Annotated in this window: 51 protein-coding genes and 2 pseudogenes (2 of these 53 only partly in view); 27 read left to right on the top strand and 26 right to left on the bottom strand. The window is 62.6% G+C overall.

Going from position 1 to position 57,671, the window contains the following annotated elements; translation table 11 throughout:
• The 3 genes from JQ609_RS07010 to JQ609_RS07020 all read right to left on the bottom strand — a co-directional run.
• Positions 1–526: the start of an enoyl-CoA hydratase/isomerase family protein gene (locus JQ609_RS07010; RefSeq protein WP_212272667.1), read on the bottom strand. It extends 551 nt beyond the left edge of the window; the window shows 526 of its 1,077 coding nt (coding positions 1–526); it begins with the start codon at positions 524–526; its stop codon lies beyond the left edge, outside the window.
• Positions 523–1,668 (bottom strand): isobutyryl-CoA dehydrogenase, encoded by a 1,146-nt coding sequence (locus JQ609_RS07015; protein WP_212272776.1) that lies wholly within the window; start codon positions 1,666–1,668, stop codon positions 523–525. Before JQ609_RS07015 ends, JQ609_RS07010 begins: the two co-directional genes overlap by 4 nt.
• A gap of 133 nt (positions 1,669–1,801) precedes the next feature.
• Positions 1,802–3,298, bottom strand: coding sequence for a CoA-acylating methylmalonate-semialdehyde dehydrogenase (locus JQ609_RS07020; RefSeq protein ID WP_212272668.1), 1,497 nt, complete (start codon positions 3,296–3,298; stop codon positions 1,802–1,804).
• Positions 3,299–3,396: 98 nt separating this feature from the next.
• Here JQ609_RS07020 and JQ609_RS07025 point away from each other — a divergent pair.
• A pseudogene (locus JQ609_RS07025) lies at positions 3,397–4,312 on the top strand (LysR family transcriptional regulator).
• A gap of 146 nt (positions 4,313–4,458) precedes the next feature.
• Here JQ609_RS07025 and JQ609_RS07030 read toward each other — a convergent pair.
• A complete protein-coding gene (locus JQ609_RS07030) occupies positions 4,459–5,073 on the bottom strand; it encodes a TetR/AcrR family transcriptional regulator (protein WP_212272669.1) in 615 nt (204 codons plus the stop codon).
• 66 nt (positions 5,074–5,139) lie between these two features.
• Positions 5,140–5,679 carry a PaaI family thioesterase gene (locus tag JQ609_RS07035; RefSeq protein ID WP_212207860.1) on the bottom strand — a complete coding sequence of 180 codons (540 nt, stop codon included), beginning with the start codon at positions 5,677–5,679 and terminating at the stop codon, positions 5,140–5,142.
• Positions 5,680–5,837: 158 nt separating this feature from the next.
• Between JQ609_RS07035 and JQ609_RS07040 the strand changes: the two genes are divergently transcribed.
• From JQ609_RS07040 to JQ609_RS07065, 6 genes are all read left to right on the top strand, one after another.
• Positions 5,838–6,608, top strand: a complete 771-nt coding sequence (locus JQ609_RS07040) for an enoyl-CoA hydratase (RefSeq protein WP_212272670.1) — start codon at positions 5,838–5,840, stop codon at positions 6,606–6,608.
• 14 nt (positions 6,609–6,622) lie between these two features.
• Positions 6,623–7,789 carry an N-methyl-L-tryptophan oxidase gene (solA, locus tag JQ609_RS07045; RefSeq protein WP_212272672.1) on the top strand — a complete coding sequence of 389 codons (1,167 nt, stop codon included), beginning with the start codon at positions 6,623–6,625 and terminating at the stop codon, positions 7,787–7,789.
• 104 nt (positions 7,790–7,893) lie between these two features.
• A complete protein-coding gene (locus tag JQ609_RS07050; protein WP_212272674.1) occupies positions 7,894–9,564 on the top strand; it encodes an FAD-dependent monooxygenase in 1,671 nt (556 codons plus the stop codon).
• Positions 9,561–9,746, top strand: coding sequence for a hypothetical protein (locus JQ609_RS07055; RefSeq protein WP_212272675.1), 186 nt, complete (start codon positions 9,561–9,563; stop codon positions 9,744–9,746). Before JQ609_RS07050 ends, JQ609_RS07055 begins: the two co-directional genes overlap by 4 nt.
• 175 nt (positions 9,747–9,921) lie before the next feature.
• Complete coding sequence (locus JQ609_RS07060; protein WP_212272677.1) at positions 9,922–11,115, top strand: acetyl-CoA C-acyltransferase; 1,194 nt, start codon at positions 9,922–9,924, stop codon at positions 11,113–11,115.
• A gap of 112 nt (positions 11,116–11,227) precedes the next feature.
• The gene (locus tag JQ609_RS07065; protein WP_212272678.1) at positions 11,228–12,526 is read left to right on the top strand and encodes an MFS transporter; all 1,299 of its coding nucleotides are present in this window, start codon (positions 11,228–11,230) and stop codon (positions 12,524–12,526) included.
• Between the two features lie 218 nt (positions 12,527–12,744).
• Here the strand turns inward: JQ609_RS07065 and JQ609_RS07070 are convergent, their stop codons facing one another.
• Together JQ609_RS07070 and JQ609_RS07075 are read right to left on the bottom strand one after the other, a co-directional pair.
• A complete protein-coding gene (locus tag JQ609_RS07070) occupies positions 12,745–14,304 on the bottom strand; it encodes an acyl-CoA carboxylase subunit beta (RefSeq protein WP_212272679.1) in 1,560 nt (519 codons plus the stop codon).
• Entirely contained in the window at positions 14,234–15,211 is a 978-nt protein-coding gene (locus JQ609_RS07075) for an IclR family transcriptional regulator (protein WP_212207853.1), read from the bottom strand. Before JQ609_RS07075 ends, JQ609_RS07070 begins: the two co-directional genes overlap by 71 nt.
• A 130-nt stretch (positions 15,212–15,341) precedes the next feature.
• On the opposite strand from JQ609_RS07075, the gene JQ609_RS07080 reads away from it, so the two are divergent.
• From JQ609_RS07080 to glsA, 4 genes are all read left to right on the top strand, one after another.
• Complete coding sequence (locus JQ609_RS07080) at positions 15,342–15,563, top strand: acetyl-CoA carboxylase biotin carboxyl carrier protein subunit (RefSeq protein ID WP_192739703.1); 222 nt, start codon at positions 15,342–15,344, stop codon at positions 15,561–15,563.
• A gap of 158 nt (positions 15,564–15,721) precedes the next feature.
• Complete coding sequence (locus JQ609_RS07085; RefSeq protein ID WP_212207852.1) at positions 15,722–16,885, top strand: TAXI family TRAP transporter solute-binding subunit; 1,164 nt, start codon at positions 15,722–15,724, stop codon at positions 16,883–16,885.
• A 45-nt stretch (positions 16,886–16,930) separates the two neighbouring features.
• Positions 16,931–19,006 carry a TRAP transporter permease gene (locus JQ609_RS07090; protein WP_212207851.1) on the top strand — a complete coding sequence of 692 codons (2,076 nt, stop codon included), beginning with the start codon at positions 16,931–16,933 and terminating at the stop codon, positions 19,004–19,006.
• A gap of 22 nt (positions 19,007–19,028) precedes the next feature.
• Positions 19,029–20,876, top strand: coding sequence for a glutaminase A (glsA, locus tag JQ609_RS07095; RefSeq protein ID WP_212272680.1), 1,848 nt, complete (start codon positions 19,029–19,031; stop codon positions 20,874–20,876).
• Between the two features lie 3 nt (positions 20,877–20,879).
• Here the strand turns inward: glsA and JQ609_RS07100 are convergent, their stop codons facing one another.
• A complete protein-coding gene (locus tag JQ609_RS07100; RefSeq protein ID WP_212272681.1) occupies positions 20,880–23,216 on the bottom strand; it encodes a Tex family protein in 2,337 nt (778 codons plus the stop codon).
• A 233-nt stretch (positions 23,217–23,449) separates the two neighbouring features.
• On the opposite strand from JQ609_RS07100, the gene JQ609_RS07105 reads away from it, so the two are divergent.
• Entirely contained in the window at positions 23,450–24,706 is a 1,257-nt protein-coding gene (locus tag JQ609_RS07105) for an Hsp70 family protein (RefSeq protein WP_212272682.1), read from the top strand.
• A gap of 2 nt (positions 24,707–24,708) precedes the next feature.
• Here the strand turns inward: JQ609_RS07105 and JQ609_RS07110 are convergent, their stop codons facing one another.
• The 14 genes and pseudogenes from JQ609_RS07110 to JQ609_RS07175 all read right to left on the bottom strand — a co-directional run bounded on the left by JQ609_RS07110 (position 24,709) and on the right by JQ609_RS07175 (position 39,186).
• Positions 24,709–25,428 carry a class I SAM-dependent methyltransferase gene (locus tag JQ609_RS07110; protein ID WP_212272684.1) on the bottom strand — a complete coding sequence of 240 codons (720 nt, stop codon included), beginning with the start codon at positions 25,426–25,428 and terminating at the stop codon, positions 24,709–24,711.
• Between the two features lie 42 nt (positions 25,429–25,470).
• Positions 25,471–25,998, bottom strand: coding sequence for a carboxymuconolactone decarboxylase family protein (locus JQ609_RS07115; RefSeq protein WP_212207846.1), 528 nt, complete (start codon positions 25,996–25,998; stop codon positions 25,471–25,473).
• Between the two features lie 474 nt (positions 25,999–26,472).
• Positions 26,473–26,822 (bottom strand): annotated as a pseudogene (locus JQ609_RS07120) (Zn-ribbon domain-containing OB-fold protein).
• Entirely contained in the window at positions 26,819–27,955 is a 1,137-nt protein-coding gene (locus tag JQ609_RS07125; RefSeq protein WP_212272690.1) for a thiolase family protein, read from the bottom strand. The pseudogene JQ609_RS07120 and the gene JQ609_RS07125 overlap by 4 nt, the downstream one beginning before the upstream one ends.
• Positions 27,956–28,103: 148 nt before the next feature.
• Entirely contained in the window at positions 28,104–29,270 is a 1,167-nt protein-coding gene (locus JQ609_RS07130) for an acyl-CoA dehydrogenase family protein (protein WP_192739714.1), read from the bottom strand.
• 11 nt (positions 29,271–29,281) lie between these two features.
• Complete coding sequence (locus tag JQ609_RS07135) at positions 29,282–30,484, bottom strand: CaiB/BaiF CoA-transferase family protein (protein WP_212272693.1); 1,203 nt, start codon at positions 30,482–30,484, stop codon at positions 29,282–29,284.
• Between the two features lie 237 nt (positions 30,485–30,721).
• A complete protein-coding gene (locus JQ609_RS07140; RefSeq protein WP_212207841.1) occupies positions 30,722–31,891 on the bottom strand; it encodes an acetyl-CoA acetyltransferase in 1,170 nt (389 codons plus the stop codon).
• A 55-nt stretch (positions 31,892–31,946) separates the two neighbouring features.
• Positions 31,947–32,597, bottom strand: coding sequence for a bifunctional 4-hydroxy-2-oxoglutarate aldolase/2-dehydro-3-deoxy-phosphogluconate aldolase (gene eda / locus JQ609_RS07145; RefSeq protein WP_312014816.1), 651 nt, complete (start codon positions 32,595–32,597; stop codon positions 31,947–31,949).
• Positions 32,598–32,642: 45 nt separating this feature from the next.
• Complete coding sequence (locus tag JQ609_RS07150) at positions 32,643–33,545, bottom strand: sugar kinase (protein ID WP_212272698.1); 903 nt, start codon at positions 33,543–33,545, stop codon at positions 32,643–32,645.
• A 33-nt stretch (positions 33,546–33,578) separates the two neighbouring features.
• Positions 33,579–34,562, bottom strand: a complete 984-nt coding sequence (denD, locus tag JQ609_RS07155) for a D-erythronate dehydrogenase (RefSeq protein ID WP_212207838.1) — start codon at positions 34,560–34,562, stop codon at positions 33,579–33,581.
• 203 nt (positions 34,563–34,765) lie between these two features.
• Entirely contained in the window at positions 34,766–35,701 is a 936-nt protein-coding gene (locus tag JQ609_RS07160) for a carbohydrate ABC transporter permease (protein ID WP_212207837.1), read from the bottom strand.
• Positions 35,694–36,653 (bottom strand): carbohydrate ABC transporter permease, encoded by a 960-nt coding sequence (locus JQ609_RS07165; protein ID WP_192739721.1) that lies wholly within the window; start codon positions 36,651–36,653, stop codon positions 35,694–35,696. The genes JQ609_RS07160 and JQ609_RS07165 overlap by 8 nt, the downstream gene beginning before the upstream one ends.
• Positions 36,654–36,758: 105 nt before the next feature.
• Positions 36,759–38,078 (bottom strand): ABC transporter substrate-binding protein, encoded by a 1,320-nt coding sequence (locus tag JQ609_RS07170; RefSeq protein WP_212207836.1) that lies wholly within the window; start codon positions 38,076–38,078, stop codon positions 36,759–36,761.
• Positions 38,079–38,118: 40 nt separating this feature from the next.
• A complete protein-coding gene (locus JQ609_RS07175; protein ID WP_212272701.1) occupies positions 38,119–39,186 on the bottom strand; it encodes an ABC transporter ATP-binding protein in 1,068 nt (355 codons plus the stop codon).
• A gap of 199 nt (positions 39,187–39,385) precedes the next feature.
• Here JQ609_RS07175 and JQ609_RS07180 point away from each other — a divergent pair, with 199 nt between their 5' ends.
• The 10 genes from JQ609_RS07180 (at position 39,386) to JQ609_RS07225 (ending at position 48,694) form a co-directional block, all read left to right on the top strand.
• Complete coding sequence (locus JQ609_RS07180) at positions 39,386–40,417, top strand: LacI family DNA-binding transcriptional regulator (RefSeq protein ID WP_212034179.1); 1,032 nt, start codon at positions 39,386–39,388, stop codon at positions 40,415–40,417.
• Between the two features lie 186 nt (positions 40,418–40,603).
• Complete coding sequence (locus JQ609_RS07185) at positions 40,604–42,430, top strand: IlvD/Edd family dehydratase (protein WP_212272703.1); 1,827 nt, start codon at positions 40,604–40,606, stop codon at positions 42,428–42,430.
• 119 nt (positions 42,431–42,549) lie between these two features.
• Positions 42,550–43,281 (top strand): SDR family oxidoreductase, encoded by a 732-nt coding sequence (locus tag JQ609_RS07190; RefSeq protein WP_212272705.1) that lies wholly within the window; start codon positions 42,550–42,552, stop codon positions 43,279–43,281.
• Between the two features lie 26 nt (positions 43,282–43,307).
• On the top strand, positions 43,308–44,054 hold the full coding sequence (locus JQ609_RS07195) for an SDR family NAD(P)-dependent oxidoreductase (protein ID WP_212207832.1): 747 nt from the start codon (positions 43,308–43,310) through the stop codon (positions 44,052–44,054).
• Between the two features lies 1 nt (position 44,055).
• Entirely contained in the window at positions 44,056–44,454 is a 399-nt protein-coding gene (locus JQ609_RS07200) for a GFA family protein (protein WP_212207831.1), read from the top strand.
• A gap of 52 nt (positions 44,455–44,506) precedes the next feature.
• Positions 44,507–45,187 (top strand): site-2 protease family protein, encoded by a 681-nt coding sequence (locus JQ609_RS07205; protein WP_212270316.1) that lies wholly within the window; start codon positions 44,507–44,509, stop codon positions 45,185–45,187.
• Between the two features lie 45 nt (positions 45,188–45,232).
• On the top strand, positions 45,233–45,664 hold the full coding sequence (locus tag JQ609_RS07210; RefSeq protein WP_249119178.1) for a hypothetical protein: 432 nt from the start codon (positions 45,233–45,235) through the stop codon (positions 45,662–45,664).
• A gap of 24 nt (positions 45,665–45,688) precedes the next feature.
• Positions 45,689–45,892 (top strand): hypothetical protein, encoded by a 204-nt coding sequence (locus tag JQ609_RS07215; RefSeq protein WP_212207830.1) that lies wholly within the window; start codon positions 45,689–45,691, stop codon positions 45,890–45,892.
• A gap of 330 nt (positions 45,893–46,222) precedes the next feature.
• Positions 46,223–47,443 (top strand): ABC transporter substrate-binding protein, encoded by a 1,221-nt coding sequence (locus tag JQ609_RS07220; RefSeq protein WP_212272706.1) that lies wholly within the window; start codon positions 46,223–46,225, stop codon positions 47,441–47,443.
• Positions 47,444–48,370: 927 nt separating this feature from the next.
• Positions 48,371–48,694 carry a hypothetical protein gene (locus JQ609_RS07225; RefSeq protein ID WP_212211219.1) on the top strand — a complete coding sequence of 108 codons (324 nt, stop codon included), beginning with the start codon at positions 48,371–48,373 and terminating at the stop codon, positions 48,692–48,694.
• Positions 48,695–48,776: 82 nt separating this feature from the next.
• On the opposite strand, the gene JQ609_RS07230 is transcribed toward JQ609_RS07225, so the two are convergent.
• Both JQ609_RS07230 and JQ609_RS07235 read right to left on the bottom strand, forming a co-directional pair.
• Positions 48,777–49,004, bottom strand: coding sequence for a hypothetical protein (locus JQ609_RS07230; protein ID WP_212036680.1), 228 nt, complete (start codon positions 49,002–49,004; stop codon positions 48,777–48,779).
• A gap of 621 nt (positions 49,005–49,625) precedes the next feature.
• Positions 49,626–50,270 (bottom strand): response regulator transcription factor, encoded by a 645-nt coding sequence (locus JQ609_RS07235; RefSeq protein ID WP_212036681.1) that lies wholly within the window; start codon positions 50,268–50,270, stop codon positions 49,626–49,628.
• Between the two features lie 134 nt (positions 50,271–50,404).
• Between JQ609_RS07235 and JQ609_RS07240 the strand changes: the two genes are divergently transcribed.
• Positions 50,405–51,673, top strand: coding sequence for an ATP-binding protein (locus tag JQ609_RS07240; protein WP_312014812.1), 1,269 nt, complete (start codon positions 50,405–50,407; stop codon positions 51,671–51,673).
• 94 nt (positions 51,674–51,767) lie between these two features.
• On the opposite strand, the gene JQ609_RS07245 is transcribed toward JQ609_RS07240, so the two are convergent.
• A complete protein-coding gene (locus JQ609_RS07245; RefSeq protein ID WP_249127717.1) occupies positions 51,768–52,211 on the bottom strand; it encodes a nuclear transport factor 2 family protein in 444 nt (147 codons plus the stop codon).
• Positions 52,212–52,684: 473 nt separating this feature from the next.
• Here JQ609_RS07245 and JQ609_RS07250 point away from each other — a divergent pair, with 473 nt between their 5' ends.
• The 4 genes from JQ609_RS07250 (at position 52,685) to JQ609_RS07265 (ending at position 56,958) form a co-directional block, all read left to right on the top strand.
• A complete protein-coding gene (locus tag JQ609_RS07250; RefSeq protein ID WP_249119074.1) occupies positions 52,685–53,533 on the top strand; it encodes a carbohydrate ABC transporter permease in 849 nt (282 codons plus the stop codon).
• Between the two features lie 4 nt (positions 53,534–53,537).
• Complete coding sequence (locus tag JQ609_RS07255) at positions 53,538–54,374, top strand: carbohydrate ABC transporter permease (RefSeq protein ID WP_211997879.1); 837 nt, start codon at positions 53,538–53,540, stop codon at positions 54,372–54,374.
• A gap of 59 nt (positions 54,375–54,433) precedes the next feature.
• On the top strand, positions 54,434–55,720 hold the full coding sequence (locus JQ609_RS07260) for an ABC transporter substrate-binding protein (protein ID WP_212211227.1): 1,287 nt from the start codon (positions 54,434–54,436) through the stop codon (positions 55,718–55,720).
• Positions 55,721–55,857: 137 nt separating this feature from the next.
• Complete coding sequence (locus JQ609_RS07265; RefSeq protein WP_212272708.1) at positions 55,858–56,958, top strand: ABC transporter ATP-binding protein; 1,101 nt, start codon at positions 55,858–55,860, stop codon at positions 56,956–56,958.
• An 83-nt stretch (positions 56,959–57,041) separates the two neighbouring features.
• Here the strand turns inward: JQ609_RS07265 and JQ609_RS07270 are convergent, their stop codons facing one another.
• On the bottom strand, positions 57,042–57,671 hold the 3' portion of the coding sequence (locus JQ609_RS07270; RefSeq protein WP_212272710.1) for an NADH:flavin oxidoreductase/NADH oxidase. Its footprint extends 555 nt past the window's final position; only the last 630 of its 1,185 coding nucleotides appear in the window; its start codon lies beyond the right edge, outside the window; its stop codon occupies positions 57,042–57,044.

Raw genomic sequence — 57,671 nt, forward strand, 5'->3', positions numbered from 1 at the left:
TGGTCTGGCCGGTCAGGCCAAAATACGTGCCGATTTCACCCGGCGAATGCGAGAGGAGCCAGGTGCCGCCGACATCCGGGAAAAAGCCGAGGCCGACTTCGGGCATCGCCAGTTTCGTCCGCTCCGTCACCACGCGATGGCTGCTGTGGGCCGACAACCCGACGCCGCCGCCCATTACGATGCCGTCCATGAAGGCGACATAAGGCTTTGGGAGCTTCTTGATGCGGGCGTTGAGGATGTATTCCTCGCGCCACAGGATCTTGCCGAGATCGCCCTTGACCTTCGAACTCTCCCAGAGCGCGCGGATGTCGCCGCCGGCGCAGAGGCCACGTTCGCCTGCCCCTTCCAGCAGGATCACCGCGACGGCCGGATCGGCCTCGAACTGATCGAGCGCCTTGTCGACGTCGCGAAACATCTCCAGCGTCACGGCATTGATCGCCTTCGGCCGGTTGAGCCGGATCACGCCGCAGGAACCCTCGCGCCGTGCGATCAGGTCGCCCTCCGGCGCCTCGGTAGCCGATGTCATCGCGCCCCCTCGATCAGTTTTCGCGATACGATCAGCCGCATGATCTCGTTGGTCCCTTCCAGGATCTGGTGCACGCGCAAATCGCGCACGATCTTTTCGATGCCGTATTCGCTGAGATAGCCATAGCCGCCATGCAGTTGCAGCGCCTGGTTGGCGACCTCGAAGCCGACATCGGTGCCAAAACGCTTGGCCATCGCGCACAGCATGGTCGCGTCCGCATCCTTGCGGTCGAGCGCAGCAGCGGCGCGCCAAACAAACGTCCGCGCCGCCTCCAGTTCGGTCGCCATGTCGGCCAAGCGGAACTGCAGCGCCTGGAATTCGTCGAGGCGCTTGCCGAAGGCTTTTCGCTCCTTCATGTAGCCAAGCGATTTGTCGAGCGCGTTCTGCGCGCCGCCGAGCGAGCACGCCGCGATGTTGATGCGGCCGCCGTCGAGCCCGGCCATCGCAATCTTGAAGCCGATGCCCTCGTCGCCGAGGCGATTTTCAACGGGCACACGCGCATTCTCGAAAATCACCGCACGGGTCGGCTGCGCGTTCCAGCCCATCTTGCGCTCATTGGCGCCGAACGACAGGCCGGGCGTATCGCCCTCGATCACCAGCGTCGAGATGCCGCCCGGGCCGTCCGCGCCGGTACGCACCATCACCACATAGAGATCGCCCTTGCCGGCGCCTGAAATGAACTGTTTCTGGCCGTTGAGCACGTAATGATCGCCCTCGCGCACCGCGCGGGTGCGCAAAGCAGCCGCGTCCGAGCCGGAGCCCGGCTCGGTCAGGCAGTAGCTCGCCAAGAGCTCCATGGTGCAGAGCTTCGGCAGCCATTTCTGGCGCTGGGTGTCGTTGCCATAGGCATCGATCATCCAGGACGCCATGTTGTGGATCGAGATGAACGCCGACACCGTCGGGCAGCCCTGCGCCAGCGCCTCGAAGATCAGCGCGGCGTCGAAGCGCGTCAGCGCCGAGCCGCCGACATCGTCGCGAATATAGACCCCGCCGATGCCGAGCGTTGCCGCCTCGCGCATCACGTCGACGGGGAAATGCTTTTCCTCGTCCCAGCGGATCGCATGCGGCGCAATTTTCTCCGCGGCAAATTCCCGCGCCATGTCGCGAACCGCAATCTGGTCCTCATTGAGAGCGAAATGCATCTCGGTGCCCGCGTTTCTCTTACCGTCATGGCCGAGCTTGTCCCGGCCATCCACGTCTTTCCTGCTGCAACCTTCAAGTCGTGGATGCCCGGGTCAAGCCCGGGCATGACGAGTTAAGGAGATTACGACGCGATCAGTTCATCGTCGGAATCGAAAACTCCGCGCCTTCCTTCACACCCGACGGCCAGCGCGAGGTGATGGTTTTGGTCTTGGTGTAGAAGCGGATCGAATCCGGGCCGTGCTGGTTGAGATCGCCGAAGCCGGACTTCTTCCAGCCGCCAAACGTGTAATAGGCGATCGGCACCGGGATCGGCACGTTGATGCCGACCATGCCGACTTCGACCTTGGCGGCGAAATCGCGCGCGGCGTCGCCGTCGCGGGTGAAGATCGCAACGCCATTGCCGTAGTCATGGTCCGACGGCAGCGCCAGCGCTTCCTTGTAGTCGTGCGCGCGCACCACCGACAGCACGGGGCCGAAGATCTCTTCCTTGTAGATCCGCATGTCCTTGGTGACGTTGTCGAACAGCGAACCGCCGAGATAGAATCCCTTCTCGTAGCCCTGCATCTTGAAGCCACGGCCGTCGACCGCGAGCGTCGCGCCTTCCTTGACGCCGATGTCGATGTAGCTCTTCACCTTCTCGACCGCTTCGCGCGTCACCAGCGGGCCGTAATCGGCCGAGGGATCGATCGAGGTGCCGATCTTGAGCGACTCCACGCGCGGGATCAGCTTTTCCATCAGGCGGTCGGCGGCGGTCTTGCCGACCGGCACCGCGACCGAAATCGCCATGCAGCGCTCGCCCGCCGAGCCGTAGCCGGCGCCGATCAGGGCATCGACGGTCTGGTCCATGTCGGCGTCCGGCATCACGATGGCGTGGTTCTTGGCGCCGCCAAAACACTGGCAGCGCTTGCCGGTCTGCGCGGCGCGCTCGTAGATGTACTGCGCAATCGGCGTCGAGCCGACAAAACCGATCGCCTTGATATCGGGATCGTCGAGAATGGCGTCGACGGCTTCCTTGTCGCCGTTGACGACGTTGAGCACGCCGGGCGGAAGACCCGCCTCGATCATCAGGGCGGCGAGCAGCATCGGCACGCCGGGATCGCGCTCCGAGGGCTTTAAGATAAACGCGTTGCCGCAGGCGATCGCCGGCGCGAATTTCCACATAGGGATCATCGCCGGGAAATTGAACGGCGTGATGCCGGCGACGACGCCGAGCGGTTGCCGCATCGAGTAGATATCGATGCCGGGGCCGGCGCCTTCAGTGTATTCGCCCTTCATCAGATGCGGAATGCCGCAGGCGAATTCGACCACTTCGAGGCCGCGCTGGATATCGCCCTTGGCGTCAGGAACGGTCTTGCCGTGCTCACGCGCGAGGAGATCGGCGAGCTTGTCGTAATCGCGGTTGGCGAGTTCGAGGAACTTCATCATCACGCGCGCGCGGCGCTGCGGGTTGGTGTTGGCCCACTCGACCTGGGCGGCCTTGGCGTTCTCGACGGCGGCGCGGACCTCGGCCTTGGAGGCCAGCGCCACCTTGGCCTGGACGTCGCCGGTCATCGGCTCGAAAACGTCGGCCGTCCGGCCCGAATTGCCCTTGACCTCTTTGCCGCCGATGAAATGTCCGATTGAACGCATGAATCTTCTCCTTGGGAGTCTCGGGTAATTTTACCGCCCTTTTTGACCCGCATTTCTTAGGATACAAGTCTGATAAATTGCACCATAGATGTGCGGAAATGCTGGATCAAGGCGGCGGCACGATCGATTGGGATGACTTCCGTTTTCTGCTGGCGATTGCGCGCGGCGGAACGGTATCCGCTGCCGCAAAACAGCTGGGCGTCGATCATGCCACAGTGATCCGGCGTGTCGACCGGCTGGAGCGGCATCTGTCCGCAAAACTGTTTGATCGGCGCAAGACCGGCTATTTGCTGACCGAGGCCGGCCAGCGCGTCGCCGACAGCGCGGAGGCGATGGAATCCGACCATCGTCGCCAACCAGGAGGCGGTCGGCGGCTCCCGCGCGCATCTGACCGGCACCGTGCGGATCGGGGCCCCCGACGGCTTTGGCAGCCACTTCCTGGCCTCGCGCCTCGTCAAATTCGTCGAGCGCTATCCGGATCTCGACCTGCAACTGGTCGCCACCGCCCGGCTGTTCAGCCTGTCGAAGCGCGAGGCCGATATTGCGATCAGCCTGACCATGCCGAAGGAAGGCCGGGTGTTCGGCCGCAAGCTGCTCGATTACAGCCTCGGGCTATATGCCGCCCCCGCCTATCTCGACCGCGCGCCCCGGATTACCGGGCGCAGCGACCTCGCCGCGCACCGCTTCGTCGGCTACATCGAGGAACTGCTGTTCACGCCGGAGCTGGATTATCTGCCGCAGGTCAGCCCAAAGATCTCCGCGAAATTCCGCAGCGCCAATCTGATCGCCCAGCTCAACGCCACCATCGCCGGCTTCGGCATCGCCGTGCTGCCGCATTTCATGGCGACGGCTCATCCCGAGCTGCGACCGGTGCTGCCGGACGAGATTACGATCTCGCGGACGTTCTGGCTGTTGATGCATGCCGACAGTAAGGATCTTGCACGGATCCGCGCGGTGGCGGATTACATTTATGAGACGGTGGAAGGCGAGCGGGCGTTGTTTGGTGGGCGGTGAATGAAACTGTCGTCCCGGCCTTGAGCCGGGACCCATACCGCGTGATCTATCGACAGAAAAAAGCCGGCAGACGCTGCCTGCAATTACAACGGCCGCGGCGTATGGGTCCCGGCTCAAGGCCGGGACGACGGCGGTGGGTGACGCTGCTAATTCGCCGCGGCCTTCTTCGCGGCCGGCTTCGCCGCCGCAGCGCGGCTCACCACGGCCTCGCGTCCGGCGGCGAGGATCTGGTCGGAAAACTCGCCATTGCCGGCGATCCGCGACAGCACCAGCGTGCCCATCATGGTCGCGAGCGCCGCCACCGCCTGCTTGCGCGCGACTTTGCGCGGGACGTCGAGAATCTGATCGGCCATCATATCGATCATCGCTTCCAGCTTGGTCGCAAAAGCCTTCCGCGTCTTCGCGCTCTCACGCGCGATCTCGGCGCCGAGCGTCGGAATCGCGCAGCCATGGCCGGGATCGTCGCGATGAACAGGCGTCAGATAACTCTCGACGATGGTTGCGAGACGCTTGTCCGGCGGGGTCTCGTCGGCGATCTTGCGCCAGCGCTCGGTCGAACGGTCCATCGCATAGGCAAAGGCTTCGATGACAAGCGCCTCGCGGGAATCGAAATGGGCGTAGAAGCCGCCATGGGTCAGGCCAGCCTCCTTCATCAGGTCGGCGACGCCGATGCCATGCGCGCCCTTTTCGCGAAGCCGTACTGAGGCCTTCTTCACGATCCGCACGTGGGTTTCCTGCTTGTGCTCCTTCGAATAGCGCATCGCAATTCCTGAACCATTAGATGTTTGCAGTCATATAATAGCAGTTGCACGCGAAAAAAGCTGCACCTATTTCGTCTTAGGACCCTCGCCGATCATCGAGAAGGTGGCGGTCGCGTGCACTGCAAGATTGCCGGCGCCGTCGCGGACAAAGCCTTCGGTATAGCTGGTCTGGCGGCCGAGTTTTATGATTTTGCCTTCGGCCGAGATCTTGCCCGACTTGACCGAGAGCGGCCGCAGATAGGTCAGCTTGAGATCGAGCGTCACCGCACCCTGCCCGGCCGGCAGCATAGTCGAGATCGCGCAGCCCATGGCGGTATCGAGCAGAGCTGCCGCGGTCGCGCCGTGCAACAGACCGATGGTATTTTCCAGGCTTTCATGCGGTTCGAGTTCCATCACGATCCGCCCCGGTTCGGCAGTGCGAAGTCGGAAATCGATCAGGCGGGCCATCGGCGGTTCCGGCAGGATACCGTCGCGGATCGCGCACATCGCCTCCATGCCCGTCATCCCGGCGGCAGCCTTCGCGGCCGGCCCCGGCGCCTGCCAATCGACCACGCGCTCCCGGCGCATGGCTGAAGAAAACAGGTCGGCGGATTCTATCGCGCTCATGGCGGCTCCTTTTAGATTATGATCGTCATATTACACCGACAGGCTTCGCCGCGCAACGCCCCTCGCCTGCCAGCCCTTGACAATTCAGCGCATTGTCCGGGAAGTGGCGCAAACCGTGCCACTGAACCCAAAAAACCAAGACCAACAGAGAAAATCAGATGGAAATGCTCAATCCCCATTGCGGCATCGACCGCGATTCCCGCGGCGTGGTGCGGCTGTCGATCTGCAATGCAGGCTCGCTGAACATCCTGAGTTCCGCCGTCACATCAGGCGTGCGCGAAGGCTTTGAGAAACTCGCCACCGATCGGACCATTCGCGCGGTGATCCTGGCCGGCCAGAGCGAGAAGAGCATGATCGGCGGCGCCGACATCAAGGAAATGGCCAAACTCGACCAGAAATCCGCCGAAGCCTTCATCACGCGGCTCCGCGATCTCTGCGAAGCCGTGCGCCAATTTCCGGCGCCCGTGATCGCGCGGCTACCCGGCTGGTGCCTTGGCGGCGGGCTGGAGGTCGCGGCCGCCTGCGATTTCCGGATTGCTGCGCACGACGCTCATTTCGGCATGCCCGAGGTCAAGGTCGGCATTCCGTCGGTGATCCACGCCGCGCTCTTGCCGCGGCTGATCGGCTGGGGCCGCGCCCGCTGGCTGGTGATGACCGCGGAGAATATCGATGCCCCGACGGCGCTGGCGTGGGGGCTGGTCGACAAGGTCGCGCCGGCCGGCGGCCTGGATGACGCGGTCGAGCATACGGTCAAGGCGCTTCTCGAATGCGGCCCCGAGGCGCTGCGTTCGCAGAAGGCACTGCTGCGGCAATGGGAAGAACTGCCGCTCAAGGAGTCCGTCAATCTCAGCGTCGGCGTGTTCGGGCAATCCTTCCTGACCGGCGAACCGCAGCGGATGATGCAGGGCTTCCTCGATCGGAAGCGATAGCCGCAGGAGAAGAAATGGAAAGGTCGTTCGACGCGATCGTACTCGGTTTGGGGGCAATGGGCTCCGCTGCAACCTACCAGTTGGCCAGTCGAGGCGCCTCGGTTCTCGGGATCGATCAGCTCAAGCCGCCCCATGAGCTGGGTTCGACGCACGGCGATACCCGAATTACGCGCATCGCCTGCGGCGAGGGTCCCGAGTACTCGCCATTTGCCAAGCGGTCGCACGAGATATGGCGCGGCATCGAGAGCCGGACTGGTCGGGATCTTTTCACCCAAAATGGACTGCTGGTGATCTCCGGCAAGGGCCAGCGTGCCGCCGGACATGAAAATCCGGAATTTCTCAAGACCACAGTGGCAGCGGCCGACGAGGCCAATATCCGCTACGAAATTCTGGATGGCAAAACGATCAGGCAGCGTTTTCCCGCCTTCAATGTCAATGACGACGACGAAGCCTATTTCGACGAAGTCAGCGGCTTTGTGCGACCTGAGTCATGCGTCGAGGCACAGCTCCAGCTCGCGGCCACCTCGGGCGCCATGCTGCGCTTTTACGAGAAGGTGCTGAAATTCGAATCCGATGGCGACGGCGTGCAGGTGACGACAGGCGTCAGCACCTATCGCGCCAAGAAACTCATCATAACCGCCGGCCCATGGATCAACCAGGTATTAGGCGTTGATCGGCAATTCAGCATAACGCGGCAGGTGCTTTATTGGTTTGGCCTGAAAAACCAGCACCGATACCCGGAATTTCTTCCAGAGCGATTTCCGGTGTACATCTGGCAGCTTCCGGCACCCCAGAGCATCTACGGCTTTCCATTGATTGGCCACCACGAACAGGGGGTGAAGATCGCCACCGAGCAGTATGAGAATACGACGACGCCCGACACGGTTCGCCGGAGCGTCGGTCCGGACGAAATCACTGGGATGTTCAGAACCTATGTCGGGCCGTTCTTCCCTGGCCTCGACGAAAATTGCGTGCAGACCAAGGTGTGCCTTTACACCTGTGTGAAGAACGCCCGGTTCATCATTGATCATCACCCCGACATGAAGAACGTCATCATCGCCTCGCCGTGCTCGGGGCACGGGTTCAAGCATTCCGCCGCTGTCGGGGAAACCCTTGCCCAGATGGCGCTTGGTCAATCACATCTGGACGTCAGCAAGTTCTCGTTTTCAGGCCCTATCTGAGATCCCGGCGCCCTTCGCTGCAAAAACATGCTGCCTTGCCATCCCGCCTCTTTCAAGCTGTAGTCGGCGTGACCAAGGAACCGGATGAACAAAGCGGGAAACGCATGAGACCTGCCGGCAAGGGGCCGCTGGATTCGCTCTACTTCCACTATCCGATCTTTCCGGCGCGGCGCGTGCCCGAACTGGATGGCGTGACCGTTCGTCATCCCGTTGCGATCGTCGGCGCCGGCCCGATCGGGATGACGGCAGCGCTGGTGCTGGCGCGGTACGGCGTTCGCAGCGTGCTGATCGATCGCAAGGACACTTTTAATGACGGCAGCCGGGCGCTCTGCATCGCGCGGCCGAGCATGCATATCCTGGAACGGATCGGCGCGGTCGCGCCCTTCCTCCAGAAATCACTGGGCTGGCGCTACGGCCGCAGCTACTACCGCGGCGAACAGATCTTTCGGCTCGAGATGCCGCATCCGCCGAATGAAAAATATCTGCCGATGTACAATCTGCAGCAACAATATATCGAGCAATATCTGCATGACGCGGTGACGGCCTGCGACCTCATCGACATGCGCTGGCAGAGCGAGCTTTCCGACATCCAGCCGGACGCGGATGGCGTTTCGATCGGTGTCACCTCGCCCGCCGGCAACTACCGCCTCGATGCCGATTATGTTCTCGCTGCCGATGGCGCGCGCTCGCCGATCCGCTCGCAGCTCGGCTTGCGGATGAAGGGCGACAATTACGAAGGCCGCTACGTGATCGCGGATATCCGCATGGATCACGATTTCCCGACCGAACGCCGCGCCTTCTTCGAGCCGAGCGGCAATCCCGGCGGCACCGTGCTGATCCACAAGCAGCCGGAAAGGATCTGGCGCGTCGACTACCAGCTTCGTGAAGGCGAAAGCGAACAGGAAGCGATGCGCGAGGAAAACATCCGCGCGCGCGTCGGCGCCATCCTTGGCGATATCGGCCATGACAGACCGTGGGAGCTGGAATGGTGGAGTGTCTATTCCGCCAACACGTTGTGCCTCGACGACTACCGGCACGGCCGGGTGTTCTTCATCGGCGACGCCGCGCACATCGTACCGATTTTTGGCGTGCGCGGCCTCAACAACGGCCTCGCGGATTCCGAAAATCTCGGCTGGAAGCTGGCGCTCGTCCTCAACGGCGAGGCGGATGAAGCCCTGCTCGACAGCTATTCGCCGGAGCGCCGCGGCGCCACGCTCGATGTGTTCGCCAACGCCACTAAGAGCACGCGCTTCATGACGCCGCCGACGCGCGGCTGGCGGCTCGCGCGTGAGGCGGCGCTGTCACTGAGCCTGAAGCACGAATTTCCGCGCGGCCTCGCCAATCCAAGGCAGATGCAGCCCTACACTTATTCTGAAAGCCCGCTGACGCCTTATGCCATCAGAGATGCCGAGTTTACGGGTGGCCCCGCCTGCGGCAGCGTTGCGCCGAACGCGAAGCTTCCCGACGGTAGTCATTTGCTGGATCAGGCCGGCATTGGCCTGACTGCCATCCTGTTCTGCCGGGGCGCGCCGTCCACCGACGACATCATGCTCCTCGACCGGCTTCGCAATACGGACAAGCGCCTTGCGGCGCTCTTGATCGGAACCAGTCACGTCAGCGATGCCGACGGCGAGATCGCTCGCCTGTACGCGGCAGCTCCCGGCACGCTTTATCTGCTGCGTCCCGACCTGCATGTCGCCGGACGATGGAAAGCGATCGCCGCAAATGAGGTGCTGCGGACCGCCGCCTTGTGCCTCGGGAGGGCCAGAGCATGAGCACGATGCCATCAGCGGATTTCGAAACCGCCTACGAGACGCTCGCAACGGCGATCGATTCGGCCGGGCTCGAGCGCGAGGCGCTGTTCCTGACCCGGCTGGCGCTGGTGCTCGGGCACGAACTCGGCGACATCGCCGTGTTCCAGAACGCGATCCGGACGGCGCTCGACGGGCTGGAATAGCGCGACGCCGCTCCACATCTCCTGCCCGATCACCGGATCAATTCAGCTCATCCGATCGCGAGATTTTCTCATGGAATGATCGACTCATTTCCGTGAGATCATCCGTTGCAATTTTTGCAACGCATCATATGATGGTCATAATCTTATTTAACCGAACATCTCTGGGAGTTCCGCCATGGCCGCCTCCGATCCCGTCGTCATCCTGTCCGCCGCCCGCACGCCGCTTGGCCGGTTCATGGGCGAATTGTCGCCCTTCAGCGCCCACAAGCTCGGCTCGCATGTGATCGGCGCGGCGCTGGAACGCGCAAAACTGGCGCCGGAGCGGATCGACGAAGTGTTCATGGGCAACGTGCTGCCGGCCGGCCAGGGCCAGGCCCCGGCGCGTCAGGCCGCGCGCGGCGCCAAGCTGCCGGACGCCACCGGCGCCACCACCGTCAACAAGGTCTGCGGCTCCGGCATGAAGGCCACCATGCTGGCGCATGACATCATCAAGGCCGGTTCGGCCGAGATCGTACTGTCGGGCGGCATGGAGAGCATGTCGAACGCGCCCTATCTGCTGAGCAAGGCGCGCGCGGGTTATCGCGCCGGCCATGACCGGATCATTGACCACATGATGATGGACGGCCTCGAAGACGCCTACGAGACCGGCCGCTCGATGGGCGATTTCGGCGAAGCCACCGCGGAAGCCTATCAGTTCACCCGCGCCGATCAGGACGCCTACGCGATCGAGACGCTGACGCGCGCCCGCAAGGCGGTCGAAGGCGGCGCGTTCAAGGCCGAGATTGTGCCGATTACCGTTAGCGAGAAGGCCGGTCCGCGCGTGATCGCCAATGACGAGCATCCGCTCAAGGTCGATCCCGCCAAAATTCCAGGGCTGAAGGCGGCATTCCGCGCCAACGGCACCATTACGCCGGCCGCCTCCTCTGCCAACGCCGACGGCGCTGCAGCGCTAATCCTGGCGCGGCGCTCGCTCGCCGATCGCGAAGGCCTGCGGGCGTTCGCCGAGATCAAGGGCCACGCCACCCACAGTCAGGAGCCGCAATGGTTCACCACGGCGCCGATCCCGGCGATCCGGAAGCTGCTCGACAAGGTCGGCTGGAGCGTCGGCGATGTCGACCTGTTCGAGATCAACGAGGCGTTTGCGGTGGTGGCGATGGCGGCGCAGCGCGACCTCGGGATTCCCCGGGAGAAGCTGAACGTCAACGGCGGCGCCTGCGCGCTCGGCCACCCGATCGGCGCCACCGGCGCTCGCCTGATCGTCACGCTGCTGCACGCGCTGGAAGCGCAGAACCTGAAGCGCGGCGTCGCGGCGCTATGCATCGGCGGCGGGGAAGCCACCGCGATCGCAGTCGAGCGCATCGTGCATTAGCGGTATGTCCGAAAACGCGGGAAGTTCAGCATTTATGTCAAGAGGCGATCGTGGCAGGATGTACCGCCCCGACACATCCTGCCAACCGCCCCAATTGAATTTTTCAGGCTCAATGATTTCGAACTGGTTGTCCGCCGCCCTCGCCCGCCGCAACGTCCATTATGGCTGGGCGATGGTCGGCGTGACCTTTTTCACCGCGCTGATCTCGGCCGGCACCGTCGGCGCGCCCGGCGTCTTCATCGTGCCGCTGCAGAAGGAATTCGGCTGGAGTGCCGCCGAGATTTCCTCGGCGCTGTCGATCCGCTTCATCCTGTTCGGGCTGATGGCGCCGTTCGCGGCCGCGCTGCTCAACCGTTACGGCCTGCGCAATATGTCGCTGTTGTCGCTGCTGATCGTGGCCTCCGCGCTGATCGCTTCGCTGTTCATGACGCAAGTCTGGCACCTGATGCTGCTGTGGGGCGTCGTGATCGGCCTCGGCACCGGCATGACCGCGCTGGTGCTCGGCGCCACGATTTCGGCACGCTGGTTCGTGGCGCGACGTGGCCTCGTGGTCGGCATCCTCACCGCGAGCGTGGCGACGGGCCAGCTCGTCTTCCTGCCGCTACTCGCAACGCTGACCGAACAGTATGGCTGGCGCAACGCGCTGGCGCTGATCTGCGTGATGCTGGGCGTCGCGGCCGTTGCCGTGGCGATGATCATGCGCGATCGCCCGAGCGACCTCGGTCTGCGTCCATACGGCGATGAGGGCACCGAGCCGATCGTCTCGCCGCCGCCCAGCAATGCGCCGATCCTGGCCGCCGCGCTCGGCACCTTGCGCGACGCCTCGAAGACAAAAGTGTTCTGGATCCTGTTCGCCACCTTCTTCATCTGCGGCGCCAGCACCAACGGCCTGATCCAGGTGCACCTGATTCCTATGTGTTTCGATTACGGCATTCCGCAGGTGCAGGCCGCGAGCCTGCTTGCCGCGATGGGCATCTTCGATTTCGTCGGCACCATCGTGTCCGGCTGGCTGTCGGACCGCTACGACAATCGCTGGCTGCTGTTCTGGTATTACGGCCTGCGCGGCCTGTCGCTGCTCTTCCTCCCCTTTACGGATTTCTCGTTCTACGGCCTGTCGGTGTTCGCGGTGTTCTATGGGCTGGACTGGATCGCCACGGTGCCGCCGACCGTGCGGCTGACCGCGCAACGGTTCGGAGCGGAACGCGCCAATCTGGTGTTCGGCTGGATTTTCGCCGGCCACCAATTGGGCGCAGGCGTTGCTGCCTTCGGCGCAGGGCTATCGCGGACGGTCTATGCGACCTACGTGCCCGCCTTCTTCGTCGCCGGCGCGCTCTGCATCGTCGCGGCGCTGATCACGCTGGCGATCGCGAGGCCGGCACCGAAGCCGGCTACCGCAGTAGCAGCAGCGTAGCTTAGTACGTGATGGTGGAGCGAACGCCCACCATCATCCCGTCCTTGATGCGCTTTGACTGTGCGGATCGTTGGAATCAGACGCGCCGCCGCCGGGATGGGCGATGTACTGCGACGCCGCAAAGCGGCGGCGAGACGGAATGAGGGGTCTGTCTCCGCGGACCCCTCGCGTTCCGCGAAGGCACCTTCTCTCACAAGGGAGAAGGAAGAGGCAACCACCTACGGCCGGATCGCCATATTCGTCGCCGGCCCCGTGGTCAGGACTCGTTCCGCCAGCCGTGCGAATTCGCAGAGCAGCGAGCGCGTCTTGCGGGGGTCGATCACCTCCTCGACCCAGAACTTTTCGGCCGAGCGGAACGGCGAGCGCAGCTTGTTGAGACGGTCCTCGATCTCTTTCAGCTTTGCCGCCGGATCTTCCGCGGCATCGATGTCGGCGCGATAGGCCGCTTCGATGCCGCCTTCGAGCGGCAGCGAGCCCCAATAGGCCGAGGGCCAGGCGTAGCGCATCGAGTAGCGGTTGGCCGGTTGATGCACCACGCCGGCGACACCAAAAGCGTTGCGCACGATGATGGTGCACCAGGGCACGGTGCTCTGGTTGACGGCTGCCATCGCGCGCACGCCGTGACGGATGGTCGCCGACTTCTCGGCCTCGAGCCCGATCATGAAGCCCGGGCAGTCCATCAGATAGACCACCGGCAGATGGAAGGTTTCGGCGAAGTCGACCCAGCGCACCACCTTCTGGCAGGCTTCCGCGGTCCACGACCCGCCATAGTGGAAGGGATCGCTGGCGAGCAGCAACACCGCGCGGCCTTCGATGCGCGCCAGGCCCGTGATGATCGGGCGGCCGAAATTGGCGTTGACCTCGAAGAACGAGCCCTTGTCCACGACTGCGTCGATGATCGGGCGCATCTTGTAGACCTGGCGCCGATTGCGCGGCACCGCCTTCATCAGCGATTCCTCGGCCCGCTCCGGATCGTCGCTGCAGGGCGTGGCCGGCGGCAGTTCGTAAACCGACGACGGCAGATAGGACAGGAAGCGCCGGGCGCGCTCGAACGCCTCTTCCTCGGTATCGACGGCATCGTCCACGCCGCCGGCGCGGGTCTGGATGTCGGCGCCGCCCAGTTCCTGTTTGGTCAGGTCCTGGCCGAGACGCTTCACGACCGGCGGCCCCGCGACGAACATCGCCGAATTCCGGGTCATGACGGAATAATGGCTCGCCGCCAGCCGCGCGGCGCCAAGGCCCGCGACGGAGCCGAGGCCGAGCGCCACCACCGGCACGCGCGCCATGTTCGCCGTCGTGAACCAGTACCAGCGCGTGCCACCGACGCCGCCCGGCAGATTGGCGGCGCCTCGCGTCTCGATCGTCTTCACCGAGCCGCCGCCGCCCGAGCCTTCGATCACGCGGATGATCGGCAGCCGGAAATCATGCGCCATCTCTTCGGCCATCAACGGCTTGGCCGAGATCGAGGCGTCGGCCGAGCCGCCGCGCACGGTGAAATCGTCGCCGACGACGACCACCGGACGGCCTTCGACCTTGGCCCGGCCGAACACGCAGTTCGCGGGCGTCAGATGCTTGAGTTCGCTGTGCTCGTCATATTCGGCGATGCCGGAGATGGCGCCGATTTCGTGGAAGGACTTCTGGTCAACGATCCTGTCGATGCGCTCCCGAACGGTGAGCCGGCCCTGGTCATGCTGACGCCTGACCTTGTCAACGCCTCCCATCTCCCGCGCGAACGCTTCGCGCCGGGCGAGATCGTCGAGTTCCGGCTTCCAGTTCATTCGTATCCTCCGCCTTGATGATTTTATTCTTGTTATGCACTGACACCGGAAGCGCTTTTCTTTCCAGCCGGTTGGTGAAGATGTCGCCGTCGGCGCCCTCGAGCAGGCCGCCGAGCGCGGCTGCCAGTTCGACCATGACAGGCGCCACGTCGCGGTGCACCCGCTTTTCATCGAACATGGCGGACAACAGACCTATCGTCGTCACGACATAGGTTTGATATTGCGGCGACCACAGCGGCACGGCGCAACCGTTGATGTGCGGGCTCCAGGTACCGCAGGCCACGACATAACCGTGTTCGCGCAGATGGCGGCGATTGTCTTCGATGCGCGACCTCAGCATCCGCGCGCTATCCGGCATCTCGCGCTCCATTTCCACGATCAGCGCATCGCCGACATCGTCGTCGAGCGCCGCGGTGTAGGCGTGTCCCGCCGCCGTGCTCGCCATCGCAATGCGGCTGCCGGTGGTCTCGTGCAGGCCGAGCGCATTCGCGGCGCGGGCGAATTCGAGATAGACCAGCTGGAAACGATCGGGGATCACGAAACCTACCGTGCCCGGCAATTGCTCGGCGACGTCCTGCAAGCGCAACCGAATCAGGTTGCGCAGCTGCAATCCCTTCATCATCGAGGTGCTCATCGCCACCGCGCTCGGGCCGATGCGGTACTTCTGGTCGCGCGGCAGATAGACGAGCTGGCCCATTCGGGTCAGCGTGTGCGTCAACCGCGACACCGTCGATCTCGGCAAACCGCAGCGATTGGAAATTTCGAGATTGCCGAGTCGGGCTTCGTGACCCTCGAAGCAGCGCAGGACATCGAATGCCCGCGACACCACCTGAATCACATCGCCCTCGCCCGCCAGATCGCTGGCGAGCATTCCCTGTTTGCTAAGCCGCTCCGAGCGTCTTCCCATATGTTGGCTCCGTTCCGCCCTGCGGAATAAAATTCCACTTGCAGATCAAGCTACCTCAGGCAATCTGCAGCCACAACAAAAAGCCGTTCGCGGGACGAAATTGTCACGTCACACGGTCCCGGAGGGTGGCATGCCAGAGATCAAGATTGTGACTGAAGTCGCCGGACGCGTGTGCGCGCTGGCTGCAGAAGCCGGAGCGAGTGTCGGTGACGGCGACGAGATTGCATTCGTCGAAGCGATGAAAATGGAAATCCCGGTAACCTCGACAATTACCGGGAAAATCAAGGCAATTCTGGTCAAGCTCGACGACGTGATCGCTGAAGGACAGGTGGTCGCGATCGTCGAAGCCTAGGCATTTCGCGTCATACTTTTGATGCGTGACGATCTGTCCGCCAGTGCAACTGGCATAATGGCGGGCGTGAACGTGCTCGGACGTTGCCATCGCAATGCTGCGATGACATCATCTCAATCATAAAAAGTTTCATCTAGCGAAACAATTTTGGAGGAAACATGACCCGTCGGCTGATGGATTTCGCGCCTGTAGCACTCGCAGGCGTCTCACTCTTGGCTTTTGGGCCGGCACTGGCCCAGGACGTCAAGCTACCGCCGACCATGACGTTCACCGCTTATGACACCGGCACCGCCGGATTCAACATTGCGGTCGCCGTCGGCAAGATGATGAAGGACAAATACGGCACCGACCTGCGGGTTCTCCCCGCAGGCAATGACGTGGCGCGCCTCGCACCCTTGCGCGCCGGTCGCGCGGCGTCGTCTGCGATGGGATCAGGCAGCTACTTCGCGCAGGAAGGCGTGTTTGAGTTCGGCTCCAAGGAATGGGGCCCGCAGGCCTTGCAACTGGTGCTGTCGTCGGTTGACTGCAACGGCGCTTCGCTCGGCGTGGCAAAGGACACCGGAGTGAAAGAGGTCAAGGACCTCAAGGGCAAGCGCGTCGGGTTTGTCGTCGGCTCGCCTGCGCTCAACCAGAACTCACTAGCGATCCTCGCGTTCGGCGACCTCAAGCAGAGCGACGTCAAGACGGTGGAATTCTCCAGCTACGGCGCGATGTGGAAGGGCTTGATCAACAACGACGTCGACGCCGCCTTCGCGACCACCATCACCGGACCGGCAAAGGAAGCCGAGACGTCGCCGCGCGGCATCGTCTGGCCGCCGCTCCCGCACAGCGACAATGCCGGCTGGGAACGCGTTCAGAAGGTCGGGTCCTTCTTCTTCCGCCATGTCGCCACCTGCGGCGCCGGCATTTCCAAGGATAAGCCGATCGAGCTCGGAAATTATCCGTACCCGATCTTTGTCACCTACGGAACGCAACCGGCCGACCAGGTCTACGCGATCACCAAGGCAATGATCACGGGCTATGACATCTACAAGGATGCCGCCGCCGGCGCGGCCGGCCTTGCGGCCGACCGTCAGACCAAGAAGTGGGCGGTGCCCGTTCATCCCGGCGCTGTGAAGGCGCTGAAGGAAGCCGGCCAGTGGAGCGACGACCAGGAGACGCATAACAACGGGTTGATCAAGCGGCAGGCCGTTCTGGCCGCAGCGTGGGCCGACTTCGGCAAATCCAGTCCGCCATCGGACGAGAAGGCTTTCCTCGATGCCTGGATGAAGGCGCGCGCCGCGGCGCTTGCCAAAGCCGGCATGCAGAACGGATTCGAGTAACCACCGTCTTTCCGATGAAGGCGAACACCATACTGGGGATTAATGATGTCACCTTCTGCAGCCAATAGCGCAGCGGCCGCTGCGCCCGCCAGGATCGAATTCGACGATCCTCATGCCGGTATCGGAAACTTACAAGAAGCCGAAGTCTCGCGCGTGCGTACGCTGCGCGGGGCTTGGCGGTGGGCGCTGATCGTCGCGACCGCGGTGACGATCCTGCTGTGCATCAACCAGCAATTCACGCTGAGATTCTTCATCGGATACACCCAACTCAACACCGAATATTTCTATCTGCTGATCGCGTTGATGTTGCCGTTCACGTTCCTGATCTTCCCGAGTTCGGAACGCTCTCCGCTCGAGCGGATCCCGTGGTATGATGTCCTGCTCTTCATCCTGACGTTTGCCTCATCCATCGTGTTGATGCGCAGCGTCCGCAAGGCGGCTGAGGCCGGTTGGGAGTTCGGTGGCGCGCCGACCATCGTTTTCGTTGCGGGACTGGTGATGTGGGCCGTGCTCATGGAGGCCCTGCGCCGCACCGGCGGCTGGAGCCTTTTGCTGAGCGTGTTGCCGTTCACGGTCTATCCGCTGTTCGCGGACGCCAAATGGCTTGGCCCGTTCAGGGGAACGCAGTCGACGCTCGAACAGGCGACGTCCTACCACGTGCTTTCAGGTGAGAGCCTGCTCGGGATTCCGATTCAGGCGTTCGCCGATACCGTGATCGGCTTCCTGGTGTTCGGCACGGCGCTGATGATGACCGGCGCCGGCAAGTTCTTTATCAACCTGTCGTTTGCGATGTGCGGCACCTTTCGTGGCGGCGCCGCCAAGGTCTGCATCTTCGCTAGCGGCCTGCTCGGCATGATGTCCGGCTCGATCATTTCCAACGTGCTGACCGCCGGCACCATGACCATCCCGGTGATGAAGAAGAGCGGTTTCCGCGCCTCCTATGCCGCCGCGATCGAGGCTTGCGCCTCGACCGGCGCAGTGCTGGCACCGCCGGTGATGGGCGCAACCGCGTTCGTGATCGCCCAGTTCCTCAACGTCAGCTATGCCGAAGTTGCGGTCGCCGCGATCATTCCGGCGGTGCTCTACTATGCCGGCCTGTTCATGCAGGTGGACTCTTATGCCGCCCGGCATGGCCTGAAAGGCATTCCGCGCTCGGAACTGCCCAAGGTCATGGATACGATCAAGGACGGCTGGTACTACGTCTTCGTCATCGCGCTGCTGATCGTGATGCTGTTGTATTTCAAACGCGAGAGCCACGCGCCGTTCTATGCGACCGCACTGCTCCTGGTGCTGAACCAGCTGTTCTCCAAGGAGACCCGCTGGACGCTGACCACGATCAACAAATTTCTCGAGGTCAACGGACGCACTTTTGTCGAACTGGTCGGCATTCTCGCCGGCTGCGGGCTCCTGATCGGCGCGTTCTCGATGACCGGAGTGGTCTCCAGCCTCGCCAACGACCTGCTGCGGATCGCCGGCGATAATGCCTTCCTGCTGCTCGGCATGTGCGCCTTGACCAGCCTCGTTCTCGGGCTCGGGCTCACCACGACGGCCTGCTACATCTTCCTCGCCATCCTGGTGGCGCCGGCGCTGGAAAAGGTCGGCCTCAACAAGATGGCCGTGCACATGTTCATCTTCTATTGGGGCATGTTGTCGTCGATCACGCCGCCGGTGGCGATCGCCTCCTTTGCCGCGGCCGGTATAGCCGGCTCGCCGGCGATGAAAACGGGCTGGGAATCGATGTGGGTCGGCAGCATCATCTATTTCATTCCGTTCTTCTTCGTGATGAACCCCGCGCTGGTGCTGCAAGGCGCCAATCCGTACTTCGAAGGGCTTGGGTTGATGGCGCTGGCAGGCGTCGGCACGCTGTTCATCTGCGGCGGCATTCAGGGTTATCAGGCCTTCGTCGGCGACCTCAGAGGCGCCGGCACCCTGGAATGGCCGTTGCGGGTGCTGCTGGTGATCGGCGGCTTTGTGATCGCGACGCCCGGCGGCGGTATTAATCCGCTGTCGCAAATCCAGATCACACTGCTCGGTCTCGCTATCCTGGCGCCGACGGTCCTGGCTGCGCTGTTCTTGATACGCCGCCAAAGTCTGGCGCCGAACCAGTTGCGCGCTCCGTGATTGCGCGGCAAAACGGTGGGTGATGAAAGTATCGCCCACCGGCGCCCCGGCCTGGACCAGCTCGAAACCGCCGTTGCTGCGGTTTCTCGACGGCTGTCACGCCGAATATTTGCCCGAGACCGGCGGAGCGGTCGCCGACTACATCCCTGAGCTCGGCAAGGCCGACCCTGCCCATTTTGGCATCAGCCTCGCGACCCTCGACGGCCATGTCTACGAGGTCGGCGATACGCAGGTCCCCTTCACCATCCAGTCGATGTCAAAGCCCTTTGTGTTCGCGCTGGCGCTGGACACGCTGGGCGCCGCGCGGGTGGAGAGCGTGATCGGCGTCGAGCCCTCGGGCGATCCCTTCAATTCGATCCGCCTCAACGCCGAGAACCACCCGTTCAATCCGATGGTCAATGCCGGCGCCATCGCCTGCTCCGGACTCATTTATGAGGCCAAGGGCGACGGCGCGTTCGGGTACATCAGGCAGGCGCTGGGCCGCTTCGCCGGCCGTGAGCTTGGCGTCGACGACGCCGTGTATTCGTCCGAGAGCCTGACCGGCGACCGCAACCGGGCGATCGGCTATCTCCTGCGCACCAACGCGGTCATCAGGGACAATGTCAGCTCGGTGCTGGAGGTCTATTTCCGGCAATGCGCGATCCTGGTCAACGCCCGCGACATCGCGGTGATGGCGGCGACATTGGCCAATCGCGGCATCAATCCGGTCACCGGCGAACAGGTGATGACGCCTTACGCGATTTCGCGCACGCTGTCGGTCATGACCAGTTCCGGCATGTATGACTATGCCGGCGAATGGATCTACCGCGTCGGCATCCCCGCCAAGAGCGGCGTCGGCGGCGGCATCCTCGCCGCCTTGCCGGCGCGGATCGGGCTCGGCAGCTATTCGCCCAAACTCGACAAGCACGGCAACAGCGTGCGCGGCATCAAGGTCTGCGAGGCGTTGTCGGCGCATTACGACCTGCACATGCTCAACCGCAGCGACAACGCGCGCAACGCCATCATTGCCGATTACGATATCGGCGAAAATCCGTCGCGGCGCAGCCGCCGCCCGCACGAGCAAACCATTCTCGCCGCCCACTATCAGGACGTCCGCGTCATCGAGTTGATGGGCACGCTGTCGCTATCGAATGTCGACTATATTGCGCGTCGGCTCGTGGCCAAGCCGCGCCCGCAATTCGTCATCTTTGATTTTCGTCGGGTCACGTCGATGACGCTGGCCGGTGCCCGCCTGCTGGCTGAGGAGTTCCAGGAACTGGCGGCCTATCAGGTCACCGTGATCGTGTCCGGCATCAAGCGGGCCGACGCGGAATGGCAGCCGATCGCGGAACGGACCGGCAGCCTGCCGAACATGCGGTACTATTTCCTGCTCGATGCCGCGATCGAATGGGCGGAAGACCAGGTGGTTTTTCGCCATGGCGGCTCGATCGATTTTTTCGAAACCACGGAACTGTCCGAACAACCGCTGCTGGCGGGATTGACGGACGAGGAACTGACCGATCTGGGGTCCCTCTGCGCCATCACGACCTATCAGCCTGGCGAAAAGATCATCGCCACCGGCGATCCCGCCACCTCGCTGTTTTTCCTCAGGAGCGGCGTGGTTCACGTCACCCTGCCCGACGGCATCCGGCTGGCGACGCTGACCGCGGGAATGCCGTTCGGCGAGATGGCGCTGCTGGAACCGCGGCGCTCCGCCGACGTGCTCGCCGATATGTCGGCGACCGCTTACGAGGTCCTGCTCCGCGATTTCGAACGTTTTCGCGAGCAGCATCCCCGCGCCGGCGAGCGGATCATGCGCAACCTCGCGCAATTGCTCGCCGACCGCCTGATCCTCGCCAACGCCAAGGTGAATCTGCTGACGTCGAATTAGGGCTTAGGTCTTGCCCCGCCCGCTTTTCTCCGCTGCCCGCCGCAAGGCTTCGGCGAGCGCACCGCCGCCGCCGGAATCCTGCGCCTTGCGCGGCGCCTGCGACGTCATCGATGCCTTGGAGTATTCGCGCATCTTGGTGTCCGACAGTTTTGGGCCCTTGTCGCCGACCTCGTCGTCGAGACGCAATGTCAGTGCGATGCGCTTGCGGGAGACCTCGACCTCCAGCACCTTGACCTTGACGATGTCGCCGGGCTTCACCACTTCGCGCGGATCCTTGATGAAGGTTTTCGACATCGCCGAGATGTGCACCAAGCCATCCTGGTGCACGCCGATATCGACGAAGGCGCCGAACGCCGCGACGTTGGTCACGGTGCCCTCGAGGATCATGCCGCGCTTGAGATCCTTGATCTCCTCGACGCCCTCCTTGAACACCGCGGCCTTGAAGGCCGGGCGCGGATCGCGGCCGGGCTTTTCCAGCTCGCGCAGGATGTCGGTTACCGTGGGCAGACCGAACGTGTCGTCGACGAAATTTTGCGGCTTCAACTGGCGCACGATCTCGGCATTGCCGATCAGCGCCTTGATGTCGCTCTTGGTCGCGGTCAAAATCTTGCGCACCACCGGGTAGGCTTCCGGATGCACGCCGGAGGCATCGAGCGGATCCTCGCCGCCCTGGATGCGCAGGAAGCCGGCGCACTGCTCGAACGCCTTCGGGCCGAGCCGCGGCACTTCCTTCAGCCCCTTGCGCGACTTGAACGGACCGTTGGCGTCACGGTGCTGCACGATGCTTTGCGCCAGCCCAGCGCCGATGCCCGACACCCGCGCCAGCAGCGGCGCGGACGCGGTGTTGGCGTCGACACCAACCGCGTTGACGCAGTCTTCGACCACGGCATCGAGCGAACGCGCCAGCTTGGATTCGCCGAGATCGTGCTGGTATTGCCCGACGCCGATCGCCTTGGGATCGATCTTCACCAGCTCAGCCAAGGGATCCTGCAGCCGCCGCGCAATCGAGACTGCGCCGCGCAGGGTGACGTCGAGCTCGGGCAATTCCTCGGACGCAAAGGCCGAGGCCGAATAGACGGAAGCCCCCGCCTCCGACACCACGATCTTCGACATGTTCAGGTCCGGCAGCAGCTTGACCAGCTCAGTCGCGAGCTTGTCGGTCTCACGCGACGCGGTGCCGTTGCCGATCGCGATCAGATCGACGCGGTGCGCGACCGCGAGCTTGCCAAGCGTCGCCAGCGTCGCGTCCCACTGCCGCTGCGGCTCGTGCGGATAGACCGCCGTGGTGGCTACCACCTTGCCGGTGGCATCGATGACCGCGACCTTGACACCGGACCGGTAGCCGGGATCGAGACCCATGGTGACACGGGCGCCGGCAGGCGCGGCCAACAGCAGGTCGCGCAAATTCGAGGCGAACACCCGCACGCCTTCGGTTTCGGCATTGGTCCACAGCCGCATGCGCAGGTCGATGTTGAGATGCACCTGGATCTTGGTGCGCCACGCCCAGCGCGCGGTCTCGACCAGCCAGCGGTCGCCGGGGCGGCCCTGATCCGAAATCAGGAAGCGCTGCATGATCTTTAGCTCATACGCGCTCGGCACGTTGGCGACCGGGACCTGCGCGTCGGGCAATATCTGCAGCTCGAGGATTTCCTCCTTTTCGCCGCGGAACAGCGCGAGGATGCGGTGCGACGGCAGCTTGTGGAGGGCTCCGTTGTATTCGAAATAGTCCTTGAACTTCTCGCCTTCGAGTTTCTTGCCCTTGCGCACAGTCGAGGTCATTACCCCATTCGACCACATCTCCTCGCGCAGCTTGCCGATCAGGTCGGCGTCCTCGGCGAACCGTTCCACCAAAATCGCGCGCGCGCCCTCGAGCGCCGCCGCGACGTCGGCCACCTGCTTTTCGGCATCGACGAATCCGGCGGCCACCACCTGCGGATCGTTTTGCGGCTGCGTCAGCAGCAGTTCGGATAGCGGTTCAAGCCCGGCTTCCCTGGCAATCTCCGCCTTGGTGCGGCGCTTCGGCTTGAACGGCAGATAGATGTCCTCCAGCCGCCCCTTGCTGTCGGCGGCCATGATCGCGGCTTCCAGCGCGGCATCGAGCTTGCCCTGCTCGCGGACCGAATTGAGGATCGCGACGCGGCGCTCTTCAAGCTCGCGCAGATAGGTCAGGCGCTCTTCCAGGGTGCGCAATTGCGCGTCATCGAGCCCGCCGGTGATTTCCTTGCGGTAGCGCGCCACGAACGGGACCGTGGCGCCGCCGTCGAGCAACGTGACCGTCGCCTCGATCTGCTGCTCGCGAACGCCAAGCTCTTCTGCGATCTGTCGATTGATGTTTGCCACGCAACCTCTTTCCAGACTGGCCGCGGCGGAATGATGGCCGCGGGACGCCGCTTATGGACTACCACGGATCGATTCATCAACCCGCCCGGGCGGCGAAAACGCAAAGAAATTGATCTGTGGATCAGCGATCCCGGATGCCGAAATCGTTGGGTCAAGTCCTTATTTGCGGGCCAATATATGTGTGGATCGACGGCCCGGTAATGTGTAGACGGACGCTTCCCTGGGGAGCGTCCATGTCCATTTGCGGTCTAGATTTCGGAACGTCGAACACGACGCTCGGCACCATCGAAGGCGAGGCGCCGGTCCTGGCGGAGCTGGAAGCCGGCCACACCACGATTCCCAGCGCGATCTTCTATGAGGTGGATGGCGCCGTCCTGATCGGCCGCAAGGCCATCGCCGCCTATGTCGACGGCGCCCCGGGCCGTCTGATGCGCAGCCTCAAATCGGTGCTCGGAACCTCGCTGATCGACGAGACCACCCGGCTCGGGCGCCAGCGGACCGGCTTTCGCGACGTGATCGCCTATTACCTCGGCGCGGTGAAGCGGCGCGCGGAACAGGCTACCGGCCTCGAACTGCGCGATGTCGTGCACGGCCGCCCCGTGCATTTCGTCGACAATGCGCCGGACGCCGACCGCAAGGCGGAAGAGACGCTGCGCCTGATCGCGCGAGAAGTCGGCTTCGACGACGTCACCTTCCAGTTCGAGCCGATCGCTGCGGCGCTGGATTATGAGCGCCAGATCGACAGCGAAGAAGTCGCCCTGATCGCCGATATCGGCGGCGGCACGTCGGACTTTTCGATCGTGCGGCTCGGGCCCGAACGCCACAGCAAGGCCAACCGTTCAAGCGACATTCTCGCCAATGACGGCGTACGGATCGGCGGCACCGATTTCGACCGCCAGCTCAGCCTCGGCGTCGTGATGCCGCTGTTCGGCTTCGGCAGCGCCATGAGCCGTGCCGGGCTCGACGTGCCCTCGAGCTATTTCCATGACCTCGCCACCTGGTCGAGCATCAACCGCATGTATGAGCCGCGCGTGCTCGCGGACATCCGCCAGGTCCGGCGCGAGGCCAGCGAGCCTGAATTGCTCGACCGGCTGGCGCGCGTGGTCGAGGAACAGCGCGGCCACACGCTGTTGATGGAAGTCGAGGAAGCCAAGATCGCCCTGTCGGACAAGCACCGTGCCGACATTCCGCTGGAATGGGTGATGCCCGGCCTCAATGCTGGCATCAGCCGCCCCGATCTGGTCAGCCATACCGGTCAGCTGGCCGAGCGTATCGCCGCCCGCATCAGGAACTGCCTCACGCAGGCCGGGCTTGGGCCTGAGGATATCGACGCTGTATTCCTGACCGGTGGTTCGGTGCAGCTCGCCCATGTCCGCAATGCGATCAGGAGGGCGGTGCCGGCGGCCCGCCTCGTCGAAGGCGACACGTTTGGCGCGGTCGGCAAGGGGCTGACACTGGAGGCGCTGCGGCGCTACGGGCCGCGGGCCTGAAATCATCCCACCGCAGGCCGCCGCCATTCCATCACGACGAACCAGGGCACCCGTCGAGCCCGTTCCTGATGCGCGGGGTCGCCGGACAACGGTCCGGGCTCCGCGAAAAACGTCAGCTGCAGGCCGCTTTCGAGCAAAGCCGTCATGTAGGCGGCCAGCGGCCGGTGCCAGTTCTGGATGCGTATTCCCGCCCATTCGAACCAGAATGGAAACTCTTCGAGGTAGCGATCGACGGGAAAGTGAAGATGCCGTCCTTCCGCATCTTTCACCCACCCCCGATCGGCGCTGGCTGATGTGAAGCCGGTGAGATTTGCGATCAGCAGCGAGCCGCCGGGTTTCAGAACCCTGGCCATCTCGTTGATCGCTGTTCTGAAATCGACGATATCGATCAGCGTGAGGTAGCTGACAACGAGATCGAAGCTTGCCGCCTCGAATTCGAGCTGCTCGGCATTACCGGACCGGTAGTCGCCGGACGGATCGCGCTGCCTTGCTACCTCAAGCAGTTGACGGGTCGGATCGATCCCGGTCGCGGCGATGCCGGCGGCCTTCAGCATCCTGCAGAAGCGGCCCTCGCCGCAGCCCACATCCAGCGCACGCCCGAACCCGCCCGCCGCCACGCGGCTGAGCATGACCGGATCGAGCACGTGCTCGCGGCCCCAATCTCCGCGCTCGCCCATGGAGTCGATCCAGGCTTGCGCTGAAAGCTCCCATCCGTTGCTCATGAGAACGTCCACATGTGAAAGACTGGAGCGCGCCTGGAGGAATCAGGAAACCACTTCCGTGACCGGCTGCAGGTCGATGGCAAAGGTCTCCAGAAACTTCGACGTCATGATGTAGAAGCCAACCGAAAGCTGCAACTCGACCAGCGCGGCCGGCGTCAGCTTCGAAGCGATGGCGTTGAAGGTCGCATCGGTCGGCTTGTGCAGCTTGACGATTTCATCGGTGAAGGCGAGCGCCGCGCGCTGCACCTCGTTGAAGCATGTGGCCGACTGCCAGTTTTCCAACGCCTCGTTCTGCTCGTCGGTGACGCCAACGTTCTTGCCGATGCGCTTGTGCGCGACGATCTCATACGGCGCCTCGCACAGGATTCCGGTGCGGGTGATGGCAAGTTCGCGCACGACCGGATCGAGCTCACCCTTGTGCCTGATGGCGCCGCCCAGCCGGCAATATTGCTCGAAATAGCTCGGCGAATGCGCCATCATTCTGAAAATATTGGCATTGCGGTTCTTGCCGAGGATTTCGCGGGTACGATCGTTGTGTTTAGCGGGATCGCTGTATTCGATGCGGGCCATTTCTCACCTTGTTTTCTTTGATTTTGCAGGCGGATCATGCCTTGCGGCTCCCGGCGGATCAACCAGGCGATGCTCGGAAATCGCCACCACGCGCGCAAAATCCGGCTGCGCCTGAGCCAAAATGCCGCCGCATTGCTGTTCGAACTTGGCACGGTCGATATTCGCTGAGTGGGGACTCAATCAAAGCGAATACTCGTCGCGGGGTGTTCCGAGTAAAAATCATAGACCGTCCAGCGTGCTTGTCACGCAGCGATGAGTCATGCCCGAGTCTAGGGAGAAAGCATGAAGCAAGCCACCAAAAGGGCGGCCTCGGAGGCGCTTGCGCAAATGCTGGCGGTGACGGCAATGCTCGTCATCGCCAGCGTCATCTTCTACGCGCGGTGAAACCGCGCGCTTTGTGTGTAGAAGCGTTACGAAGCAATCCAGAAAACATCCGTTCCGCGTCACTCTGGATTGCTTCGGAGCTTTGCAGCTTCATTTCTCTTTTGCAAAATACGGAATCAGCCGCCCGGCGAATGGCTGAAAGGTCGCGCTGACCTGATCGCCAATGGCCAGATCGTGGTCGCCATGGGCCATCATGCGAAAACCTTCCGGCGTATCGACCAGCAAAATATTGTAGGGAACGTGCGCGCGGGTCTCCGGCGTTGCGGCGCGGCACACCAGCGAGGTCGCGTAGACCGCCCCTCTCCCACTTGCGGATTTCTCCACCGGATCCGGCGCGCCACAGGCTGCGCAAAAGCTGCGACGGAAATATTGCACCTTCCCGCAGGCGGCGCAGGATTGGTAGACGATGCCTTCGCCGCCCTGGTCCAATCCGCGTTCATCGCACCCGCTCCAGGAACATGCTGACATGCGACGACAGCACGCCGCCGTCGCCGTGCAATAGCGCGATCGAGGCATCGCGGACCTGGCGATTTTCAGCGCGCCCCGTCATCTGCAGATGGGTTTCGACCAGATGCGCCATCGCGCCGCCGACGCCGCAATGGCCGTAACTCAGCAGACCGCCATGGGTGTTCAGCGGCACCTCGCCGTCGCGGCCAAAATACCCTGCCCGCACCTTTGCTGCCGCTTCGCCGTGTTTGGCAAGGCCGAGATCCTCCAGCAGCATCGCCAGCGTGATGGTGAAACTGTCGTACACGGCCGCATAGCGCACGTCGGAGATCGCAATGCCGGATGCGGCTTTGGCTTTCGCGATCGAAATCTCGGCGCCGAGCTCGCTCAAGGCGGGCGCCGCGGTGACATGCTGATGGGTGTGTGCCTGGGCGGCGCCACGCACCTTAACGCCGGCTGAACCTGTGCGCTCGCGGCTGATCACAAACGCCGCGCCGCCATCGGACACCGGGCAGCAATCCAGCAGCTTAAGCGGCATCGCCACCGGCTTCGACGCCATCACGTCGGCGACCGTGATCGCCTCATGGAATTGGGCGCCGGGATGGGTCAGCGCGTGCGCGCGCATTAGCACCGCGAATTCGGCGAGATCTTCCTGGGTGACGCCGTATTCGTGCATGTAGCGCGACGCGACGAGGCCGTAATAGGCCGGGATCGTCGGACCCAGCGTCACCTCATAGTCGGGGTGGCCGACCTGCGCCAGCGCCTGAATCGAGGCGTCACGGCTTTGCCCCGTCAGGCGGTTCTCACCGCCGACCACCAGCACATGTTTTGCGATTCCCGCATCGACCAAATGATGCGCCAGCATGGTCATCGCGAGCCCGGTGGCGCCGCCGACCTGCACGGCGTGGGCGTAGGACGGCTGGATGCCGAAATGCTCGGCGAACACGGTCGCCAGCATGATGTGCGGCGAAACCGTTGAGTAGCCGCAGAGGATGCCGTCGATCTCGGAGCGCTTCAGCCCGGCATCTGCAATTGCCATCTCCGCTGCCTTGCTCATGAGATCGAGCGAGGACGAGCCTTCGTGCTTGCCGTAGGATGTCAGTCCGACGCCGGTGATGAAGCTCATGGTGACAACCGCCCCATCGTCATTCCGGGGCGCGCGAAGCGCGAGCCCGGAATCCATTTCGCCGCTATCGCCTCTGGATCGATGGACTCCGGGCCCGCGCCAAGTGGCGCGTCCCGGAATGACGAGGAGAGAGGCCTGGAATTCATCTTCAATACGACTTCGGCAGGCCCAGCACCTTCTCGGCGATAAAACTGAGAATGAGCTGCGGGCTGATCGGGGCGATGCGCGGGATCAAAGATTCTCGCAAGTAACGCTCGACGTGATATTCCTTGGCGTAGCCGAAACCGCCATGAGTCATGACGGCCTGCTCGCAGGCATGGAAGCCGGCTTCGGCGGCGAGATATTTGGCGGCATTGGCCGCCGGGCCGCACGGCATGCCCTGGTCGTATTGCCAGCCGGCCGAAAGCACCATCAGCCATGCGGCTTCCAGCTCCATCCAGTTTTTTGCGAGCGGGTGCTGGATGCCCTGGTTCATGCCGATCGGGCGATTGAACACGATGCGGTTCTTGGCATAGGCCGACGCCCGCGACAGCGCGACCTGGCCAAGCCCGACGGCTTCGGCTGCGATCAGGATGCGCTCGGGATTCATGCCGTGCAGGATATACTCGAAGCCGCGGCCTTCCTCGCCGAGGCGATCCTCGACCGGGATTTCAAAATTCTCGAAGAACAATTCGTTGGAATCGACGGGCTTGCGGCCCATCTTCTCGATCTCGTGCACGGCGACGCGCTGCTTGTCGAAATCCGTATAGAACAGGCTCAGGCCCTGCGTCGGCGTCTTCACCTCTTCCAGCGGCGTGGTGCGCGCCAGCAGGAGGATCTTGTTGGCGACCTGCGCCGTCGAGATCCAGACCTTTTGACCGTTGACGATATATTTGTCGCCCTTGCGCACGGCCCGGGTTTTCAGCTGCGTGGTGTTGAGCCCGGTATTGGGCTCGGTCACCGCAAAGCAGGATTTGTCGCGGCCGTCGATGATCGGCGGCAGCATGCGCGTGCATTGCTCCTTGGTGCCGAACACGACCACCGGATTGAGGCCGAACACGTTCATGTGCACCGCCGACGCACCCGACATGCCGGCGCCCGACTCCGAAATCGTGCGCATCATGATCGCGGCATCGGTGATGCCGAGCCCCGATCCGCCATATTCCTCGGGAATGCAGATGCCGAGCCAGCCGGCATCGGCCAGCGCGCGGTGGAAGTCGGCGGGATAGCCGCCTTCCTTGTCCTTCTTCAGCCAATAGGCGTCGTCAAAGCGCGAGCAGATTTTCCCGATCGCGTCGCGGATCGATTCCTGGTTGGCCGACAGCGCGAAATCCATGGTCTCAGTCCTTAGGTGTTTGATACGGCCTTGGTGACGCCGTCGCGAACCAGGGCGGCAATCTCGTCTGCCGAAAAACCTGCTTCCTGCAGAATCTCGGCGCTGTGTTCGCTGAGGCGCGGCGCCAGCCGAGTCATTTCCACCGGCGTCTCCGACCACCGCGCCGAGGAGCGCATGTTGCGAATACGTCCCTCGGTCGGATGATCGGTCACGGGCGCGAAATCGGTCGCGACGATGTGCGGATCCTGCAGCAGGCTTTCGAGGTCATGCATCGGCATGACCGGCACGTCGGCCTTTTCGAGGATGGCGGTCCACTCGGCCGTGCTCTTGGTTTCGAGGATGCGCGCCAGTTCGGCATAGACGGTGTCGATATTCGTGGCGCGGCCGGCAAAGGTTGCGAATTTCGGATTGCTGCGCAGATCGTCGCGGCCGGTAGCGGTGAAGAAATTCTCCCACTGCTTGTCGTTGTAGACGATCACGCAGATGTAGCCGTCGGACGTCTTGTAGGGCCGCCGGTCCGGCGACAGATGCCGGGCGTAGCCGCCCTTGTCGAGCGGCGGCTCATAAGTGAGCCCGCCCATATGATCGCCCATCACAAAACTCGCCATCGTCTCGAACATCGGGATGTCGACGCGCTGGCCGCGCCCGGTGCGGTCGCGATCCACAAGACTGGCGCAGATCGCACCGACCGCGGTGAGACCGACGATGCGGTCGACCAAAGCATTCGGAACATAACGCGGCACGCCGTCGCCGGTCTGCGCCATCAGCGCCGGCAGCGCGGTGGCCCCCTGGATCAGATCGTCATAAGCGGGTTTGGCGGCATAAGGCCCGTCCTGACCAAAACCGAACACGCCGGCATAGATCAGGCGCGGGTTGGTTTTCGAGACCACGTCGTAGCCGAGCTGCAGCCGCGCCATCGCCTGCGGGCGCACATTGTAGACCAGCACGTCGGCCTGCGCGATCAGCCGCAGCACGGCATCGCGTCCGGCCGGCTTTTTCAAGTCGAGGCAGATGCTGCGCTTGTTGCGGTTGGTGTTGAGGAACACCGGCCCCATGCCGGGATGCCGCGTCGGCCCGATCTGCCGCGTGACGTCGCCATCATGCGATTCCACCTTGATGATGTCGGCGCCGTAATCGCCGAGCGTCTGGGTGGCAAAGGGCCCCATCAGCACGGACGTCATGTCGACGACCTTGATGCCTTTCAGTGGTCCCATGCCCAATTCGCTCCCGGATGTCGTTTATTCCCCATCTAGTAACGGCAGGGTGAAACGAAGAGCAAGGGCGTCCGGCGTATGGACGTATGCGTGGCGGGGCTCGATACTTCGGGTCGTCCCGGCCTCGAGCCGGGACCCATACCGCGTTGTACTATCGATTGGGTAAGGTGGCTGACACCTTTTGCACCAACAACGTTCGGTGGCTATGGGTCCCGGCTCAAGGCCGGGACGACAAACTTACTTCCCCGGCTCCAACACCGAGACGTAATTCGCCACCGCGGCGCCACCCATGTTGAAGATGCCGGCGAGCTTTGGATTCTTCAGCTGCATGCCCTCGGGCGCCTGGCCGGTCAGCTGCATCGCGCTCATCACATGCATGGAGACGCCGGTGGCGCCGATCGGATGGCCCTTCGCCTTCAACCCGCCTGACGGGTTGACCGGCAGCTTGCCGTCCTTCTGTGTCCAGCCTTCTTTGATAGCGCGGGCGCCCTGCCCGCGCGGCGTCAGGCCCATCGCTTCATATTCGATCAGCTCGGCGACGGTGAAGCAGTCATGGGTTTCGACGAACGACAGATCGGAAAGGCTGACGCCGGCCTGCTGCAGCGCGCGCTGCCAGGCCACCGTGCAGCCTTCGAACTGCAGGATGTCGCGCTTGGACATCGGCAGGAAGTCCTGCGCGTGCGCGGTGGCGCGGAAATTCACCGCCTTGCCCATGGTCTTGGCGGTCTCCGAATCTGTCAGCACCAATGCTGCTGCGCCATCCGACACCAGCGAGCAATCGGTGCGCTTCAAGGGGCCCGCGACGAACGGGTTCTTCTCGCTCTCGGCACGGCAGAACTCATAGCCAAAGTCCTTGCGCATCTGCGCGTAAGGATTCGCAACGCCGTTCTTGTGGTTCTTCGCCGCGATCATCGCCAGCGCATCGGACTGGTCGCCATATTTCTGGAAATAGCTCTGCGCGATCTTGCCGAACACCCCGGCAAAACCGCCGACCGTGTCGCCGTCCTCCGGCAGATACGACGCTTTCAGCAGATACTTGCCGATCTCCGGACCCGGCGTGCGCGTCATCTGCTCGACGCCGACCACCAGCACGATCTTGGCCGCGCCTGCGGCAATCGCGCGGATGCCCTGATGCACCGCGGCCGAGCCGGTGGCGCAGGCATTCTCGACCCGCGTGGTCGGCTTGAAGCGCAATTTGGGGTCGGCCTGCAGCACCAGCGAGGCGGTAAAATCCTGCGGTGAGAAGCCGGCATTGAAATGCCCGAGCACGATCTCGTCGACATCGCCAGCAGAAATGCCGGCATCGGCCAATGCGTCGGTCGCTACCTTCACCACCAGGCTTTCAACGGTCTCCGCGTCGAACTTGCCGAATGGCGTGTGCGCCCATCCCACGATGCTGGCTGTCATGGTCGTTCTCCCTGTTCCGGTTCGGACGGTTTTGTACCCTATCGGAAAAAATACTTCACGCCGGTTTCAGCGTTTTCATCGCCCGCGCGCACATGGCTGAAATGCCGGCCCAGTTGCCGGACCGGATATCCGCCGCCGGGCAGAGCCAGGAACCGCCCACGGCCAGCACGTTCGGCTCGGCCAGCCACGCCGCGGCGTTGGCCTCGCCAATGCCGCCGGTCGGGCAAACCCGAATATGCGGAAACGGACCTGCGAGCGCACGCAGTGCCTTGATACCGCCGGACTGTTCCGCCGGGAAGAATTTGACGAGATCGAACCCGTGCGCCAGCGCCTGCATCAGTTCGGACGCAGTCGCGATACCCGGCGCAAACGGCAGGTCGCTGGCCGCAGCAGCCTTCAGCAGTTCGGGCGTCGCACCCGGGCTGATGCCGAATTTGGCGCCGAGCGCCTCAGTTCGCTTGAGATCATCGCCGTTCAGGATGGTGCCGATCCCGACAATGGCGTCCGGCACCTCCGCGATCATGGCCTTGGCGGCCTCGATCGCTACCGGCGTACGCAGCGTCACTTCCAGCACGCGCACGCCCCCGGCAACCAGCGCCCTGGCCAGCGGCACCGCGTGTTCCAGCCGCTCAATGGTGAGCACCGGGATGACGGTGGCGGACTTCACCAAGTCAGCGAGCTTTTCCTGCCTTGCTGTTACATTCACGCTCATAGGAACGCCTTGCGAGAGGTTGCTGGTGTGCCAACGATATCAGGCCGGCATCGCGTTGCGCGGAATAATCGCGCCGGGGTGACATACCACAACGCCGGCAAGACGGTGCCCGGCCCGCGCGGCCTCAACCGGCCCGGCACCCGCAAGCCGTGCGGCGATGTAGGCGGCTGCAAAACTGTCGCCGGCCGCCGTGGTGTCGACGACGGGCTTCGTCAGCGGCTCGGCCCGGGTCCGATGCAAAACGCCGTCGAGACGAAGGATGCTCGCGGGTTCGGAAAGTTTTAGCACCACCTCCCCGCCTGGAATGCGCGCCAGCAGATCCTCGTTGGTCGCTTTGGGATAGAGCGGTAGCAAATCCTCGGTCGAGGCCAAGACGATATCGGCGAGATCGAATGCGTCCTGATAAACGGTGCGGGCTATCTCCAGATCCGGCCAGCCGCGGGCGCGGAAGTTGGTATCGAAGGCAAAACGCGCGCCGCTTTCCCGCGCGCGCTTGATCCCCGAGAACAACCGCCCGCGACCGGCGTCGTTGTAAAGCGACAGCGTGATCGCCGAGAGGTAGACGATGTCGTAACTCGCGAGCGACTCCAGGATATCCGCTGTCTCCGGCAGATCCATCAGGCTGCGTGCGGCGGCGCTCTCGCGCCAGTGAAAGAAACGACGCTCGCCCTTGTCGTCGGTCTCGATCATGTAGAGGCCCGGCAATTTGCCTGGCAACCGCGACACACGCGTGGTGCCGACCCCCTCCGCGGCCCAGCCCGCAATCATCTCGTCGCTGAGCGTATCGTCGCCGAGCGCGGTGATGTAATCCGTGCCGGCGCCAAGCCGGGCAAGATAAACGGCGGTATTCAGCGTGTCGCCGCCATAGCCACGTGAAAACAGGCCGCCCTCGGCCTGTTTCAGCTCGACCATGCATTCGCCGATGCAGGCTACCCCGGTCATGACCGCATCCATGCGGCAGCGCTTATCGGCACGTCAGGCCGCGAATTTGCCGCCGAGTTCATCTGCGATGTGAATCCGGATGATGTCATCAAACGTCTTCTCGGCTGTGGTGAAGCCGAGCTTGAGCGCGCGGTCGGTGACGAAATCGCGCGGCCAGCCGCTGACGATGCTGATGATGGTCGGATCGGGCACCCGCTTGATGCGCGCGGTGACGTTCTTGCCGGCAACGCGATCAAGCGCTGCGATCTGTTCGCCGACGGTCACCGACATCCCGGGCATGCTGAGATTGCGCCGCGCGCCCATCGCATTGAGGTCCATGGTGCCCGCGTGCATGAGAAAGCCGACCGCCGATTTCGGCGAGGCATGCCAGTGCCGCACGTCTTCGGTCACCGGCAGCACCGCCTCCTCGCCCGCCAGCGGCTCGCGGATGATGTTGGAGAAGAATCCGGACGCCGCCTTGTTCGGCTTGCCCGGCCGCACGCAGATCGTCGGCAGGCGGATGCTGATGCCGTCGAGCAGGCCTTTGCGGGTGTAGTCGTTGATCAGGAGTTCGCAGATCGACTTCTGGGTGCCGTAGCTCGTCAATGGCGTATGGAAGAACTCGTCGCCGATCTTTTCGGGGAACGGCGCGCCGAACACCGCGATCGAGGACGTGAACACCAGCCGCGGCTTGTAGCCGCCGCCGATCGCACGAATCGCGTCGATCAGGTAGCGGGTGCCGTCGAGATTGATCCGGTAGCCCTTGTCGAATTCGGCCTCCGCCTCGCCCGACACGATGGCGGCGAGATGGAAGATCACGTCAGGCCGTTCGGCGATCAGCGGCGCGGCGGCGCCGGCATCGGCAAAATCGGAGGCAACGACGTTGACCGGGATCGAGCTGGCCGGCTTGGTGGGTGCCACCACGTCCTGCAGCGTCATGCGGGTGATGTCTTGCTTGCCGAGGCGGCCGTCGCGCAGCAGTTGCTCGGTCAGCTTGCGGCCGACCATGCCGGCGGCACCCAGAATAAGAATGTGCAAGACCTACTCCTTTTTCATTATTGGTCGTCCCGGCCTTGAGCCGGGACCCACACGCCGCGGCCGATGTGACTGAGACGAAATGGTTGACGACTTCGTTTCAACGATTGCTGCCGGTGGTTATGGGTCCCTGCTTCGGAGCGCAATTGCGCCCTAGGCCGGGACGACAGCGTTGGCTTGTTAGTTCTTGCTTCTGGCCTGCGTGCTCACTCTTTCACGGCTCCCGTCATGGCCGACACATAATGCTCGACGAAGAAGGCGTAAAGGATAACCAGCGGCAGCGAGCCCGCCAGCGCACCGGCCATCAACGATCCCCAGCGATAGACGTCGCCATCGACGAATTCGTTGACGATCGCGACCGGCACCGTCTTGTTCTGCACCGAAGTCAGGAAAGTCAGCGCGTAGATGAACTCGTTCCAGCACAGCGTGAAGCAGAAGATGAAGGCCGAGATCAATCCCGGGATCGCCAGCGGCAGCACGATCTTGGTCAGGATCTGCCATCGGCTGGCGCCGTCGATCAGCGCGCACTCTTCCAGCTCGAACGGGATGGTCTTGAAATAGCCCATCAACAGCCAGGTCGAGAACGGGATCAGGATGGTCGGATAGGTCAGGATCAGCGCGAACGGCGTGTCGAACAGCCCATATTGGAACACCACGGTCGCGAGCGGAATGAACAGGATCGAGGGCGGCACCAGATAGGACAGGAAGATCAGCCCGCCAACCCATTGCGCGCCGCGATAGCGCAGCCGCACGATGGCATAGGCCGCCAGCACGCTGGCGAAGATCGACAGTACGGTCGAGCAGACCGCCACATACATCGTGTTCCACAGCCAAAGCGGATAGTAGCTACCGAACAGCAGCTTGTAGATGTGCTTGAACGTCGGATTCCAGGTCCAGAACGGATTGTACGTATTGAGGTCGAGCAGCTGCTCGTCCGGCTTGATGGCGGTGAGCGCCATCCAGTAGAACGGGAACAGCAGCACGACCACGATGATCCCCAGCGGCATATAAAGCGTCACCAGGCGCCGCGGCAGCGACTCAAGATAGCTCATGCCGACGGAATGATCGTCGGCAGCCGCCGTTCGCGACGATCCCGACAACACCCCTTTGAGGTCGAGCCTCTGTGTGGGCAGATCAGTCATTGTTTTCACCTTGCTGCCACTTGCGGCGCTGCAGTCCGAACCAGGAGACCATGATCGCCGCCAGCAGGAACGGAATCATCGCATTCGAGATCGCGGCCCCCTCACCGAGAACGCCGCCGATGATCGCCCGCTGATAGGACAGCGTCGCCATCAAGTGCGTAGCATTGACCGGACCGCCGCGCGTCATCGCCCAGATCAACTGGAAATCGGTGAACGTGAACAGCACCGAGAAGGTCATCACGACGGCAATGATCGGCGTCAGCAGCGGATAGGTGATGAACCGGAACCGCTGCCAGCTGGTCGCACCATCGAGCGTCGCGGCTTCGTAAAGCGACGGCGACACCGTCTGCAGCCCGGCCAGCAGCGTGATCGCAACGAAGGGAACGCCGCGCCAGATGTTGGCGAAGATCACGCAGATCCGCGCCCAGGTCACATCGCCGAGGAAATTGATATTGTCGGTGATCAGTCCCATCTGCTTCAGCGACCAGGAAATGATCGAGAACTGCGAATCGAAGATCCACCAGAACGCCAGCGCCGACAGCACCGTCGGCACGATGAAGGGGATCAGCACCAAGGCTCGCAGCATGGCCTTGAACGGCATGTTCTCGTTCAGCAGCAGCGCGAGATAAAGACCGATCGCGAACTTGATGACACTGGCGACGGATGTGTAGAGCAGCGTGTTGAATACCGACAGCCAGAAGATCGAGTCGCCCCACAGCCACTCATAGTTTTCCAGGCCGACGAACGCGCCGGGCCTGCCGATGCGCGCGTCGGTGAACGAAATCCAGATTCCCAGCCCCAGCGGATAAGCCAGGAACAGAACCAGGAACACCATCGCGGGCAGCATGAACCAGAAGCCGAGATAGTTGCGGTTGGCCTTGATCAGGTCCCACCTCGACGCCTCGCGAATCGGCCGTCTGGCAGTCCGGGGTTGGAGGGCGACGTCAGCCATTGACAAAATCCCGCAAGTGTAACGGCCGTGGCGCCGTCTCGTCCTCGATAGCGAAGCATCCGGCAACTACGGGCGGCATTTGCGTGCCGCCCGTAGCTGTTGTCATCAGCGATAGATGCGCTTCAGCTGCCGTTCGGCGATCGCAATCGCACCGGCGGCGGTCTCACGGCCGGTGCAATAGTTCGCGAACATGTCGACCACCAGGAAGTCGGCGATCGCGGTCGCCGCCTTCTCGCCGGGGGTACCGATGCCGGAAGCCGGAAGCGCGCGCTTGCTGGCCTGGCCAAACACCGCGTTCTTCGGATCTGCCGTCCACACCGGCGAGTTGTCGTAGGCGTTGAGCGTGTGGGTCAGATAACCGCGCGCGCCGGTCAGCCACTTGTCGTAGTTTTCCTTTTCCAGCATGAAGGCGATGAAGGCCTTGGCGGCGTTCGGATACTTCGTGAATTTGAACGCCAGGATCGGGACGCACAGCTGAAGTTCAGTCGGCTTGCCGATCGGACCGACCGGATACAGCGCGTGATAGGTGTCCTCGGTGAGCTCTTTCTTGGTCGGGTCATCCTTGGCCGCGACATAGATCGAGATGCCGTTGGCGGTGACATAGAGTTCGCCCGAGAGGTACGCCTTGTTATTGGAACCATCGTTCCACGACGCTGCACCCGGAATGAAGGTTTCCGAAAGCGCCTTGGTGTATTCCAGCGCCTTCAGGGTCTCCGGCGAGTTGATGATCACCTTGTCGCTCTTGTCGACGGTATAGGCGCCGTGACCCCAAAGGATCCAGTGCAGCCAGCCATTGGCGTCGCCGGTCGCATGGCCGAGCGCGAAGCCCGCCGGGGTATTGTTTTTCTTGAGCGCCTTGCACAGTTCAAGGAAGCCGGGGAAGTCCTTGGGAAACTCGCTGAAGCCCGCTTTGTCCACGGCAGACTTTCGATAGGTCATGTAGCCGCCGATGGTGGCGACCGGGATACCCAGCCAGTTGTTGCCCTGCTTACAGGTAATAGCCGCGGCTTCGGTCCATCCGCCGTATTTCTTGCCGAGATAATCGGCGACGTCGTTCAGCGGCATCACCTGGGTCGGGAATAGCTGCGGCAGCGTATGCAGGCCCCAGACGACATCCAGTCCGGAACCGGTATTCGCAGCGACGGACGCCTTCGGCTGCACGTCCTCAAAGGACTCGCTGAACACGTTCATCTCGGTGCCGGTCGCGGCTTTGAAGGCGGCGACCATGGCGTTGAAGGCATCGTCTTCCGCCGGCACGAAACGCTTCCAGCGCATCACCGTCAGCTTGGCGCCCGGCTCCGCTTTCCACGGCGAGGCTTGCGCCCAGGCCTTGGCGAAATCCAGCAGTGCAGGCCCGGTCAGCGCGCCAGCCGCGGCCAGCGCAGTGCTGCCTTGAAGCAGCGAGCGGCGAGTAAAATCGTGCATGGTAGATCCTCCCCTGTGAATTTGATTTTGATTATGTTTTTTAGGCGTTCAGTCGCTTTCCTGTGGTCTCGTCAAACAGATGGACGAGCGCAGGATCTGGCTTCAGCCGGATCTTGTCGCCCGGATTGAATTGATGTCGCTCGCGGAACACGGCGACGACCTGTTCGCCGCCGAGCTTGGCGAAGACCTGGGTCTCCGAGCCGGTCGGCTCGACCACCACGATCTCGGCTTCGGCGCCGTCATCGGCGATGGTGAAATGCTCGGGCCGGACGCCATAGACCGCCGGTTTACCTTCGGAGTTGGCCGGTGCCGACATCAGCGGCAGCCTGACACCGTTCGGGCCTTCGAAACCGGCGATGCCGTTCGACTTCACCTTGCCTTTGAGGAAGTTCATCGCCGGCGAACCGATAAAGCCCGCCACGAACTGGTTGGCCGGCGTATCGTACAGTTCGAGCGGCGTGCCCATCTGTTCGACGATGCCGTCATGCATCACCACGATTTTGTCGGCCATGGTCATGGCTTCGATCTGGTCGTGGGTGACGTAGACCGTCGTAGTGCGCAGGCGCTGGTGCAGTTCCTTGATTTCAGTGCGCATCGCTACGCGCAGCTTGGCGTCGAGGTTGGACAGCGGCTCGTCGAACAGGAACACCTGGGGATCGCGAACGATGGCGCGGCCCATCGCGACGCGCTGACGCTGACCACCGGACAATTGCCGGGGATAACGCTCGAGCAATGGGGTCAGCGCCAGGATTTCCGCGGCACGCTTGACGCCGGTGGAGATCTCCTCAGGCTTGGCGCCGCGCAGCTTGAGCGAGAAGCCCATATTGTCGGCGACCGTCATATGCGGATAGAGCGCATAGTTCTGGAACACCATCGCAATGTCGCGCTCTTTCGGCTGGACATTGTTGACCACCTTGTCGCCGATCGAAATCGTGCCTGACGTGATGTTTTCCAGGCCCGCGAGCATCCGCAGCAGGGTCGATTTGCCGCAACCGGAGGGGCCGACGAGCACGACGAACTCGCCGTCCTCGATCGGAATCGAAACGCCGTGCAAAACCTCAAAATTACCGAACGACTTTCGCACGTCGCGAATCTGTACCGACGACATCGGACTTCTCTCCCCTCAATTTCTGTTTTCTGACGCCATCGGATGTAAGATCGGCGCCACGCTGTCTTGTTCGACTCTAATGCCATCCAGCCGAATTCAGCCAAGCATTATCATCCGCAGTTTGGCGGTTTTTAGCAATGCGATGGTAGCGCTGTCAATAATTGTTCATTTGTCTAGTTTCTTATGGTAAGAGCGCGGAATGGCACGAAAACCGACGAAGTCTGGCAAAATCCGCCTCACCGAGGTCGCCAAGCTGGCTGGCGTGTCGCCAATCACCGCATCCCGCTTCTTCAGAAACCCGGATGCGCTGTCGCTCGCCAAACGCGAACGCGTTGACAGCGCCGTAAAGGAGCTGGGCTATGTGCCCAATCTGGCGGCGCGCGCGCTGGCCTCGCATCGCACCGAAGTCATCGGCGTCGTGATTCCGTCTTTGACCAACAGCGTGTTCGCCGACGTCTTGCGTGGCATTTACGATTCATCCGAGCAGAGCCGCTACAGCATCCAGTTGACCAATACGCGCTACAGCATCCTGCAGGAAGAGAAGATGTTGCGGCTGTTCCGGGCGCAGAAGCCGGCCGGATTGATCGTGACCGGCATCAACCAGACCGCGGAATCCCGCGCCATCCTAGAGACCATGGATTGCCCGGTCGCGCAGATCATGGAGATCGGCGACAGCCCGGTCGACATGATGATCGGCTTTTCGCATTATGATGCCGGTTTTGCAGCCATTTCGCATATTCTCGAGCAAGGGCGCCGGCGTATCGGCTTCCTCGGCGCGCGGATGGATCCCCGCGTCCAACGACGGTTCGACGGCTATCGCGACGCCATGAAGGCGGCCTCGCTGTTCGATCCAAACCTCGTCGTCACAACGACGGTGCCGACCACCGTGACACTTGGCGGTACGCTGTTCGCAGATCTCATTGCGAAGACGCCTGATATCGACGCGGTATTCTGCGTCAATGACGACCTTGCGCTCGGCGTGCTGTTCGAATGCCAGCGCCGCCAGATATCAGTTCCCGGCGAGATGGCGATTGTCGGCTTCAACGATCTGGAATTCATGGCTTCCGCCGTCCCTTCCCTCACCAGCGTGCGCACCAATCGCTATGAGATGGGCCGTCACGCCATCACCATGGTGATCGACGCGATCGAGGGCCGCCGGCCGCGGGAACCGGTCCTCGATCTTGGTTTTCAACTCATGATCCGCGAAAGTTCGACGCCGCAGACGGCTTGAGCCTTGTTTCGCGGGGCTCATGCGGGGTTGCATAGAAAATGGTAGCGCTGTCTTTTGGCGCGAACTAGGATCGAACAAGAGAGTCAGAAATTGGATGCGCGGCCGCGTTTGCAGCGGATGAAATTTTGAGCATGGTGGAAACCGCTGCCGTGATCTGAGCCGCAGTTTGCAGTGCGGGAGGAACCAATGAAAAAAAATGACGACAACAATAATGGTGCCAGCAATGGCAAGGGACGGAAGCTTCGTTCCCTCGAGTGGTTTAACAACCCGCACAATCCGGGGATGACCGCGCTCTATCTGGAGCGCTATCTGAATTACGGCCTGACCCGGGAAGAACTGCAGTCCGGCAAGCCGATCATCGGCATCGCGCAGACCGGCAATGATCTGTCGCCGTGCAACCGCCACCATCTCGAACTGGCGCACCGGGTGCGCGAGGGCATCCGTATGGCCGGCGGGATTGCGATGGAATTCCCGGTGCATCCGATCCAGGAAACCGGCAAGCGCCCGACCGCGGCGCTCGACCGCAACCTCGCCTATCTCGGGTTGGTCGAAATCCTGTTCGGCTATCCGCTCGATGGTGTGGTGCTGACCACCGGCTGCGACAAGACCACCCCGGCGTGCCTGATGGCGGCCGCGACCGTCAATCTGCCCGCTATCGTGCTCTCGGGCGGCCCGATGCTCAACGGCTGGCATCAGGGCAAGCGCACGGGTTCGGGCACCGTGGTCTGGAAGGCGCGCGAAGAACTGGCCGCCGGCGACATCGACTACGAGCAGTTCATGAATATCGTGGCCTCCTCCGCCCCCTCAGTCGGCCATTGCAACACCATGGGCACGGCCTCCACTATGAATTCGCTGGCGGAAGCGCTCGGCATGTCGCTGCCGGGCTGTGCGGCGATCCCCGCGCCCTATCGCGAGCGCGGCCAGATCGCCTACGAAACCGGCAAGCGTATCGTCGAGATGGTCTGGGAGGATCTCAAGCCGTCCGACATCCTGACCCGCAAGGCGTTCGAGAACTGCATCGTGGTGAATTCGGCGATCGGCGGCTCGACCAACGCGCCGATCCATATCAACGCACTGGCGCGCCATATCGGCGTCGAATTGTCGATCGACGACTGGCAGAAGCATGGCCACGACGTTCCCTTGATGGTGAACATGCAGCCGGCCGGTTTCTATCTCGGCGAGGAATACCACCGCGCCGGCGGTCTGCCCGCCGTGGTACGCGAATTGATGGCGCACAAGCGCATCCACGAGGACGCCAAGACCGTCAACGGCCGCACCATGGGTGAGAATTGCCGCGAGGCGGCCAAGCCCGATGGCGACGTGATCTGGAGCTATGACAAGCCGCTGGTGAAGGACGCCGGCTTCCTGGTGCTGCGCGGCAATCTGTTTGATTCTGCGATCATGAAGACCAGCGTGATCTCCAAGGAATTCCGCGACCGCTATCTGGTTAATCCGAAGGATCCCAACGCCTTCGAAGGCCGGGCCATCGTGTTCGAGGGTCCCGAGGACTATCACGACCGGATCGACGATCCCGCGCTCAATATCGACGAGCACTGCGTCCTGTTCGTGCGCGGCACCGGTCCGATCGGCTATCCCGGCGGCGCCGAGGTCGTGAACATGCAGCCGCCGGCGGCGCTGATCAAACGCGGCATCCTGTCCCTGCCCTGCATCGGCGACGGCCGGCAGTCCGGCACCTCGGGCTCTCCGTCGATCCTCAACGCCACGCCGGAGGCCGCCGCCAATGGCGGGCTTGCGGTGCTCAGGACCGGCGACAAGGTTCGCATCGACCTCAACAAGGGCTCCGCCAATATCCTGATCCCGGACGCCGAATTGAAGCAGCGCCATGCCGATCTCAAGGCCAATGGCGGTTTCAAATATCCGGCCAACCAGACGCCGTGGCAGGAACTCTATCGCTCGACCGTCGGCCAGCAAGCCACCGGCGCCTGCATGGAGTTCGCGACGCGCTATCAGGACATCGCCGGCACGGTCGGCGTGGCGCGGGATAATCATTAAGCTGCAATGTCATTGCCGGGCTTGACCCGGCAATCCATCCCTCTTGAGAAGATGGATACGCGGGTCAAGCCCGCGTATGACACCGAAGATAATTCGCTAAGGTTCAAAGGAAGAAGAAGATGTCTGATCGACTGAAGGGAAAGCGTGCTGTCGTCACCGCCGCGGCGGCGGGCATCGGGCGTGCCTGCGCAATTGCATTCGCGCGTGAAGGCGCCACCGTGATCGCCACCGACATCAATGAAAGCGGCATCGCCACCCTGGGCAAGGAAGGCATCGCCGAGACGGCCCGGCTCGACGTTCGCAGCACCGCCGATGTCGACGCTTTCGCCAAGCGCGTTGGAAAGATCGACATCCTGCTCAATGCGGCGGGCTTCGTGCACCACGGAACCATCATGGAGTGTTCGGAAGAAGACTGGGATTTCTCGTTCGACCTCAACGTCAAATCCATGCACCGGACCATCAAGGCGTTTCTGCCGTCCATGATCGCGGGCGGCGGCGGCAGCATCGTCAACATCTCGTCCTGCGCGGCGCTGCGGCCGCCGGCCAACCGTTATGTCTATAGTGCGTCCAAGGCGGCGGTTTCGCTGCTCACGCGCGCGGTTGCGCTCGACTTCATCAATCAGGGCATCCGCTGCAACAGCATCTGCCCCGGCACCGTGGAGACACCTTCGATGCTCGATCGCGCGGCCGCCGCCGGCCCGGATGGACGCGAGAAGTTCGTTGCCCGCCAGAAGATGGGCCGCCTCGGTACCGCAGAGGAAATCGCGGCCATGGCGATCTATCTTGGGAGCGACGAAAGCGCATTCACCACCGGCGTCGACCTCGTCGTCGATGGCGGCTACATGCTCTAACGGCCACGCGATCAAGGGATTCCGGCATGAACAAGATCGATCTGAACGGCCGCTGCGCCGTCGTCACCGGCGGCGCGCAGGGTTTTGGCCGCGCGATCACCGAACGCTTCGTGGCGTCCGGCGCGAAAGTCGCGATCTGGGACAACGACCTGCCGTTCGCGGAAAAGACGGCCAAGGAAATCGGCGACAATGTCAGGGCATTCAAGGTCGACGTTTCGGATCTGGCCGCCGTCGAAAGCGCACGCGAGGCGACGCTGAAAGCGTTCGGCAAGATCGACATCCTCGTCAACAATGCCGGCATCACCGGTGCCAACAAGACCGTCTGGGAGATGGACCTCGGAGACTGGCGCAAGGTGATGGCCATCAACCTCGACGGTCCCTTCATCTGCTGCAAGGCCGTGGTGCCGGCGATGCTCGCCAACAAATACGGCCGTATCGTCAACATCGCCTCGATCGCCGGCAAGGAAGGTAATCCGAACGCCGCGCATTATTCGGCGTCCAAGGCCGGTGTAATCGCGTTGACAAAATCGCTCGGCAAGGAGCTGGCGGCGCACGATATTCTCGTCAACGCCGTGACGCCGGCGGCCGCGAAGACCGCGATCTTCGATCAGATGACGCAGCAGCACATCGATTTCATGCTGGCGAAAATCCCGAAAGCCCGCTTCTTGCTGGTGCAGGAGTTAGCGTCGATGGTGGCGTGGCTGGCGTCGGAAGACTGCGCGTTCTCGACCGGCGCCGTGTTCGATATTTCCGGCGGCCGGGCGACCTATTGAAATGGGCACGATCCGGGAAGGCGGATGCCTGTGCGGCGCGGTCCGGTTCAAGACCGACGGCGAGCCGGTCAATATCCGGATCTGCCACTGCCGCAATTGCCAGAAGTCGATGGGATCGCCATTCTTTGCCCGCGCGCTGTTCGACCAGCGCGCGCTGACGGTCGAGGGCGACACTGCGGGTTATTTATCCTCGGACGCACTCGACCGGATGTTCTGCAAGGCCTGCGGCACCCGTCTGTTTTCCCGGCGAACCAACGGCACGGTGGTCGGCGTCGCGCTTGCCGCCTTCGACGACCGCAACACCTTTGCGCCGACCGAGCACATCTGGGTCTCGGAAAAGGTCGATTGGGTACGACTCGACGACGGCCTACCGCAATACCAGGAGACGGTTCCCCAGTGACGCCGACGTGCTAGGCTGAGCCCAGCACAGCGCGTGAATCGGGGCAGATCGATTGAACATCTCATTGTACGCAGTATCGGTCTGGGTATTGCCGGTCCTGCTCGCCATCACCCTGCATGAGGCCGCCCACGCCTTTGCCGCCTATCGCCTCGGCGACAACACGGCCTGGCAACTCGGCCGGGTCAGCCTCAACCCCTTCAAGCATATCGACCCGTTCGGGACCGTCATTCTCCCCGGCTTGCTGCTGCTGTCGCATTCGCCGTTCCTGTTCGGCTACGCCAAGCCGGTGCCGGTGAATTTCCGCAATCTGAACCATCCCCGGCTCGACATGGTCTGGGTCGCGCTGGCGGGCCCGGCCACCAACATCGTCCTGGCCGTGCTGGTGGCCCTTGCCTTCCATATCATGCCCCTGGTGCCCGCGAATGCGGCGCAATGGACCGCGGACAACCTCAAAAATGCGTTCCTGATCAATATCGTGCTGGCGATCTTCAACATGCTGCCGATCCCGCCGCTGGACGGCGGCAGGGTCGCGGTGGGGCTGCTGCCACGGGTGCTGGCTTACCCGCTGTCGCGGCTGGAACCCTATGGCATGCTGATCCTGATCGGCCTCCTGATCCTGCTGCCGATCCTGGGCAGCCAGCTCGGCCTAAATCTTGATGTTATTTCGGCAATACTGCGGACACTGACCGGCTATGTGATCCGTGCGCTTCTCTTTATCACGGGCAACGCATAAACCTTAGATAGAGAACGCCGGATACGGAGGAGTTGGCTTGGAGCCATGGTGATCAAAGCTGCCGACATGTTGATCGCACGACGCGCCGACACCCGCGCGAGGGCGGATTTTGCCACCTGGAAAATGCTCGCCAAGCTCAACGGCGCTTCCGCCCTGCCCGCCGAGGCGCAAGGTTTTCTCGTCAGCTACAGGCAGCTGCTCGAAAAGATGACGGATGCGGATGCTTCCGAGGCGACCATCCAGCTGATGTACAAGAGCTATTATGCGGAGATGGGCGGCGCCGGAACCCCGCCGGAAATTCCCGCGCGATCCAGCGATCCCGCCGCCGACACCGGCAACGTCACCGCCTTTCGCCGGCCGCCTGCCAAGCCAAAGGCCGCTGCATCAGGACCGCAGGCAAAACCGCGGCTTCCGGTGGCGCTGATCTTTGCGTGCCTCGTTGTCGTCTATGTCGGCATCCGCTATTTCTGGCGATAGCCAACCCTCGCGCAAGAAAGCGACATGAGCAACGAAGCAGATCCGCTTGCGCAGTTCGGGCTCGACGCCGTCGATCTCAGATGGACGTTGCGGGACATTGCCGGAAGGCGATCGTTCAACAAGGATCATTTGGCGAAACTGATCGAGCTTGACCTCGTCGCAATGCGTGGAGACGCCCCGTACCTGACGCCAAATGGGCAGACTGCGGCATGGGGCAAAGAGAGCTGACCGTGGCGCGGCATACGGTTGCAGGCGTAACGCGTGATTGCCGGGATGACGGTGACCTTCGCGGCCGTACGATGCCTCCGAGCTACGGCCTTCTATTCCAGGGCGGGATGATTTTGAAACCGCGCTGATCGACGCGATACGTCTTCGCGACATTTTTGCGTTTCAGTGGCATGCAGCGCCGGCGCGTGCCCGGAATTCACCGCGACATGGAATATTCCCTGCACGCACGATCCATCGCAGCAGCTAGGCGGCGAACACGATGCCGGGCATAATGGCGCTGCGAGTTTAGCCAAACATTCAAAAATATCCTTACGATTCCTTGGAGGGGAAATGAAGCGATCCATTGCAGCTTTGGTGATGACCACGAGCCTGGTATTTGCAGGTGCAGCGTTTGCGCAAACGCTCGACAAGGTCGGCAAGGTCGGAAGCCTCGGAGATCAATCGGGCCTGTACGCCGACATCGGCGGCCCCGGCTCCAGCGTCGCCGCGCAGATGGCGATCGAGGATTCCGGTTTGCTGGCGAAGGGCTGGAAGATCGAACTGATCTCGGCGGATCACCAGAACAAGCCTGATGTCGGCGTCAACATCGGCAAGCAGTGGATCGACGTCGAGAAGGTCGACGTGTTCGTCGATCTCGCCAGCTCCGGCGTCGGCCTTGCGATCTCCAACCTTGCCAAGGACAAGAACGTCGTCAATTTGAACTCCGGTTCGGCGTCGTCGGATCTGACCGGCGCGCAATGCTCGCCGAACACGATTCACTGGGTCTACGACACCTGGATGCTGGCCAACGGCACCGGCAAGGCGCTGGTCAAGTCCGGCGGCGACAGCTGGTTCTTCCTGACGGCGGACTACGCCTTCGGTCACGCGCTCGAACGCGATACGGCTGCGGTCGTCACCGCCAATGGCGGCAAGGTGCTCGGCGGCGTCAAGCATCCGCTCAACAATGCCGACTTCTCCTCTTTCCTGCTGCAGGCGCAGAGCTCGAAGGCGAAGATCATCGGCCTTGCCAATGCCGGCGGCGACACCACCAACTCGATCAAACAGGCGGCCGAGTTCGGCATCGTCTCCGGCGGGCAGAAGCTCGCGGGCATGCTGATGTTCATCACCGACGTTCATGCGCTCGGGCTGAAGGTCGCGCAGGGCCTGAACTTCACCGAGACGTTCTATTGGGACGCCAACGACAAGACCCGCGCCTTCACCAAGCGCTTCAACGAAAAGCACAAGAAAGGCCCGCCTACCATGGTGCAGGCCGGCGTCTATTCCTCGCTGATCCATTACTTCAAGGCGCTCGAAGCGCTCGGCGGCAACCCGCATGACGGCCGCGCGGTGGTCGCCAAGATGAAGGAAATGCCGACTGACGACGACCTGTTCGGCAAGGGTACGGTTCGTGCCGATGGCCGCAAGATCCATCCGGCCTATCTGTTCGAGGTGAAGAAGCCGGCGGATTCGAAATATCCGTGGGACTATTACAACCTCGTCGCCACCATCCCGGCCGAGGAAGCCTTCATTCCGCTCGACAAGAGCGTCTGCCCGTTGCTGAAGAAGACCTGAGCCGGCGGATCGTCCCAAGTGCAAAATGCCGGCGAGCGATCGCCGGCATTTTTGTTTGGGGCGATCGGCGCGAAACAAGTCCGTCGCGAGATGCTCTGATTCAATTTTCAAACAGCTAACCAATCCGTCGTCCCGGCCTTGAGCTCAGATGCGCAATTGCGCATCTGTGGTCAAGCCCGGGACGACAGCGGTGATTGTAGACGCGCAATCATTCAAAACGTGGCTTCGCCTTCTCGCGACGCAATTGCGCCCGAGCTTTGCCAGAAACTTCCCGCCCTCCAATAAGAGGGCGCAGGGAAGACCGGGTGCGCGCTGCACCCGCGGTCCCGTGTGCGGTTTGCACTAAAAAAGCTGCACACGAGCATACAGGGCAGCGGAGAACACCCGGCCTCCCTGCGCAATGGCTTTACGGCTTATGCCGTGATCTCCCCGGAGACGAGTTCTTGGTTGACTCCGTCGCTGCCGGTTCAGCTCACGCTTCTCCGGCAACTTGACGCCTGCAACGGGCGCCAGGACCACACGGTTTTGCCGTACGCTCATCCACGCCGTCGTCGAGGCGTAAACCAGCGCCCACCGCAACCCGCCCAACGTCCGTGACGACGGCCGACGCCCTTCTGACCAGGACGGGATGGCGATAGATGCGCACTGATTTGGGTCGGCCGACAACAGAAATATTTTTGATTTACAGAAATTTTCTGCTTGACACGATTTCCGCAAATCAGAACTGATTTGCCCGTCGGGTCGTTTTGTCGCGGCCAGCCGTCAACATGAACGGAAGGGAATGGGCTCGCTCGCATCAAAAACCCACAAACAAATCAGATTAAAAACACACAAGGAAATCAGACTGCACCCGCCAACCAAAATACCGCGGGAACAATCCGGTCCTGTCGGCATTATCGTCAACGCTTCGAATTCCGGGAGACTTCCATGAAAACGGCAAAGATCATGCTGGCTGGACTGGCCGCCCTCACCTTCGTTTCGGCGGCCTCAGCCCAGCAAGCGATGACGGGAACGGTCACGCGAATTGACCGGACCGACGGGACGATCGCAATCCAGCTGCACCGGACTCCAACGCAGAGCGGTACCGTCGGCGCCAGCACCAGCGGCGCCAAAACAGACGGTCCTGCCGAAGAGCTCAAGACCAAGATCCAGGGCAATCTGTTGAACATCCTGCACGCCGGTGACCGGGTCAAGTTTACGCTCACCGACGCGGGTGGCAGCAAAACCATTACCAACGTCGAACGACCGTAACTGACAGGGCACGCACAGCCAGATCGAAACGCAAAAAGGGCCGCGGCAAAACCGCGGCCCTTTCTCCTGGAAGGGTCTGTCGTTACTCGGTGCAGACCTTGGTCGTCTTCATGCCGGTTTCGGCCTCCGTCTTGGTCTTGAAGATGCCGTTGTCGACGATGGTGGTGGTCGTGCTGGTCGGCTTGGTTTCGACCACCGTGCACTTCTTCGTGGTGCTGTCGCGAACCACGTAATATTCGGCAGCCATCGCGGTCCCGGCTACGCTCGTTGCGGCAAACGCCAGCGCGCCGATCATCAGAAATTTCTTCAAGGTATGCTCCTCCGAGTTCTTAGTGATGCCATCAGCAACCCGCGGAGAAACCGGATGTTCCACTTTTTCCCGAATGGTTTTCAGCTCCCGGATTCCATTACGGTCTATGCGCGGCGGGCAACTCGGAAACAGGTCGGGAATAGTCGGCAGTACCGCCCAGTAAAGACCTCAGTCTTTCCGGGGCCCCGGAACAAACATAAGACCGGGAACTTATCGACGTGATCGCAATCATGCGATGGAGGACGACTGCATGAGACGCATTGCATTGATTGGCTGCGCGCTGCTGCTGGCAATGACCGCATCCGCTTCCGCCAGGCTGGGAATTGCGCCGCTCACCGTGTCGGATGACGGGGTGACCCAGGTCAAGCACGGACGTGGGCACGGTCGCGGACATCGCGGGGGCCGGGGTCACCACCGTGGTTGGGGCCGAGGTCACCACCGTGGTTGGGGCCGAGGTCGCGGACACCATTACGGCTGGCGTCATCACCGTCGCTTCTACTGAAACTCTGATTCGTCTTGTGCTGCTTTCATCGATCCATTGCCCCGACGAAAGCAGGCAGGCAACGGCGGTATGGACGGTCGCGCCCAACAGGCGCGGCCAGTTCAGTTTTCTGACACTGGTCAGCCCAGTTCCATCTCGACGGCGATCCGGATCAGGTCGGAATGGTTCTTGGCGCCGAGTTTCTGCTTCAGCAGCGAAGTGGTGTTGGCCACGGTCTTGTAGGAAATATCGAGCGCGTCGGCGACTTCGACGATTTTGTCGCCGCGGCCCAGCAGGCGCAGGATTTCCAGTTCGCGCGCGGTCATTTGCGAGGCCGGATTGGCTTTGATGGAGGCGCCCGAGAACGTCACCGCCTCCGCCAGTTGCGGCGAGATGAAATTCTCTCCCGAAGCCACCTTGCGGACGGCCTTTACCAGCGTCCGTGGATCGTCGCCCTTGGCGACGTAACCCTGTGCGCCCATTTCCACCGCGCGAACCACGAAGGCAGGGTCGTCATTCATGCTGAACATGATGATTTTCGCGTCCGGATCCTCCTTGCGGATCCGTCGCATCAGCTCAAATCCCGAGACGTCGGGAAGTTTGATATCGATGATTGTGACATCCGGCCGTCGCGTCATAAAGGCCTTGTGACCGGATTTGGCGTCCGCAGCCTCGTCAATTTTCACCGTCGCGTCCGAAGCGAACAGCGAACGGCATCCGGAGACGACCACTGGATGGTCGTCGACGATCAGGATCCTGGTTGCCGATTTGGCGATGTTCTGCATCCTTGCCGCCCCTTTTGGGATAAATAGGCATTTCGCGATAATTGAAAAGTGAAACCTGCGCTACGGGAGTTAGAATAGTCCGAATGTGGCAGAATCTTTCCCTTCGCATGCGGCTGATTCTTCCGCTCGGCACCATGTTCGTGGCCGCGCTGCTGCTCGGGGCCGTCTCGCTGCAGCTTTTCGCGCGGACCCAACTTAAGGATGAAAGCGAGCCGGCATCGCGATCGGCCAAGGTGGTTGCCGAGGCGCTCAACAGCGCGCTGCTGACGTCCGCCAACCCGCAGCAAACGCTCGACGCATTTGTGCAGGCGATGGGCTCATCCGAAGCCATCCGCTTCCGCCGTACCGGCACAGAGACGACCACGCCTTCGCCGGCGGAGACACACACTTCCCTTGGACGCGTGCCGCACTGGTTCGTCCATCTTCTCGGCCTGCCGGAGATTGGCGCCTCGTTTCCGGTGAGGATCGATGGAACGCAGGTCGGCGACATCCTGTCTTCACCCGATCTTTCAGCCGACATCTACGAGAAATGGGTCGGCTTTCTCGCCCTCGTTTCATCCGTCATCGCCCTGATGCTCGTGACCGGCATTATCGCCTATTTGACCGCAGGCACCGTGGTCGACGCACTGCGGAATCTGGGCGAAGGCCTGACCCGGATGCGGACGGGGGACTACCAGCACCTGATCGCGGCGAAGGGTCCGCCGGAGATACGCAAGAGTTCCGAATTGGCCAATGAACTCGCACGCACGCTGAACCAACTGAGCCAGGACAATCGCAGCCTGCTGCGCAAGGTCGTGTCGCTGCAGGACGATGAGCGCCGCGACATCGCGCGCGACCTTCATGACGAACTCGGGCCATTGTTGTTCGGGATCCGGGCCAACGCGGTGGCGCTACAGGATGGCGCGGCACAGCGCAGGAAACTCGGCGCTTCGGTCGAGGCGATGCTTAAATCGGTCGAGGCCCTGCAACTGGCGAACCGCCGTATCCTCGACCGGTTGCGGCCGCTTCATATCCAGGAGCTCGGGCTCGAGAAGAGTGTCCAGACCCTGCTGCAGTATGCGCGATCGCAGGCGCCCGGCCTCAAGCTGAATGTGCGGATCGATCCCCGTCTGAACGACGTCGATGGGCTGCTTTCCCAAACCATCTACCGGGTTATCCAGGAGGGCGTGACCAATGTCCTCAGGCACGCCAATGCCAGCGCGACAAGCGTCGAGGCGACGATCGAAGGAAACCAGGTATTGGTGGAAATTTCCGACGATGGTGTTGGATTTACACCGGACCAGCCCTTTGGCCGCGGATTGACGGGAATGCACGAGCGCGTCCGGGCCCTGAGCGGGACATTCGAATTCAAGCGGCAGAACAGTCGGACCTACGTCCGGTGCCGTTTGCCGGCTGGCGTGTGAGGCGCACCGCTGGGCCAGGGATGCAGCGGAGGATGCAGCGGAGGATGCAGCGCGAAAGAACATCAGGTTGAAAGCTGAAGTAGCGACCGCGTCGTCACCATGCGCGATCCCGCGCGCCAGCGCCATCCCGCGCCGTTGCCGGCGCGAGCGGAGCGCAGCGGGTTTGCAGAATCTTCCCGGAAGCGTCAAACGTGAAGACAATGCGAACGGGCTTGCCTTCGGAGTTCAGGTAATCGAGCATGACCCCGTCAGCAGCAGGCGTAATTTCTTCCAGTCCAAAGGCATTGGGCGAGAACGCCTGGAGCCGGGGCCGCCAATACGATTCCAGCGCAGCCCGGCCCGCATAAATGTTTGCGCCGTCGCAGTCACATTCGAGGCTTGCCTCGGACGCGTACAGGTCGAGCAGCGGGCCAAGCTCCTGTCGCCGGCAGGCATCGAGCCAATCGACGACAACAGCCACCTGATCGATATCGTTCGCGATATCCTTGGCGGTATCCTTGGCAGTATCCTTGGCAATATCTTTGGGCAGGTTCGACATGTCCATTGGCTGCACTGACCGGTTAGCCGCAATTCAGTTTGGAACCAAAAACAAATTGGGTCCACGGAAGTTCCAGGCACGAGGGTGGTCAATCGTGCGTCACCCCGACACTCGGCGCGCTGCGTTTTCCGCGCGGGGCCGCGGCAGATGCCCGATCAGCTGATTCAGACAACCGTGCTTTTGAGCCAGCAATCTCTGGTAGCGACGATCCGTGCAAACGGTGAGGCCGCGGATGCAAGCTTGGCAGCGCGTTTGCACCGCCACTATCCTTGCAGCTCCGTCGCCTGCATACGTCCCGCGTCCGCATACGCTACAATGCCGATTGACTAGCCTCCGACGCCGCGCCCATAATCCCGATGCAAGGGGCTTTATGCACGCAGCGACCACAAGAGTCGTGACCAATCAGTGCAAAGGCGGGGGTAACAGGCTTGTCGGCATCGCGGCGTCCAATGTTCGGCGAGCAACAGCGGTTCATGCTGTTTCTCATTGCGCCGGCGGCACTTCTGATGCTGCTGTTTCAGGTGCTGCCGATCGTGATCGGCGCCAATGCCAGCTTTCGCGACTGGGCGCTCTATAACCCGAAGAAGATCTGGGTCGGCTTCAGCCACTATTACGCGGTGCTGTCGGATCCGGCGTTTCTCTACACGGTGCTGCCCAACACCTTCCTGTTCATGATCCTCAGCGTGGCCGGGGCGCTGGTGGCGGGACTGGCGCTGGCGCTGCTGCTCAACCGCCCGTTTCGCGGGCAAAAGCTGGTGCAGACCATCCTGCTGGTGCCGCTGATGGTGGCGCCGGTCGTGGCCGCGATCATGATCCGCTGGATGTTCAACGACCAGTTCGGCATCGTCAACACGGTGCTGGAGGCGATCGGGCTGGAAGGCCAGCCCTGGCTGGTGCAGCGCTGGAGCGCCTTCGGCATCATCCTGCTCACCGACATCTGGCTGTGGACGCCGTGGTTCACGCTGCTGCTGCTTGCCGGATTGCAGAGCCTGCCGAAAGAGCCGTTCGAGGCCGCCGCGATCGACGGCACCACGACCTGGCGCGTGTTCAGGTTCCTGACGCTGCCGATGCTGCGCCCTGTCATCGTGGTGTGCGTGGTGATCCGCGCCATTGATGCCTTCCGAACCTTCGACATCGTGTGGACGCTGACCGGTGGCGGACCGGGCCGCTCGACCGAGCTGTTCAGCCTCTATGCCTATGTGCACGCGTTCCTGAACCTCGATCTCGGCCGCGGCTCGGCGGCGGCGATCATTGGCGGGCTCATCATCCTCGTGATCGGCGTGGTGCTCTACCGCCTCGTCGACCGCATCGCAAAGGCATAGTCAGATGCCGATCGTAAGCCGCCCCGATTTCCTGCCGGGATTGCCGAAATGGAGCCGCAAGACGCTGTTCGCGCTGGCGCTGTTCGGCATCTGCTTTGCGTTCGCGTTTCCGGTGCTGTGGCTGATCCTGACCTCGCTGCGGCCGGAATCCGGCGTCTATTACGTCCATCGCGGCACCGAATTCACGCTGGCCAGCTTCGCCGAGGTGCTGACCGACGACCGCATCGTGTCGGCCTTCCTCAACAGTGCGCTGATCTCGACACTGGCGACGATCTTCTCGCTGCTGGTCACCGTCTCCAGCGGCTACATGCTGTCGCGCTTCACCGGGCCGGCCTCGCGGATCTGGTTCGGGACCATCTACGTGTTCCGCTGCATCCCCTATATTTCCTGGGTGCTGCCGCTGTATTTCGTGACCCAGAGCTGGGGCCTCTACGACACCTATACCGGCCTGCTGCTGCCGCATGTCGCGGTGCATATCTGCTTTTTCTCATGGCTGATGAAGGGGTTTTTCGACGGCATCGATCCCAGCATGGAATACGCGGCGATGATCGACGGCTGCACGCGCTGGGGCGCCTTCATCCGCGTCGCCATACCGTCGGCGCTGCCGGCGATCTCGGCGCTCGCCGTGCTGTGCTGGCTGTTCACCTGGAACGAATTCCTGTTCGCGCTTATCCTGACCGGCAACCGCGTGCCGATGATCACGGTTGTCATGGCGCAGTTCGTCACCGAGATGGGGCTGCGCTGGAATTTGATGGCGGCGACCGCCGTGATGGCGCTGGTGCCGGCGTTCCTGGTGGCGCTGTTCGGGCAGAAATATGTGATCCGGGGACTACGTATCTAGCAACGACGGAGACGCTGAGTACGACGAGGGAAGAACACTAAAAACGACGGAGGGAAGCGATGAAGCAACTGACCAAACTGGCTGTCGCAACGACGGTGGCCCTGTGGGCCGCCGCGGGAAGCGCGAGCGCCCAGGTGACCGAACTGCGGATCGGCTACCAGCCGAGCCCGATCCAGGACAATTCAATTGCGATGTTCGAGGCCTGGGGCGCCAAGAACGGCGTCAAGATCGTCAAGGTGCCTAATTCCTACGGCGTCTATGTCGAGAAGATGACGGCGTCGCTGACGTCGAACTCCGATCAGTACGACGTGATCTGGCACAATGACGATTGGGGCCAGACCTGGGCGCATCTGCTCGAGCCGATGGATGACGTCGAAGCCAACAAATTTGCCTCCAAGTGGAGCATGTCACCGATCGTGTTCGGCAACGACAAGGGCCAGAACACCGTCGTGCCGATGGGCCAGACCTTCAGCGTGTTCTTCTACCGATCCGACCTCGTCAAACCCGAGGAAGTGCCGAAGACGCTGGATGAACTCGTCACCGTGAGCAAGAAGCTGCAGGCTGACGGCAAGGTGAAGTTCGGCTATGTCGCCGGCGCGTCGATGAACAACTCCTGGTTCACCTGGTTCTGGTCGATGTGGGGCAACAATTGCGACGTGCTGCTGCCGCCCTATGAGCGCGACAACAAGAAGCTCGCCGCGAACGGCTGGAAATCGGGCATGACCGAGCCCTGCATGCAGAAGAACGTCGAATATTGGTGGGATGCGATCAACACCCACAAGATCGTGCCGCGCGGCATGCCGGCCTATGACCGCAACGAAGCCAACGCCGTGTTCATGGCCGGCGACGCCGCGTTCACGGTGGCGGATTCGCTGTGGTGGGGCACGTTCAACGATCCCGCCAAGTCGAAGATATCAGGCAAGGTGGCTGCGACGCGTTTCCCGCTCGGTCCCGACCGCGCCAAGCCGTTCGCCTGGGACGACATCTGGGGCTGGGCGATCCCGAAGTCAATCTCGCCGGAGCGTAAGAAGAAGGCCAAGGAAATGCTCAACGCGATGATGCTGGACAAGGAAGGCCAGAAGAAGCTGTTCAAGGCGACCGGCGCGCCGCCGCCCAACACCGAGTTCTGGGCAGAAATCGCGGCGGAAGACGCCTTCATGAAGCTCTTGAAGGAATCGGTGCTGGATTCGCCGGACAAGGTGCGCGGCGCCTATTACTTCCCGCAATGGCCCGCCGTGCACAAGGCGTTCAACGACACCGTCACCAAGGCCGTCACCGGCAAGCGCGAGGATATCGCAAAGGTGCTGGCCGATGGCGCGCCGCTGGTCAGCAAGGCGGCGCAATAAGTCGAAAGCAATATCCCGCCGCGGGAAATCGCGGCGGGATTATTTTGGGTCAACAGGTCTTTTCCTTGACGCGTTTTCTTCACGCGAACCGGTATCCACTTCGCTCGAAAACGCTCTAGTACGGTAACGGCGGGTAAATGGCAGCGATTTCACTCAGCAAGCTCAACAAGCATTATGGCTCGCTGTTCCACGCCGTAAAGGACGTCGATCTCGAGATCGCCGACAAGGAATTCGTGGCGCTGGTCGGCCCGTCCGGCTGCGGCAAGTCGACGACGCTGCGCATGATCGCAGGGCTGGAGGACATCAGTAGCGGCGACATCCGCATCGGCAACCGGGTCGTCAACGACCTGCCGCCGCGCGACCGCGACATCGCGATGGTGTTCCAGAACTACGCGCTCTATCAGCACATGAGCGTCTACGACAATCTCGCCTTCGGCCTGCGCAACAAGAAGACGTCCGAAGCCGAGATCAAGGCCGCGATCGACCGCGCCGCGGGCATGCTCGGGCTGCACGAATTGCTGGCGCGCAAGCCGAAGCAATTGTCCGGCGGACAGCAGCAGCGCGTGGCGCTCGGCCGCTGCATCGTGCGCAATCCGGAAGTGTTTTTGTTCGACGAGCCGCTGTCGAACCTCGACGCCAAGCTGCGCGCGCAGATGCGGATCGAGATCAAGCGCCTGCATGCCGCCATTCCGACCACGTCTGTGTTCGTGACCCACGACCAGGTCGAGGCCATGACGCTGGGCGACCGGGTCGTGATCATGCGCGACGGCCGGGTGCAGCAGGTCGGCACGCCGCTGCAGGTCTACGGCAAGCCCGCCAACAAATTCGTCGCCGGCTTCATCGGCGCGCCCGCGATGAACTTTGTCAGCGTCACCGTGCGCAGCGATGGCGGCGCGACGACGGTCGAGGCTGATGGCCTCAAGCTGACGGTCGGCGGCGCCGATGCGCGCGCGCTCGCGGCTTACAACGGCAAGCCCGTGATCATGGGCGCGCGGCCCGAACATCTCGCGCTCGGCGAAGGTGCGCCGGGCGCCAGCTTTGACGCCCACGTCGAAGTCGTCGAGCAGCTCGGCTCCGAGATCCTGCTCGAAACGCGTGTGGGGAGCCACGGCATCACGGTGGCCCGGGTGCCGGCAGAAACGGTGATCGCGCGCGGCGATCAGGTCCGTGTCTCGGTCCAGCCCGGCCGGCTGCACTTCTTCGATCCGGAAACGGAATTGCCGATTACGACTTCGTAGGGTGGGTTAGGCGAAGCCGTAACCCACCGTGATGCCAAGAACGAAGATGGTGGGTTACGCTTCGCTAACCCACCCTACAAAGCTCACCGCTTCACCGCACCGGTCGGGCTGGCAAACCCTTCCATGGTCCGGATGCGCTTTTCCAGCCACCAGCCATATTCGGGCGCCCAGTCCTCGAATCGGCGGTTGATGCCGAGATCATGCGCCCAGTGATGGGCGATGTTGGGATTGTACTGCGATTGCCGCCCGACCGCGATCAGGTCGGCCTGGCCCTTTTCCAGCACCGCTTCGGCCTGCTCGGCCTCGAGGATGATGCCGACCGCCATGGTGGCGATATCGACTTCTCTCCGAACGCGCTCGGCGTAAGGCACCTGGAAACCGAGGCCGCGCGGCACTTGCGCGGCCGTCGCCGAACCGGAAATGCCGCCGGAGGAACAGTCGACCACGTCGACGCCGCGCGCTTTCAACTCGTGCGCCAGCGCCACCGTGTCATCCATGTTCCAGCCGTTCTGCGCGCCGTCGACCGAGGACACGCGCACGAACAGCGGCATCGTATCAGGCATTTCGCGCCGTACCGCCTCGACGATGTCGAGCGGCAGCCGCATCCGCCCCTTGCGGTCGCCGCCATACTCGTCGTTGCGGGTATTTGATATCGGCGACAGGAACGAGGCCAGCAGATAGCCATGCGCCATATGAACCTCGATCACGTCGAA

Source organism: Bradyrhizobium sp. AUGA SZCCT0169, assembly GCF_018130085.1.
GTDB lineage: Bacteria > Pseudomonadota > Alphaproteobacteria > Rhizobiales > Xanthobacteraceae > Bradyrhizobium.

Coding starts and splice junctions, on each gene's coding strand:
- JQ609_RS07185 (WP_212272703.1), top strand. CDS start 40,604: ATGAAAAAAAATGACGACAACAATAATGGTGCCAGCAATGGCAAGGGA.
- JQ609_RS07235 (WP_212036681.1), bottom strand. CDS start 50,270: ATGCAGAACATCGCCAAATCGGCAACCAGGATCCTGATCGTCGACGAC.
- JQ609_RS07200 (WP_212207831.1), top strand. CDS start 44,056: ATGGGCACGATCCGGGAAGGCGGATGCCTGTGCGGCGCGGTCCGGTTC.
- JQ609_RS07075 (WP_212207853.1), bottom strand. CDS start 15,211: ATGGGAAGACGCTCGGAGCGGCTTAGCAAACAGGGAATGCTCGCCAGC.
- JQ609_RS07180 (WP_212034179.1), top strand. CDS start 39,386: ATGGCACGAAAACCGACGAAGTCTGGCAAAATCCGCCTCACCGAGGTC.
- JQ609_RS07215 (WP_212207830.1), top strand. CDS start 45,689: ATGAGCAACGAAGCAGATCCGCTTGCGCAGTTCGGGCTCGACGCCGTC.
- JQ609_RS07140 (WP_212207841.1), bottom strand. CDS start 31,891: ATGACAGCCAGCATCGTGGGATGGGCGCACACGCCATTCGGCAAGTTC.
- JQ609_RS07030 (WP_212272669.1), bottom strand. CDS start 5,073: ATGCGCTATTCGAAGGAGCACAAGCAGGAAACCCACGTGCGGATCGTG.
- JQ609_RS07080 (WP_192739703.1), top strand. CDS start 15,342: ATGCCAGAGATCAAGATTGTGACTGAAGTCGCCGGACGCGTGTGCGCG.
- JQ609_RS07170 (WP_212207836.1), bottom strand. CDS start 38,078: ATGCACGATTTTACTCGCCGCTCGCTGCTTCAAGGCAGCACTGCGCTG.
- JQ609_RS07040 (WP_212272670.1), top strand. CDS start 5,838: ATGGAAATGCTCAATCCCCATTGCGGCATCGACCGCGATTCCCGCGGC.
- JQ609_RS07195 (WP_212207832.1), top strand. CDS start 43,308: ATGAACAAGATCGATCTGAACGGCCGCTGCGCCGTCGTCACCGGCGGC.
- JQ609_RS07210 (WP_249119178.1), top strand. CDS start 45,233: ATGGTGATCAAAGCTGCCGACATGTTGATCGCACGACGCGCCGACACC.
- JQ609_RS07225 (WP_212211219.1), top strand. CDS start 48,371: ATGAAAACGGCAAAGATCATGCTGGCTGGACTGGCCGCCCTCACCTTC.
- JQ609_RS07125 (WP_212272690.1), bottom strand. CDS start 27,955: ATGAGCTTCATCACCGGCGTCGGACTGACATCCTACGGCAAGCACGAA.
- JQ609_RS07060 (WP_212272677.1), top strand. CDS start 9,922: ATGGCCGCCTCCGATCCCGTCGTCATCCTGTCCGCCGCCCGCACGCCG.
- JQ609_RS07055 (WP_212272675.1), top strand. CDS start 9,561: ATGAGCACGATGCCATCAGCGGATTTCGAAACCGCCTACGAGACGCTC.
- JQ609_RS07245 (WP_249127717.1), bottom strand. CDS start 52,211: ATGTCGAACCTGCCCAAAGATATTGCCAAGGATACTGCCAAGGATACC.
- JQ609_RS07090 (WP_212207851.1), top strand. CDS start 16,931: ATGTCACCTTCTGCAGCCAATAGCGCAGCGGCCGCTGCGCCCGCCAGG.
- JQ609_RS07110 (WP_212272684.1), bottom strand. CDS start 25,428: ATGAGCAACGGATGGGAGCTTTCAGCGCAAGCCTGGATCGACTCCATG.
- JQ609_RS07250 (WP_249119074.1), top strand. CDS start 52,685: ATGCTGTTTCTCATTGCGCCGGCGGCACTTCTGATGCTGCTGTTTCAG.
- JQ609_RS07065 (WP_212272678.1), top strand. CDS start 11,228: ATGATTTCGAACTGGTTGTCCGCCGCCCTCGCCCGCCGCAACGTCCAT.
- JQ609_RS07070 (WP_212272679.1), bottom strand. CDS start 14,304: ATGAACTGGAAGCCGGAACTCGACGATCTCGCCCGGCGCGAAGCGTTC.
- JQ609_RS07265 (WP_212272708.1), top strand. CDS start 55,858: ATGGCAGCGATTTCACTCAGCAAGCTCAACAAGCATTATGGCTCGCTG.
- JQ609_RS07115 (WP_212207846.1), bottom strand. CDS start 25,998: ATGGCCCGCATCGAATACAGCGATCCCGCTAAACACAACGATCGTACC.
- JQ609_RS07105 (WP_212272682.1), top strand. CDS start 23,450: ATGTCCATTTGCGGTCTAGATTTCGGAACGTCGAACACGACGCTCGGC.
- JQ609_RS07020 (WP_212272668.1), bottom strand. CDS start 3,298: ATGCGTTCAATCGGACATTTCATCGGCGGCAAAGAGGTCAAGGGCAAT.
- JQ609_RS07135 (WP_212272693.1), bottom strand. CDS start 30,484: ATGGGACCACTGAAAGGCATCAAGGTCGTCGACATGACGTCCGTGCTG.
- JQ609_RS07130 (WP_192739714.1), bottom strand. CDS start 29,270: ATGGATTTCGCGCTGTCGGCCAACCAGGAATCGATCCGCGACGCGATC.
- solA (WP_212272672.1), top strand. CDS start 6,623: ATGGAAAGGTCGTTCGACGCGATCGTACTCGGTTTGGGGGCAATGGGC.
- JQ609_RS07255 (WP_211997879.1), top strand. CDS start 53,538: ATGCCGATCGTAAGCCGCCCCGATTTCCTGCCGGGATTGCCGAAATGG.
- JQ609_RS07240 (WP_312014812.1), top strand. CDS start 50,405: ATGTTCGTGGCCGCGCTGCTGCTCGGGGCCGTCTCGCTGCAGCTTTTC.
- JQ609_RS07160 (WP_212207837.1), bottom strand. CDS start 35,701: ATGACTGATCTGCCCACACAGAGGCTCGACCTCAAAGGGGTGTTGTCG.
- JQ609_RS07165 (WP_192739721.1), bottom strand. CDS start 36,653: ATGGCTGACGTCGCCCTCCAACCCCGGACTGCCAGACGGCCGATTCGC.
- JQ609_RS07050 (WP_212272674.1), top strand. CDS start 7,894: ATGAGACCTGCCGGCAAGGGGCCGCTGGATTCGCTCTACTTCCACTAT.
- JQ609_RS07085 (WP_212207852.1), top strand. CDS start 15,722: ATGACCCGTCGGCTGATGGATTTCGCGCCTGTAGCACTCGCAGGCGTC.
- JQ609_RS07175 (WP_212272701.1), bottom strand. CDS start 39,186: ATGTCGTCGGTACAGATTCGCGACGTGCGAAAGTCGTTCGGTAATTTT.
- JQ609_RS07015 (WP_212272776.1), bottom strand. CDS start 1,668: ATGCATTTCGCTCTCAATGAGGACCAGATTGCGGTTCGCGACATGGCG.
- JQ609_RS07035 (WP_212207860.1), bottom strand. CDS start 5,679: ATGAGCGCGATAGAATCCGCCGACCTGTTTTCTTCAGCCATGCGCCGG.
- JQ609_RS07150 (WP_212272698.1), bottom strand. CDS start 33,545: ATGACCGGGGTAGCCTGCATCGGCGAATGCATGGTCGAGCTGAAACAG.
- JQ609_RS07260 (WP_212211227.1), top strand. CDS start 54,434: ATGAAGCAACTGACCAAACTGGCTGTCGCAACGACGGTGGCCCTGTGG.
- JQ609_RS07190 (WP_212272705.1), top strand. CDS start 42,550: ATGTCTGATCGACTGAAGGGAAAGCGTGCTGTCGTCACCGCCGCGGCG.
- glsA (WP_212272680.1), top strand. CDS start 19,029: ATGAAAGTATCGCCCACCGGCGCCCCGGCCTGGACCAGCTCGAAACCG.
- JQ609_RS07220 (WP_212272706.1), top strand. CDS start 46,223: ATGAAGCGATCCATTGCAGCTTTGGTGATGACCACGAGCCTGGTATTT.